Genomic DNA, 54,885 nt, shown 5'->3' with positions numbered 1-54,885 from the left:
ACCGCCGACCGGCTGTATTTCGAGCCGCTCACGGCCGAGGACGTGCTGGAAATCGTCGCCACCGAGCGGCAGAACGGCACGCTGCACGGCGTGATCGTGCAGTTCGGCGGCCAGACCCCACTGAAGTTGGCGCGCGCGCTGGAAGCCGCCGACGTGCCGATCCTCGGCACCTCGCCCGACGCCATCGACCTCGCCGAGGACCGCGACCGTTTCAAACGCGTTCTCGACAAACTGAAGTTAAAGCAGCCGAAGAACGGCATCGCCTATTCAGTCGAGCAGGCGCGGCTGGTCTCGGCCGATCTCGGCCTGCCGCTGGTGGTGCGTCCGTCCTACGTGCTGGGCGGCCGCGCGATGCAGATCATCCGCGAGGAAACCCAGCTCGACGATTACCTGCTCGGGACGCTACCCGAGCTGGTGCCGGCCGACGTCAAGGCGCGCTACCCCAACGACAAGACCGGGCAGATCAATACCGTGCTCGGCAAGAACCCGCTGCTGTTCGACCGCTATCTGTCCGATGCCACCGAGATCGACGTTGACTGCCTCTGCGACGGCAAGGACACCTTCATCGTCGGCATCATGGAGCATATCGAGGAAGCCGGCATTCACTCCGGCGATTCCGCCTGTTCGCTGCCGCCGCATTCGCTGGATGCGAAGATGATCGAGGAGCTCGAGCGGCAAACCCGCGAGCTCGCACTCGGCCTCGACGTGGTCGGGCTGATGAACGTGCAATATGCGATCAAGGACGGCGAGATCTACGTGCTCGAAGTCAATCCGCGGGCGTCGCGTACCGTTCCGTTCGTCGCCAAGGTCGTCGGCACGCCGGTGGCGAAGATCGCGGCACGGATCATGGCCGGCGAGAAGCTCGCCGATTTCAAGCTGAAGAAGAAACAGCTAGGCCATGTCGGCGTCAAAGAGTCGGTCTTCCCCTTCGCGCGCTTCCCCGGCGTCGATACCGTGCTCGGTCCGGAGATGCGCTCGACCGGCGAGGTGATGGGTATCGACCGCTCGTTCGAGGTGGCGTTCGCAAAAAGCCAACTCGGCGGCGGCACCCGCGTGCCGCGCAAGGGCACCGTCTTCGTCTCGGTGCGCGAGATCGACAAGACCCGTATCGCTGAGGCGGTCCGGCTCTTGCACTCGCTCGGCTTCAAGGTGATGGGCACCTCGGGCACCCAGCGCTTCCTCACCGACAAGGGCATTCCGACCGAGAAGGTTAACAAGGTGCTGGAAGGGCGGCCGCACATCGTCGATGCCATCACCAATGGCGACATTCAGCTCGTTTTCAACACCACCGAAGGGCCGCAGGCGCTGGCCGACAGCCGTTCGCTTCGGCGGGCTGCCCTCTTGCATAAAGTGCCGTATTACACCACTCTTTCGGGTGCTGTGGCGGCCGCCCAGGGCATTCGCGCCTATCTGGGCGGGGACCTTGAGGTCCGCACGCTACAGAGCTATTTTTCCGAAAACTGATCGTTCGGCGGGCGAAAATGCCCGCGAAACGATCGGCAATAAGCCGGCATGGCTGGAACCCACCGCCCGTTTGCATTGTAAGGCCCCTAACGGGGCCTAAATCAACGGGCTGGCGGGTTCGTGTGTCGAGTTCAAGGGCCTGATCGAAATCGAAAGCGTGGCTTGTGCGCGCAACTTTTGGCGGCTCGCACGAGGGAAGGACGGAAAGAGATGATGGACAAGGTTCCGATGACTGCTAGCGGATATGCCGCCCTGGAGATCGAATTGAAGCAGCGCCAGTCGGTGGAGCGTCCGCGCATCATCGAGCATATCGCCGAGGCGCGCTCGCATGGCGATCTCTCCGAGAACGCGGAATATCACGCGGCCAAGGAGGAGCAGTCGCACAACGAAGGCCGCATCGCCGAGCTCGAGGACAAGCTCGCGCGCGCCGACATCATCGACATCTCGAAGCTGTCCGGCGACACCGTCAAGTTCGGCGCGACCGTCACGCTGGTCGATGAGGACACCGAAAAGAAGGCAGTGTGGCAGATCGTCGGCGAGCCGGAAGCCGACGCCAAGAAGGGCCGCATCTCGATCACCTCGCCGCTGGCTCGCGCCCTGATCGGCAAGAAGAAGGGCTCGACCGTGGAGGTCGTGGCTCCCGGCGGCGCCAAGGCCTACGAGATCACCAAGGTCGAGTGGCGATAGAGCGCGATGACGTTCTTCGAATCGTCATCCCGCCCTATCTCATTTGTTCGAGCATGACCTCCGCGCAAACGCGTTCGGCGTTTGTCGCGAGGGAAAACCGGTATCCACTTTTCCGGATCATGCTGTAGTCACCTGCAAGTTACTGTTGCGACAAAGCCGCGTTTCCCACGCGGCTTTTTTGTTGCCGCCTTCCTGACGGGAATGTGAGTAGTGGTGCGGCGGATTTCAGAATATCCGAATCCCGGACGATGTTTATAGACTATAACTAACTGGAGCGGGGGCGTGCCGGCGTTGCGAAGCATCGGCATTCTGCGGCGATGAGCTGCAGGCTGCTGCCGAGGCGGCATCGTGCTGCGCTGCAATCGCAACAATGTCGCGAAGCGGCGCGGTGAAGGGGAATGATTCAATCTCAGGGGTGTTGTGTCGGCATCACACGCGATCCGACAAGACCGTGTAATCTCGTGGCGCTAAGCTTTTAGCGCGTCAAACAAAGGGGGACTAGAACATGGAACAAATCGACAAGATGCTCGCGAAATGGCAACCGCCGGCGCTGAGCCTGTTTCGCTTCATCACCGGGCTATTGCTGTTTCAGTACGGTGTCGCGAAGATTCTGAAGTTTCCGACAATTCCGGAGGGTAACGCTGCCGCGTTCCTCAACAAGGTGCAGTTGATGTCGCTATCGGGAGCCGCCGGTATGATCGAGTTGATTCTAGGCGGGCTCTTGCTGATCGGACTGTTCACGCAGCCCGTCGCCTTCATCCTTGCCGGCGAGATGGCCTTTGCCTATTTCATCGGTCATGCGCCGAGGGGCTTCTTTCCGCTCATCAACGCCGGCACGCTTGCGATCCTGTTCTGCTTCGCCTGCCTTTATCTTTCGACTGCAGGCGGCGGCCCGTACAGCGTCGACGCGATGCGGAAGAAGTGACTGAGCGTCAGCTCAGTCATTCCGGGATGGTGCGTAAGCACCAGACCCGGAATCTCGAGATTCCGGGTACGCGCTGTGCGCGCCCCGGAATGACTCTCAACCTCACCCCGCGACCTTCACATCGAGCGGCACCGCCGCTTCATATTTCGAATTGTGCAGCACCAGTGACGTCCTGACGTTGCGCACATGCGGCGCGGCCGTCAGATGCGTGACGAAATCCTGAAACGTCGCCATATCCGGCGCGACGCATTTGAGGATGAAGTCGACCTCGCCCGACAGCATCCAGCATTCCCGCACCAGGGGCTCGGCGCGGACGAAATCCTCGAACGCGCGCAAATCCGCATCCGCCTGGCTGGACAAATGGACGGAAGCAAACACGGTGACATCGAAGCCTAGCCGACGTGGATCCAACAGGCCCCGATAGCCCTGGATGTAGCCTTCTTCCTCCAGCGTGCGGACCCGGCGCAGGCAGGGCGGCGGCGAGATACCGACGCGCTTTGCCAGTTCCACGTTGGTGATTCGGCCGTCGGCCTGGATTTCGGCAAGAATTCGAAGGTCGATTTCGTCAAGATTCTTCGACACGCGCGTCGGGTTCCCTAATTCTGGCCGCGTGGGCTGGCCTTACTGGCAACTCTCTTAGCGCACGCCGTGCGGCTTGCGCAATTTTATTGCGCGCATGACGCCATATTTCGCGATTGTTACTTCAGTTCCGGGGAAAATTCGCTGGGATGAATTGCAAATCTTGCATAGCTACCCAGATATCTTAGACTTGGATTTGACACTTTCAGCGCCGCCGCGACCTCCTTCTAGGCGCTTCCTGCTCAAGTCATAAACAAAGCCCGAATAAGAGAGGGATCCGCCGATGCCTGCGCCTATCCATGCCAAGGTCGTCATTATCGGTTCCGGCCCCGCCGGCTACACCGCGGCGATCTACGCGGCGCGCGCGATGCTGGAGCCGGTGCTGATCCAGGGCATCCAGCCCGGCGGACAACTCACCATCACCACCGACGTGGAAAACTATCCGGGCTTTGCCGACGTCATCCAGGGCCCCTGGCTGATGGAGCAGATGGAGAAGCAGGCGGCCCATGTCGGCACCAAGATCGTCACCGATCTCGTCAACAAACTTGAACTGGCGCAGCGGCCGTTCCGACTGACCTGCGATAGCGGCGACGTCTATCTGGCGGAAACCGTGGTCCTCGCCACCGGCGCGCAGGCGCGCTGGCTCGGCATTCCCTCGGAAGAAAAGTTCAAGGGTTTTGGCGTCTCGGCCTGCGCGACCTGCGACGGCTTCTTCTACCGCGGCAAGGAAGTGATCGTGGTCGGCGGCGGCAATACCGCGGTCGAGGAAGCGATGTTCCTGACCAACTTCGCCTCGCAGGTCACCATCGTGCATCGCCGTGATCATTTCCGCGCCGAGCGCATCCTGCAGGATCGCCTGTTTAAGAATCCGAAGATCAAGGTGGTATGGGACTCGGCGATCCACGAGATCTGCGGCGCCGAGAACCCGACCAAGGTCACCCATGTGCGCCTGAAGAACGTCAAGACCGGCGCACTCACGAAGGTTGCGGCCGACGGCGTCTTCATCGCCATTGGCCACGCGCCGGCAACCGAGCTTGTCAAAGGCCAGATCAAGCTGAAGCCATCAGGCTATGTCGAGGTGGCGCCGAACTCGACCGCAACCTCGATACCCGGCCTGTTCGCCGCCGGTGACGTGGCGGACGAAACCTACCGCCAGGCGGTCACGGCTGCCGGCCTCGGCTGCATGGCAGCCCTCGAGGCCGAACGCTTCCTGGCTTTGCGCGCGAGCGATCGCGCAGCGGCTGAATAGTCATGCCTAGAACACGAGACGGATTTGACATGGACTGGGACAAGCTGAAGGTCTTTCACGCGGCGGCGGAAGCGGGAAGCTTTACCCATGCCGGCGAGCAATTGGGGCTCTCGCAATCCGCGGTGTCGCGGCAGGTCAGCGCACTGGAGCAGGAGCTTGCGGTTTCGCTGTTCCACCGCCATGCGCGCGGGCTCATCCTCACCGAGCAGGGCGATCTTTTGTTCCGCACGGCGCATGACGTCTTCATGCAGTTGCAGGCGGCGCGCGCAAAACTCACCGACAGCCGCGAGCGGCCGAGCGGCGACCTCAAGATCACGACGCCGCCCGCGCTCGGCATCAACTGGCTGATCCCGCGGCTCGACGAGTTCACCGCGCTTTATCCTGATATCCGCATCTCGCTGATCGTCACCGACGAGGATCTCGACTTGTCGATGCGCGAGGCCGACGTCGCGATCCGGACCCGCAAGCCGACCCAGCCCGACCTGATCCAGCGCAAGCTGTTCTCGATCGGCTTCCATGCCTATTGCTCGCCGGAATATATCAAGCGCTTCGGCACGCCGCGGACGCTGGACGACCTCGACTCGCACCGCATCATCATGCTCGGCGATGCGCAGGTGCCGCCGCATCTGCAGAACCGGAGCTGGCTGATCGATGCCGGCCGCAACGGCTCGGGCCCGCGCGAAGCCTACTTCAAGGTGAATAATATCTTAGGGCTCGTTCGCGCCTGCCAGCAGGGGCTCGGCATCGCCGCCCTGCCCGACTATCTGGTCGAGGAGAACAACCGCCTGGTGCAGTTGTTCGGCGAAACCGATTCGATCGCAGTGGATACGTATTTCGTCTATCCCGAGGAACTGAAGACGGTCGCACGCGTGCAGGTATTCCGCGACTTCGTGGTGAGCAAGGCACAGCGCTGGCCCTCCTAAGCGGACGACGTTTCGTCATTCCGCTTTCCGGATTAGCCTATTTTATAGAGGCCCCGCTCTTCGCATGACTGACATGCGGCTCGGACGGTTGCTGCAAGGCACTGATGAGGATCATAGTGCTCAAATGCTGAGCGGTCGCGTCGCGCATATGTCCCCCTCCTCCAGTGACGCGGCGGTTCAGTAATCCCTCTTGGAAGGTGATTGTGTCGGCCTCACGTGGCCAATACCTCAAGCCGGGCTCTTTCGGGCCCGGCTTTTTTTTGCGTCAGTGTCATGTTCCCGCACAGATTGACATTGAGGTTCTCGGCCTCCATCATCCGCACATGATCACGAGTTCGTGCGCAGCACTGTCGTCGAAAAAAGGTCCCCATCCGGGGACCCGAGATCGACGCGCGCGCTAGTCTGTCGCGAACCCACGATCCCGAACCCCGCCGTCTGGACGGGGTTTTTTGTTGGTCCCGTCTCCGGCGCTTACCCCCAAGGAGATGGAACGATGACTGCCCCTTCGACCAACGACCTGGCAAGCCGGCTGCAAGGCCTGTGGCTGCCGCTGATCACGCCGTTTCGCGACGGCGAACTCGACGAGGCATCGCTGCGCCGGCTCGTCCGACATTATGCGACTGGCCCCGTCGACGGCTTCATTCTCGCGGCGACGTCGGGCGAAGGCATGTCGCTCCGCGCAGACGAACTCGAGCGCCTGGTGACGCTGACGCAGAGCGAGCTCTCCGCCAGCCAGCGCCACTTTCCGATCCTGCTCGGCCTGTCCGGCGCCTCCACCGCGAAGATGCTCGATGCGCTGGATGAGACGGCGACCTGGCCGATCGACGGCTATCTGATCGCGAGCCCCTATTATATCCGGCCGACGCAGCGCGGCCTCGTGCAGCACTTCGCTGCCCTCGCCGATCACGCCTCATGGCCGATCGTGCTCTACAACATTCCCTACCGGACAGCCGTCAGCCTCACCAATGAGACGTTGCTGCAACTCGCGGAACATCCGAACATCGTCGGCATGAAGGATTGCGGCGCCGACCGCGCGCAGTCGATTGACCTTCTGGCGAGACGGCCAGCAGGCTTTCGCGTGCTGACCGGCGAAGACGCCGAGTATCACGACGCGCTCGCCGACGGCGCCGATGGCGCGATCCTGTTGTCGGCGCATCTGGAGACCGCGGCCTTCGCATCGCTGCGGACGCTGCTCGCGCAGGGCGACCGCGACGGCGCGCGGGCGTGCTGGAAGGAGCTCTCCCGGCTGACCCGGCTGTTGTTTGCCGAGCCGAGCCCGGCGCCTGCAAAATACTGGCTGGCGCGCAGCGGACTGATCGACAGCGCCGAGGTTCGCCTGCCGATGGTGGAGATAAGCGCCGAGTTGGCGGCGTTGCTCGACGAGGAGATCGAGCGGCGCAGGCCGCAGCTTTTGCGGCGAGCTTAAACATGCGATTGGCTCCCTCTCGCCCGATGGCGAGAGGGAGAAGCCGATTGCGCTATAAGCCCCTCATGGTGAGGAGCGCGAAGCGCGTCTCGAACCATGAGGCCGGCACTGTGGCCACATCCTTCGAGACGCAGGCTGCGCCTGCTCCTCAGGATGAAGGTTTGAGCAGCTATGGCGCTGCCCTAGCTGACCAGCAGGCGATAGGCCATCACGGGCGCGAAGCCGAGCAGCATCGCCTAGGCGGCGAATGACGACACCAGAAGAACGTCGTGCATGCTCTTGGCGTACTCGGCAATCGGAAATTTCTTGTCGTGCGTGCTCATCGCTTTCCCCCGTCGTTTTTCTGAGCGGGAGATCCATACGCTTAAAATTCTAATGTTACGGGCGAGGCTTCGATCGACTTTGACGCCGTGCGGTCAGGGAATGTTAACCAGGCATAGCGGTGGTTAATCGGCGGTAGCAGGTGCGGTCAAATGCAAGCGAAATCGCAAGCGGGTTTTTAAAACCGTTCGCGTATCAACATCCCCATACAACAGAAAAACGCGGGGGCGCGTCGTGCATTTCGAGAACAAGAGCATTCCTGGACAACAGGGTTTTTCAACCGAGGACATTCTGTGGGCTGTCGGCATCTGGTCGGTGATCCTGACGCTGTCGCCGGTCGTTGTGTTCTACGTCCTGATGGTGGCGTAAGAACACAAAAAGAAAAACGCGCGGAACACCGCGCGTCTTTGGCAGTCCAAAAAACAAAGCGGCGTTGTTACGCCGCCTGCTTGTGCATGGCGCCCGATGCCGACGCCGTTCCGCGGATCGCCTTGATCGAACGTTCGATCGCGCCCCACAGCCTGCTGATCTCCGCAGCCGCCCGGCCTTCCGCGTAATATTCGCGGGCGCCTTCGCCCTGGCTCAGCGCCATGATCAGATCGGCGCGGTTGGTGATCTGGCCGCTCCACACCGGCGCGCGGAATTTCGCCAGCGCTTCGCGCGCGAGGCTTACGATGCGGCTCTCGGCGCCGTCGCGTTCGGCAGGCGCACCGTTGATCACGACCGCGTAGGGCTTGCGCGCCGAACGGCAGGTCTGAATGGTTTCCTGCACCGCGTTGACGTCGAACACGCCGGGCCGCGCCGGAATGATCACCATGGTGGCGTTACGGATCGCATCGTCGACGACGGCCGACAAATTCGGCGGCGTGTCGATGAACACCCATTCGATGCCGTCGCGCTTGGCGGCAGCGACGATGCCGCTGACGGAATTCACCGCGGGCTTGATCGGCGGCTCGTTGGTGCCGCGCAATTTGTGCCAGAGCGTAAGTGAGCCCTGCGGATCGGCATCGACAAGCAGGATGGGCTTCGTTGCCTTATGAACATGGGCAGCGAGGTGAGCAGCCAGGGTACTTTTTCCCGAGCCCCCTTTACGTGATGCAAAAACAATTACGTTCATACCTTGGCCTCCAGTTGACCCCAGAAGCCGAAAATGAATCAGCGCGGTGATTCGTGAAAGAAAAATTTATCGCCCGCCGCGATGAAGCCACTTAATTGCCAATAAGGCTGGTTTTTGAGTCACACCGTGCAACCCCGGTGACCTTGAGAAGGAATCGAAAGCCCATCCTGCCTGGCTCACTGCGCGCCTTTTGCGCGCTCTCGCTCGAGTTTTGCGCGCTGACGTTCGAGCCATTTGCGTTCGATCCATCCAAGCCCCAGCGACAGCGGCTTCTGCAGCGGCGGGATGTCCTGCGCGAACAAAAGGAGTCCGAGCGGCAGCATCCAGAGCCCAAGCACCGGCAGGAAGCTGAGAAAGCCGCCGACGACCAGCAATATGGCGAGCGGTACTCGGACGTAGATCGACGACGGCTTGCGCACCCAACCTACGAACTTCGCCGGCCCCGGCGGCAACTTCCTCTCGAACCAGGCAAAATGCCGGTCGAGTTCTCTACTGTGATCTATCAATGAACCCTCTCCTCGTTCCCATGGGAGATGTTCATTGCAGACGCCGCAAACAAGGCGTCAGTCTGCCGCGCGAGGAAACCTTAAAATGGCGTAATCCGCGTCAAGTCGCAGGTTTCGCCGGCTTTTTGGTTTTGCGCGGCTTGGCGCTCACGGCCTTGCGCGGCGCTGCCGGCCGGATGATAGTCGGCCGGCCCACCGGCCGGGCCGTGATTTCATCGGGCTCGGGACGGAAGTGCGCCCGGCAAGCCGGCGAGAGCTGCGACTTGTTGCGCACCATGCAGGCGGTGACACGGCTGATGTCAGGGATATCCGGACTGCAGAGCCGGAACGCGTCGCCGGTGCAGGCCTGCTCCTGTTCGGGTGTGTAGGTCTGACTGACGGCGGGCGAGATCGAAACCGCGAGTGCGGCGGCAAGCAACAATCCGAGCTGAAAATTTTCGATCCGAAAGATCGCCATGAATTCCCCCAAAGCCGCAATGATTTACGGAATAGTGGGTGAACGGTTGGGGCTTGGCAAGCACGGCTGGACAACGCGCCACAGCACAAGTGTCGCGGCAGGCGAGCGGCAATTCAGGGAAGTGAAAGCTGGTACAGTTGGGTGGGCTCGAACCACCGACCTCCTGTTCCACAGACAGGCGCTCTAACCAACTGAGCTACAACTGCATCCCTCACGCGGAAGCCCCAAAGAGGGGGGCGCGAATTGGCCGGAAACTAGGTGCAACGCCGGCCTTTGGCAAGGCCGGGAAGCGTCCGATTATATAGTCGTTTTGGACGCGTGTTGCGTTCATTTGCGGTCGCGCCCGGAGCCCGGAAAAAAGTCTCTTAGGACAGCAAAAAGCCCGGGCCGCTTCGCCCGGGCTTTTCGTTGGCGATGCGGGCCCGATCAGGCGGCGGGCTTGTAGTACTTCGAGGCGGAGGCCTTGATCGGCTCGACGGTCTCGGTCGCAACCTTCTGGCCGAGCTCGGCAAGCTCCTTGGCCTGCGCGGTGAAGGCCTCGTACTGCTTCTTGGCGTGCGCAGTCCACAGCTCGAGCGCCGCCGCCGGCGTCTTCGCGCCGAGCAGCTCCTGCGCGAAATCGAGCGAGGACGAGGTGTTGGCCTTGAAGAACTCGATCAGCTTGGCGTTGTACTCGCTGGCGCCCTTGCTGGCGGTGGTGAACACGGCCTCGATGGTGCCATTGTGGGTCTCGGCTGCATCCTTGAACTTGGCGTAGTTGTCGCGGGCCTGCGAAACGCCCTTTTCAGCAAGTGCGCGCATCTGCTCGGGAACTTCGAAGGGAATGATGGAGGCGGAGAAGGGATCGGTGGAGCTGGTCACGGGTTGCATCCTTCACAATGGGGTTAATCGATGTTCCCCTGGCGGGGTGCCGGGCGGATGACCGGAAGGAACGCCAAAAGGGATCACGTACACACACGCACTCACGGAAGTTTGCCCATCCACGGGCTCGCCCAATAAGCACCCATATCGTGTCAAATTTGTGCAACGCACTGCAATTTCTGGTGCGACGCCGCATGGGGAACCCGCACCGGATGCGCTTTCCAGCCGGTCCATTTCGCGGTTGCAATACTGCCTGCTGCGGGCCGCTCAGGCTTTCGGCTTCGCCGCATCCATGGCGGCCTTGCCGACGATCTGGCTCATTTCGCTGGCCTGCTCCGCCAGCACACGCATTTGCCCCTGCACACATTCGTTGTGCAGCCGCGTTACCTCGGCCAGATCCTTGGCCTTCAGGAGCGACTGAGCGTAATCGAGCGAGCCCTGAACGTTCTTCTCGGCATAGGCGACAGCCTTCTGCCTGATATCCTTGGCGCCCTCGCGCACCGTGGCATTGCGCTCCTCGATGGTATCGGCGGTGGTCTGCGCGGCGGCGACGAATTTCTCAAACGTCTTGCGGGCCTGCTCCAGGCTCGCTTCCGCCATCGATCGCACTTCCTTGGGTATCTCGAAACGGTCTCGCACGTCGTCGCTCATGGTGCGCTCCTTTGCACGGGGCAGGGATTGCGTCCGGATTCCGCCAAGGGGTCATAAGGGCCGCGGCCGGAACGGATGCGACGCCCGGGAGGTTCCTGATGGTGGCCCCTGACGGCCGCTTGCAGCCCACCCAACGTGGCCGGCGGCCAAAGGGTTCAGCCGGGTTAAGGTTATCCGCCGCTTAAATCGCTGCGGGCCCGCCGGGTCGTGGACCTACCGCCGCCGGCTTGCGATAGTAACGATCCCTTAACGTTATCGGCATTTTGGTGCCGATCGTGACGCCGGACGGTCATGTAGTTGCGATGAAGGATGCGGAATTTCAGTGGCGGGCGCAGAGCGATCCGCGATTGGCGGCCTATGCGGCGAGCCGCCTGCCCGCATGGCTGTGGACGGCCGACGGCAGGCAGATCGTGTGGGCCAATCCCCCCGGTGCCCGCCTGTTCGGCGCCGCGAGCGCCGCAGCCCTTACTGAGAAGACCTTCGGACCGGCCGACCGGCACCGGCGGCAGATCGCGCGGCTTACAGGACGGCTGCTTGCCAACGGCGCCATCCGCCTGGAGCGGTTACAGGGGTTTGGCGCGGCGCCCGGCATGCTTGCGACCTGCGGCTGTTCGCGGTTCGACTTTCCCAATGGCAGCCATGGTGTCCTGATCGCCGCCGGCGACATCGCGCTGATCTCGCCGCGGCCGGCGCGGGCGCATGAGCCGCCCGAGATCGAGATGCAGCCCGAGGCCACAGCGTCAACACCCGCCCCGCAGCCGAGCGCGCCCGTCATGGAGCAAGCCGCGCCGCAGCCGGCTCCCGATTACGAACAGCCGGCGCAATCGGGCGAAGCGCCCGCCGAGTTTGCATTGTTCGATGCCTTTGCCGAGCCGGCCGCCGCGGAGGAGCCGGCCGCGACTGAGCCCGCTCCACGCACGCCATTCCCGGCGCTCGAAGCATTCGCCAGGCAGCCGACCCGCCGCCTGCCGTTGCGCTTCACCTGGCAGATGGATCGGGAAGGCCGCTTCACGCTCGGCACCGACGAATTCACCAGCCTGATCGGCCCGCGCACCACGGCCGGCTTCGGCCGGCCATGGCGCGAGATCGCCGAGAACTTTGCGCTCGATCCCGACGGGCGGGTGATGAAGGCGTTCGCCACATGCGCGACCTGGAGCGGCATCGTGCTGAACTGGCCGGTCGATGGCGGCGGCACCCTGCCGGTCGAACTGTCCGGTTTGCCGATCTTCGACGGGCAGCGGAATTTCATCGGCTATCGCGGCTTTGGCGTCTGCCGCGATTTCGACGCGCTCGCCCTGCTCGCCGCCCTGCGCCTGGCGGAATTGTCCGGCGAGATGGCAATGCCGCAAGAACCGCCCGCCCCGGAATTTCCCAGCCCGACGGGCGTTGCACCGCCTTTGGTCGACGATTTGCCCGAACCGATTGCTGCCGAGACTTCACATCAAAACGATTTGGAAACGCCCGTGGAACCTCCCAAGGAAACCATCGAGGAAAGCGTCGAGGAAAGCGTCAGGGAAAGCGTCAACGAAGCCTTCAAGGACACCGTGACGGAATTGCCCACAGGCGCTCCCAACGTGGTGCCATTCCGCGTCCCCGGCGAGGCGAAGTCACTATCGCTGACGCCGGTCGAGAACAGCGCCTTCGACGAACTCGCGCGGCAATTGTCGGCGCGGCTCGACACCGAGAATGGTAACGAGGCGGTGCCGAACGTCACCGGTGAAACGATCTTTGAACCAACCGTCGCATCGTTCGCGCGCGAACCAGCCGGCGAGCCGCCCGAATGGCTGGCCTCGCCCGAACCGCCCGCGCATGGCGAAGCCGCGCGCGACAAGGCGCTGCTCGATCTCTTACCCGTCGGCATCCTGATCTACCGGCTCGACCGCCTGCTATATGCCAACCCCGCTTTCTTGACGCAGATGGGCTATGCCAGTCTGCATGCGCTGGAAGATGCCGGCGGCCTCGACGCGCTCTATGTCGAACCCGGCACGTCGAATGCGTCCTCGACATCGGACACCGGCAGGCCGGTGACGATTTCCGCAAGCGGGTCTGCGGATGCAGATGCGCCGTCATCGGCGGCCGAGGCCCGCCTCCACACGATTTCATGGGACGGCGATTCGGCACTGGCCCTGATCTTCTCGACCACGCGCCACGAGGGCGCGGCGATCGCGGCCGCCATCTCGCAAGCCGAGCCGGTAGCGGAGCTGGACATCCCCGAACCGTCCGATGTCGGCCATGCCAATGCCGAAGAACTCGCCGCGATCCTGGACACCACAGCCGAAGGCCTGCTGATGTTCGATGCCGAGGGCAACATCCATGCAGCCAACCGCAGCGCCGAGGCGCTGTTCGGCTATGACGGCGACGAACTGGTCCAACGCAATCTCGCCGATCTCTTTGCGCCGGAAAGCCAGCACGGCGTGTTCGAATATCTCGCCGGTATCAAGGACTCCGGCCTCGAAAGCCTGCTCGATCACGGCCGCGAGGTGCTCGGCCGCGAAAGCAAGGGCGGCATTATTCCGCTGTCAATGACCATCGGCCGTACCCGCCCAGACGGCCCGAATTTCTTCGCGGTGTTCCGCGATCTCTCGCAGGCCAAGAAGACCGAGAGCGAGTTGCGCGAGGCGCGGCGGCTGGCGGAACGCGCCGCCAATGCCAAGGCCGACGTGCTGGCCCGGATCAGCCACGAGGTGCGAATGCCGCTAAACGCCATCATCGGCTTTGCCGAAGTGATGATCGGGGAGCGCTTCGGCGCACTCGGTAACGAGCGTTACCGCGAATACATGAAAGACATCCGCGCCGCCGGCGAACACGTGATCGCCATCGTCAACGACCTGCTCGATCTCTCTCGGATCGAAACCGGCAAGCTCGATCTCGCCTTCACCAACCAGAATCTCAACGAGCTGGTCGAGAGCTGCGTGGCGGTGATGCAGCCGCAGGCAAATCGCGAGCGCATCATCATCCGCACTTCGCTCGCGCACACGCTGCCGCCTGTGGTCGCAGACGCGCAGGCATTGCGCCAGATCACGCTGAACCTAATCGGCAATTCGATCCATCTCGCCAATGCCGGCGGCCAGGTCATCGTCTCGACCGCGCTGTCCGATTTCGGCGAGGTGATGCTGCGGGTCCGCGACACCGGCAACGGGCTCAACGACAACGAGGTTGCCGCCGCCCTCGAGCCGTTCCGCACGCGGGCGCCGTCGGATCAGTCCGAGAGTGCGGCCCTCAGCCTGTCGCTGACCAAGGCGCTCGTCGAAGCCAACCGCGCCAAATTCCAGATCAAGACCGGCGGCCGCTCCGGCACGCTGATCGAGATCGTGTTTCCGCCCGCGGTGGTGCAGGCTTAATCTTACTGCTCATAGCTGCTCAACCCCTCATCCTGAGGAGCCCGCGAGAAGCGGGCGTCTCGAAGGATGTAGGTCACAGACGGGGCCTCATGGTTCGAGACGCGCTTCGCGCTCCTCACCATGAGGGGTTACAGGCGTCCGCACCCCGCAAGCGTCGATTACGTCGCTATTGGCGAGAGAAACGCTGGAACGCTGCGACCATCGCGGCGCAAATAGTCGGCCATCGGTCGAACGACCTTGATGACGGCCGGTCTCATCGTCATGCGCTGCCGCCATTGCAAAAGTCTCGGCGTTTCGCCGGTCATGTCGGCACCCATGCGGGCACCGAAGAGCTGCGCCATATAGAACGCGATATCGGCAAAGGAATATTCGCCGGCGAGAAACTCGCGGTTGCCAAGGACACGCTCCATGGTTCGATAATAGGCAGCGGCGGCCTCGCGCGCGGGCGTCCCGGCGGGATCGCCTGGCCTATTCCAGAGCGGCATCAATTTGATGATATGCGGGAAATAGACCTCGTCCGATTCATGCTCCAGCCGGCGAGCGAAGGCTCGCGCGGCAGGAGCAGCGGGCCACAGCGCAGGGCTCGGCTTGATGTCTTCAAGATACTCGAAGATCTGGGTGGAATCGAAAATCTCGAGATCGCCATCGATCAGCACCGGGACCTGGCGCTTCGGATTGATGCGCAGGACTTCCGGATGCTTCGGCGCATAACCCTCCTTCTGGGTGAAGGGGACCATGACCAGTTCGAAATCGATGTCCTTCTCGTGTGCAGCGATCTGAACCTTTGCGCCGAACATGCTCAGGGCCGCGGAGAACAGCCGCATCTTGCGGCCGCTGCTCCGATCGGCTTCTCGACCGGATTGAGCATTCTCGTGCATCGACCTCCCCCTCAATCATCAGCGGCGCGTTCGACCCCGAGGCCGTGGCCGCCTTCGTCATCGCGTCTTATTCAGGCGCCATAGCCAAGCCGACACACAGCACGGCGCCTGTTCGGACGTGTGCCGAGCAATTGGCGTTTCACTTTCGGCCAGGCAAGTGCCGAAGGCCAAAAAAGCACGCGCTGCAAAGCCCTGGCGAAATCTTTGAGATCCGGTCCGCCAACACAAAGGTCCTTCTGGACAGCGGCGGGTTTTCCGGCTGATATGCGACGAATTGACACAATCGACCAACAATAACGGCTCCGCGTGAGCCTGGAGGAAATCCCATGATGCCGTTTCATACGCGCCTGTTCGGCGCGGTCGTCGCGTTGACGCTTGCAGCCACAGCGCCTGCCCTCTCGCAGCAGCTCGAGCTCAAGATCATGGCGCCCGCAGCGCCCGGCGGCGGCTGGGATCAGACCGCGCGCGCGATGCAGCAGGCTTTGGTCGCCGCCAAGATCGCCCGCAGCGTCCAGGTCACCAACGTGGCAGGCGCCGGCGGCAGCGTCGGCATCGCGCAGTTCGTCAACGGCGCCAAGGGCGACGGCAACCAGATGATGGTGAACGGCTTCGTCATGGTCGGCGCGCTCGCCATGAACAAGTCGCCGGTGACGCTCGAACAGGTGACGCCGATTGCCCGCCTCACCGAGGAGATCCAGGTGATCGTGGTGCCGGCGAATTCGCCGCTCAAGACAGCGCAGGATCTTGCCGCGGCCGTGAAGGCCGATATCGCCAAGGTAACCTTTGCCGGCGGCTCGGCCGGCGGCGTTGATCATGTGATGGCAGCGTTGTTTGCGGGAACGATCGGCGCCGACGCCAAGAAGATCAACTACATTCCGTTCTCCGGCGGCGGCGAGTCACTGGCGGCCATTCTCGGCGGCAAGGTCACGGCAGGCATTTCGGGCCTGAGCGAATACGAAGGCCAGATCAAATCCGGCAAATTGCGCGCGCTCGGTGTGACCTCGGAGAAGCGTATCGCCGGCATCGATATTCCGACCTTCAAGGAACAAGGGATCGACCTCGTGCTCGCCAATTGGCGCTCGGTGGTTGCGCCTCCCGGCATCACGCCGGAACAGCGCAAGACATTGAGCGAAGCGGTCGAGAAGATGGTCCAGTCGGATGCCTGGAAGGACATTCTCAAGCAGAAGGGTTGGGATGACGCCTATCTTTCCGGCGATGCGTTCGCCGACTTCCTGAAGAAGGAAACGACGCGCGTCACCGACGTGCTGAAATCGGTCGGCCTCGTCAAATCATGACGGACAGCGCTTCCGGCGATCTTCCGCAGCGGCCGGCCTCGCGGCGCATCGATCCCGCCGGTCTGGTCATTGCCGCGGCGCTCGCGGTGCTGGCTGCGGTGCTGGTATGGGACGCAAGCCGTCTGTCATCCACTTCGATGTATGGCATGGGGCCCGAGGCGATGCCGGTCGTCATCGCCATCGGCCTCGGCATTCTCGCGATCGCCAACCTGATCGACACGCTGCGCGGCAACCTGCCGCCGCGCGAGAGCGCCGATCCCAAGCCCGTGCTGCTGATCCTCGGCGGACTTGCGCTGCTGATCGCCATCATCGGGCTCGGCGGCGGCTTCATCCTGGCGACATCCGCGCTGTTCGTCACCACCTCGGCGGCGTTCGGGCGCCGCGCCATCCTCGCCGACCTCGCCATCGCGCTCGTGATGACCACGCTGATCTATCTCGCCTTCGATCGGCTGCTGACGTTGAGCCTGCCTGCCGGCCCTCTGGAAAGACTGCTGTAATGGAAACCTTCGCTGCGCTTGCGCATGGCATGGCCGTCGCCGTCCAGCCGATGAACCTGCTCTATGCGCTGATCGGCGTGTTCCTCGGCACTGCCGTGGGCGTGCTGCCCGGTATAGGTCCGGCACTCACCGTCGCGTTGCTGTTGCCGGTCACCTACAAGCTCGATCCCGGCGGCTCGCTGATCATGTTCGCCGGAATCTATTACGGCGGCATGTATGGCGGATCGACCACCGCCATCCTCATCAACACGCCCGGCGAGAGCGCGTCGATGGCGACCGCGCTCGAGGGCAACAAGATGGCCAAGGCCGGCCGCGGCGGTCCGGCACTGGCGACATCGGCGATCGGCTCGTTCGTCGCGGGCACCATTGCCACCATCGGCCTGGCTTTTCTCGCACCGTGGCTGGTGGATTTTGCCGTGCGCTTCGGGCCTGAAGATTATTTCGCGCTGATGTGCGTGGCCTTCGTGACGGTGTCTGCGACCTTCGGCGATTCGCCGATCCGCGGGCTGACCAGCCTGTTCATCGGGCTGACGCTCGGGCTGATCGGCATCGACAAGCTCACCGGCCAGGCTCGGCTCGCATTCGGCATGCCCGAACTGCTCGACGGCGTCGAGGTGACGACGCTGGCCGTCGGCCTGTTCGCCGTCGGCGAAGCGCTTCACGTCGCATCGCGCCGCCATCACGCCGAGGAAAAGATCGAGCCGGTGCGCGGCTCGCTGTGGATGACAAGGCAGGACTGGATGCGATCGTGGAAGCCGTGGCTGCGCGGGACGATGTTCGGCTTTCCGATCGGCGCACTTCCCGCCGGTGGCGCGGAAATTCCGACATTCCTGTCCTACTCGACCGAGAAACGACTGTCGAAACACCCGGAGGAATTCGGCAAGGGCGCGATCGAAGGCGTCGCCGGGCCGGAAGCCGCCAACAACGCCTCCGCCGCCGGCACCCTGGTGCCGCTCTTGACGCTCGGACTGCCGACCTCGGCGACGGCTGCGATGATGCTGGCGGGCTTTCAGCAATACGGGTTGAACCCGGGACCGCTGCTGTTCGCCGAGCGGCCCGATCTGGTGTGGGGCCTGATTGCGAGCCTGTTCATCGCCAACGTCATGCTGCTGGTTCTCAACCTGCCGCTGGTCGGGCTATGGGTGCGACTGCTCGCGATCCCGCAGCCGTGGCTGTACGCCGGCATTCTCGTGTTCGCGACCATGGGCACCATCGCGGCGAAACCATCGGTCGTCGAGCTGTCGATGCTGGCCGCGTTCGGCGTGTTGGGCTTTCTGATGCGCCGGTTCGACTTCCCGATCGCACCTGTCGTCGTCGGTCTCATCCTGGGTCCAATCGCCGAAAGCCAGTTGCGCCGCGCGCTCGCGATCAGCCTCGGCGATCCCATCGTGCTGCTGCAGAGTCCGATGTCGGCGACGCTGCTCGGGATTGCGCTGACTGCGCTAGTGGCGCCGTTCGTGCTGAAGGGGCTCGGCCGGTTCAAGGCGAGCGAGGATTAGTCACCGCCATAGCAAGGACGGACTTCAGATCTTCGCGAGCATGGCCGCTTTCAGCTTTGCGATGCGCGCTTCATCGCGCTTGTAGAACGTCCACTGCTTGACGCGCTTGGCGCTCACCAGTCCTGCTTGCGACAGTATTTTCAGGTGCTCGCTCACCGTGGGTTGGCTGACGCCGAGCTTTTCGGCAATCAAGACCCCGCACACGCCGTCCTTGACGAGATCGCCGTCGACCTGCTCGCGAAAATGCGTCCGGGGGCGTTTCAGCCACTCCAGGATCAACAGCCGCCGATCGTTGGCGAGCGCGCGAAAAGCAGACTCGACGTCGTCTTGTAAAGAAGGCATATTGCTAATTAGCTAAATGACGAATTCCTGTCAATGAGCGGGGAGTGTCTTATGGACGTGCCGGTAGATGCCGTAACCTCTGAAACGATCGCACAATGCGAGCGGCTCATTCGCCCCTTCATCCGGCGGACGCCGGTCGTCGAGGTCGATGGCGCCGAGTTCGGGCTTCCCGGCCGTCCGCTGACGCTCAAGCTCGAGCTTCTGCAGCACTCCGGCTCGTTCAAGGCGCGCGGCGCTTTTGCCAATCTGTTAACCCGCGATGTGCCGCAGGCCGGCGTCGTCGCGGCGTCGGGCGGCAACCATGGCGCGGCAGTCGCCTATGCCGCGATGAAGCTTGGGAAGCCGGCCAAGATTTTCGTTCCGAGCGTCTCGTCGGCTGCGAAGGTGCAACGCATCCGCGACTACGGCGCCGACCTCGCGATCGAAGGCGACCGCTATGCCGATGCGCTCGCGGCAAGCGAGATATGGGCGCACCAAACCGGCGCACTGCCGGTGCCGGCCTTCGACCAGAAGGAAACCATCACGGGACAGGGAACGATCGGCCTCGAGCTCTCGGAGCAGGCACCTGACATCGACACCCTGCTCGTAGCGGTGGGCGGCGGCGGGCTGATCGCCGGGATCGCTGCCTGGTATGCCGGCCGCATCAAGGTGGTCGGCGTCGAGCCGCTTGCATCGCCCACATTGACCAGGGCCCTTGAAGCCGGCCATCCGATCGATGCCGAGGCTGGCGGGCTGGCTGCGGATTCGCTTGCGCCGCGGCGTGTCGGCGAACAGGTCTTCCCGATCGCCCAGAAATACGCGCGACAAACCGTGCTGGTTTCCGACGCTGCGATCGCCGACGCACAGGCGACGCTTTGGCGCGCCTTGCGCATCGTTGCAGAGCCGGGCGGCGCAGCAGCATTTTCCGCGATCCTGTCGGGCGCCTACAAGCCCGCCGCCGGCGAACGCGTTGGTGTCATCATCAGCGGCGGCAACACCGCCGCTGTCGATTTCGACCTCGCTATGCGTAGCCGATAGGTTGTGCCCCTGGCGATCTGCGTCCCGACGTGCTTCACAGGTCGCATGGTGCGACGGCTGCCATGTTTGGAATTGCTCTAAATTGTAGCGTGGAATCCTTCTAAATCGAGCCGTTCGCGACATCCGGTCGCTGACGGCACCACCGCCGCTGCGCTACTGAGACGGGCATCTTCATCAGCTTTGTCGGGCAGCCCCATGATCAATATTCGCGCTACCGCCGCAACCGCAGCGTTGCTTTGTTTTACCGCGTTCGGAGCCTCGCCGGCGTTCGCCGACGGCGAGGTCAACGTCTACACCTACCGCGAAACCAAGCTGATCCAGCCTCTGTTCGATGCCTTCACCAAGGACACCGGCATCAAAGTCAATATCATCTCGGCGAGCTCTGGTCTCGAGCAGCGCATGAAGGCGGAAGGCGCCAACAGCCCCGCCGACGTGCTGCTCACGGTCGATCTCGGCCGCCTCGACGATGCTGTGCAGGCCGGCGTCACCCAGCCAATCAAGTCGGTCGTGATCGACGAGATCGTGCCGGCGCAGTATCGCGATCCGAACGGCCACTGGGCAGGCATCTCGATGCGCGCGCGGGTGCTCTACGCTTCGAAGGACCGCGTCAAGCAGGACAAGATCACCTACGAAGAGCTCGCCGATCCCAAGTGGAAGGGCAAGATCTGCATCCGCTCCGGCCAGCACATCTACAATAACGGACTGTTCGCGGCCTATATAGCCAAGTACGGCGAGGCCAAGGCCGAGGAATGGCTCCGCGGCGTCAAGGCCAACCTGGCGCAGAAGCCTTCCGGCGGAGACCGCGAAGTCGCGCGCGATATCGCGGCCGGCAAATGCGACATCGGCGTCGCCAACACCTATTACTGGGCGCTGATGATGAACAACGATCCCGAGAAGAAGCCGTGGGCGGAAGCAACGAAAGTGGTCCTGCCCACCTTCGAAGGCGGCGGCACCCACGTCAACCTCTCCGGCGTGCTGCTGGCCAAGCAGGCGCCTAACAAGGCCAATGGCATCAAGCTGATCGAATGGCTGGTCGGTGAAAAGGCGCAGCAGATCTACGCCGATTCAAACTACGAGTATCCGGTTCGCGCCGGCGTCGCCGTCAATCCAACGATTGCAGGCTATGGCAAGCTCACCGCCGATCCGATGCCGATCGCCAAGATCGTCGCCAACCGCAAGGCGGCCTCGACGTTGGTGGACAAGGTCGGGTTCGATAATTGAACGGCTGCTATCTTCTTTGAAGTAGAATCGTGAGCACGCACTACGCACCGCTGCGTTCCCTCCCCCCTTGCGGGGGAGGGTTAGGGAGAGGGGTAAGCCACACGGGCAGCATCGCTCGCGGCCACCCCTCTCCCCCGCCCTCCCCCGCAAGGGGGGAGGGAGCCCACCTGCACAAGCGGAGAGGCCTTAGCCCGCTTCGTGTGTCGACGTGAGGCCCGCCACGCGCTCGGGCCGCATCGCGGCAGCGATTGCGGTTGCGACCGCCATCCTCGTTGCAGCTCCCGTCATCTCCATCATTGTGCTCGCGCTGCAGCCGGCGCCTGACGTCTGGCAGCACCTGATCGAATACGTGCTGCCGGCTACCCTTCTCGACACCGCACTGCTGCTGGTTGGCGTCGCCGCCCTGTCGCTTGCGATCGGCACCGGCACGGCGTGGACGGTTTCGCTGCATGAATTCCGCGGCCGGAAAATGCTGCTATGGCTGCTGCCGCTGCCGCTTGCGATCCCGACCTATCTCGCCGCTTACGTCTATGTCGACCTGTTCGAGCCGCTGGGCCTGGTCCACAAGACGCTCGCGCACTGGCTTCCGCTGCAGGACGCAGTGCGCATGCTTCCGAATTTGCGCTCGCTGCCGGGCGCAGTCGTTGTGATCGCGCTAGTGCTTTACCCCTACGTCTATCTTTCGGCGCGCACGATGTTCCAGTACCAGAGCGCGGAATTCGCCGAGGCCGCGAAGACGCTCGGCGCCAGCCGCTGGACCACCTTCTGGCGTATCTCGCTGCCGATGGCACGTCCGGCGCTCGCGGTCGGCGTCGCACTGGTATCGCTGGAAACGCTGAACGACATCGGCGCCAGCGAATATCTGGGTGTTCGTACCCTCACGGTGTCGGTGTTCACGACCTGGCTCAACCGCGGCAGCCTCGCCGGCGCTGCGCAATTGTCCTGCTTCATGCTGGCGATCGTAGCCGGCCTGATCGCGGTCGAACGTTACGGACGCCGCAATGTCACGACGGAGTTTTCCGCCGAAAGCCCGCGGCTCACGCCGCGGACCCCACTCACCGGCATCAAGGGCGGATGTGCATTCGCGGCCTGTCTGCTGCCGGTGGTGCTGGGATTCCTCGTGCCGCTATTGTACCTCGCGCAGCAGAGTTTCAAGCGCGGCCTTTTTGCCAATTTCGACGTAGCGCTGTGGCGCGATGCATTCAACTCGATAGCCTTCGCAAGCCTTGCCACGTTGACCGCGCTGCTGCTCGGCTTTGCGACCATTCTCGCGTGGCGCTGGCGGCCGAATAGGTTGCGCTTCGTCGCAATGAACATCGCGCAGACCGGCTACACGCTGCCGGGGCTGGTGCTGGCGCTCGGCCTGCTCGCGCCGGTGCTCGCCATCGACAACGGACTGAACGCGCTCGCCGGATGGCTTGGCCAATCGCTGCCGGGATTGATCGTGGTCGGCTCAGGTGCTGCCGTGGTGATCGCCTATGTGATCCGGTTTCTGGCGGTGCCGACCGGATTCATCAAGGCAGGGTTCGAGCGGATCCCGCACGACTACGACGACAGCGCACGCGCCGCCGGCGCCGGCCAGACCACGACGATGCGGCTGATCCATCTGCCGCTCCTGCGCCCCGCTATGGTCGGCGCGGTCATCGTCGTGTTCGTGGATTGCCTGAAGGAATTGCCGGCGACGCTGCTGTTGCGGCCGCTCAATGTCGAAACGCTGGCGACCTCGATCTACCAGTACGCCAGCCGCGGCAGTTTCGAGGAAGGCGCGCTTGCCGCGCTCCTGATCGTTGCCGCCAGTATCGGCCCGGTGGCGTGGCTGACGCGGTTTTCGGACGTACCGGCCGGCCCGGCCTGAGCGGACGTGTAGGGTGGGCAAAGCGCAGCGTGCCCACCATTTCGAGCGCGGTGCGGGATGGTGGGTACGGCGCGAAGAGCGCCTTTGCCCACCCTACGCGACCGTTCTCAAATCGCGCACGCAAACCGCCGGAAGCCCGGCGAACCGGTCAACGCTTCGAACGCGGGATCGCGTTTTTCTTCGGCGAACGAAAATCCAGCCTTCGCATAACATCGCTCCGCCGCCTCGTTGCCGATCAGAAACGAGATCGAGGCGTGCGCGAATCCTGCAGCCCTTCCGGCCGCGCGCGCGTGATCGATCAGCGCCTGCACCAGCCCGCGTCCGCGATAGGCCGGCAGCGTGGCGACATGCTCGATCAGCCAGTCGCCCTCGCCGCCCTGAACCCAGCAATTCGCTCCATAGGCGCCGCGCCGGAAGATTACCTTCAGATCGGCGGCGCTCAGCCCTATCGCGGCCGCCACCTCCTTGATCGCCGCCCGCGCGGCGGTCTCGGTGCCTTCAGCGGGCAGCGCGCAGAGCGATGCCGCCGGCTCACCCTCGACCTCAGCGACGATGAATTGGGTGATGTGCCACCACGATTGCGTCTGCGCGAGCGCGATGCATTCGACAAACGCAAGGCATTGCGGCTCGTCCCAGCCAAGCGCGATATCGAACCAGCCGCGCGGAAACGGGCCGCGCTGCGACGACAGAATGTTGCGGGCAATGAAGCCTGCGTCGTCAGGACGCGCGGGACGGATCGCAGCTCGCGACCGCCCCGCCATCACGTCAGACGTTCTTCAGCGCGACGCGGAACTCGGCTTCGGTCTTGGCCTTCACCTCGTCCAGCGTAACGCCATCGGCGAGCTCGATCAGCGCCATACCGTCCTTGCCGTGCTTGTCGATGGTGAAGACAGCAAGATCGGTCACCACCATGTCGACCACGCGTTCGCCGGTCAGCGGCAGCGTGCACTTCTTCAGGAGTTTTGGGCCGTCCTTGGCGGAATGCTCCATGACGACGACGACGCGCTTGACGCCGGCGACGAGGTCCATCGCGCCACCCATGCCCTTCACCATCTTGCCGGGGATCATCCAGTTGGCGAGATCGCCGTTCTGCGCCACCTGCATCGCGCCGAGGATCGAGAGATCGATATGGCCGCCGCGCACCATGCCGAACGAATCGGCTGAGGAGAAATAGCTGGTCGACGGCAATTCGCTGACCGTCTGCTTGCCGGCGTTGATCAGGTCGGCGTCCACCTCGTCCTCGTAGGGGAACGGGCCCATGCCGAGCATGCCGTTCTCGCTCTGCAGGCTGACGTCGATGCCTGCAGGGATGTAGTTCGAAACCAGCGTCGGAATGCCGATGCCGAGATTGACGTAATAGCCGTCGCGCAATTCCTTCGCGGCGCGCGCCGCCATCTGTTCGCGGGTCCAGGCCATCAGATTTCTACTCCCGTTGCCGCCGCGGACGCGCTCGACGGGCGCGGGCGAGTGTTGCGGAACTCAATGCGCTTCTTGGCCGTGCCGACCTCGATGATGCGTTTGACGAAAATGCCGGGCGTGTGGATGTGGTCGGGATTGAGTTCGCCGGCCGGAACCAGGTGCTCGACCTCCGCCACCGTGATCTTCGCGGCGGTCGCCATCATCGGGTTAAAATTCCGCGCGGTCTTGCGGTAGATCAGGTTGCCGGCAGTGTCGCCCTTCCAGGCGTGGACGATGGCGAGATCGGCGAACAGGCCGCGCTCCATGATGTATTTCTCGCCGTCGAACTCCTTCACTTCCTTGCCCTCGGCGATCAGCGTGCCGACGCCGGTCTTGGTATAGAAGGCCGGGATGCCGGCGCCGCCGGCGCGGATGCGCTCGGCCAGCGTGCCCTGCGGATTGAACTCGAGTTCCAGTTCACCGGCGAGGTATTGCTGCGCGAACAGCTTGTTCTCACCGACATAGGACGAGATCATCTTTTTGATCTGCCGCGTCTCCAGGAGCCGGCTCAGCCCGATGCCATCGACGCCGGCATTGTTGGAAACGACCGTCAGATTCTTGACGCCGGAATCGCGGATCGCGTCCGACAGGGTTTCGGCGATACCGCACAGACCGAAACCGCCGGACATGATCATCATGCCGTCCTTGAGAACGCCGTCGAGTGCCGATTTGGCGTCGGGGTAAACCTTGTTCATGAATGTTTGACCTGATGGAGGGAACGGCGGAAAGCCGATATTATCGGGATTATTAGGCGAATTCTTCGCGGTGCGTCAATGACGGGTGGATTATGCCGCCGAACTGCCCACCGAGCGCCATGCCGGCCTTGAAAGCGTCAAGAAAAGCCTTCAAGTTGCGTGGGTTGGCACGGGCTTAACGTTTGCGCCGCCCGCCCTAATCAACTGAGATGCTTTAGCATCAACCCGAGCTCGGTTTAGCCAGATCCGGATATGTCACTGACGATGGCCCAAGGAATGAAGCGCCTCGGGATACCGGTTGCGGCGCTGTTCGGCATGGCCGTGCTCGCCCTGATCGGAACCTCCTGGTTCATCAACCGCGACGCGCTGCGACAGGCGGTCGAGGCGCAGATCCGCGCGGTTACCGGGCTCGATCTGGTGGTCACCGGCGCGATCGACGTATCGGTGTTTCCGGGCAGCTATGTCTCGTTCCACAATGTCGGACTGAAAGGCGGCGGCACCACCGACCCCGCGCTGCAGGTCGATGTGTTGACCGCAAATCTGCGCCTGCTGCCATTGCTGCTGCGCCGCTTCGAAATCGCGGATGTCATGATGTTGCGGCCGCATATCCACGTCGTCAGGGAGGCCGGCGGCCAGAGCAATTGGACACCGTTCGTCGAACGCATCGCACGCACGATGAAGCCCGGCGCCGAAAACCAGGTGTCGTTCTCGGAAATCAGGATTCAGGACGGCGTGCTCAAATACGAGGATGCCGCCAACCGTGTCACCGAACAGCTCGGCGACATCGATCTCTCGCTGGCCTGGCCATCGATCTCGCGCTCGTTCGCGGCGACCGGACAATTCGACTGGCGCGGCGAACGCGTCGACGGCTCGATCTCGGCCAGCGATTTCGTCGCGATGCTCTCGGGCGACCGCTCGGGTCTGAAGGCGCGACTGGTCAGCGCGCCGCTGAAGCTCGCCTTCGACGGCTCATTGGCCAACCACACCAGCCTGATGATGGAAGGCACGGTTACCGTCGACAGCGTGTCGCTGCGCAACGCGTTGCGCTGGATGGGACAGCCGGTGCCCGGCAGCGGTGGGTTCGGCCGCTTCGCGCTGAGGGCCCGCGCCAACGTCGTCGGCGCCTCGGTTGCGCTGACGAATGTGAATGTCGAACTCGACGGCAACGTCGCCGAGGGTGTGATGACGGTTGCCAATAACGGCCGCCAGACGCTGCAGGCGACGCTCGCCGCGGGCAACCTGGATTTCACGCCCTATATCTCGACCGTCCGCCTGCTTGCGAGCGGCGCGCGCGACTGGAACCGGCAATTGTTCGACCTCACCTCGCTCTCCGCCACCGATCTCGATATGCGCCTGTCGGCGGCGAGGGTGACGGTCGGCCCGACGAAACTCGGTCGCACCGCGTTCGGCGCCAATTTGCGCGGCGGCGCGCTGGCGCTCTCGGTCGGCGAAGCGCAGATGTATGGCGGCATCGCCAAGGGCTCGTTCGGCATCGCGCGTTCGGACGCGATCGCCGACGTCAAGGCGCAGTTCCAGTTCACCGATGTCGATCTGCAGACCTGCGCCAGCGAATTGTTCGGCATCACCAAGCTTTCCGGCCGCGGCAATCTCGGCGTCTCGTTGATGGCATCCGGCTCGAGCCCGTTCGGCCTCGCCTCCTCGCTCGACGGCACTGCCACGCTCACCGGTCATGACGGCGCGATCGCCGGCTTCAATGTCGAGCAGCTCCTGAAGCGGCTGGAGCGCCGGCCGCTATCCGGCGGCGGCAATTTCCGTTCCGGCACGACACCCTACGACAACCTCACCGTTTCGGTGCACTTCAACGACGGCATCGCCACCGTCGAGGACATCCGCGTCAACGGACCGACCACGCGCCTGACGCTGACCGGCACCGCTTCGGTGCCGAGCCGCGAATACGACCTCAAGGGCGTCGCCAGCCTGACGTCGGCCGCCGCCGGCGATAAGGGCTTCGAGCTGCCCTTCGTCGTGCAGGGCCCGTGGGATGATCCGCTGGTGTTTCCCGATCCGGAAAGCCTGATCCGCCGCTCGCCGGGCGCAGCGCCCCTGCTCGATGCGGTGAAGGATCGCAAGACGCGCGATGCGGTGCGCTCGGTGATCGAGCGGTTTACCGGCGGAGGGTCGCGGCAGCCGGTGCCGGAGCCGGCAGCGGACGCGCCGGCCAATGCACCGGCGAAGGCGAATTAGACTAGCCTCGAACTTTCTATCTGAGCCAGCGTAGCCAATGGATCGCGCGAACGCGCGCCCGATGACAGGCTCCGCGTCCGAGGCGTGTTCTGAAATCCCGCCTATCGCTACGCTCATGCGGGCTACTACTTGAACCGTCTTCAGGGAATGTTGTTGCGGCGATCACCGATGCTATGCGGCCTGTTGAGGAAATAATCCCGATTGCCCAGCGCCGCCTCGGCATATTGATCGATCGCGACAACGATTGCCTGGACGTGGGCATGGCACCATCCTTCCCGCGTCGCCCTGATCCGAACCTCCGCCAGGGCTTTTAGCCACGGCGGGTTATCTGCGTTGGGATCGTACCATCTGAGCGGTCCTGACATCGCTGGCCTCTGTTGATGAAATCTTCCAACTCCGCCCGCTTGCGCGCGAGCAGGAGCTGCGCCCGCGCGCTACCCAGGCCGGATTGATTGAGCTGACGAGCAAGCTGATCCAGTTCGGCAATCCGCCGGCGCAGGGCTCGAATGGGATCATCGCTCACGGCGGCCGGGCGCCCCGATCGCAGGCTTCCTGGTGACCGCACGGACATCCAGCTTCAGCCGCTCATCGACATTGAGCAGCCGCTCTTCGCCGCCGAGCCGGTTCCGCTCGCCGATCAGGCCGACCATGGTGACCCGCATGGCCATCAGACGCGTTGCCGCTTCCGAACAGTCCTCATCGCGGTTGAGCTTTTTGCGGATGTTATCCTCCGCGCTCTGCATCTCCGACCGTAAGAGCTTGATTTTTCTGCGAATTTCATTCAATTTGTTGTCCATGGGCCACCTCGCTGCGGTAGAACCCCATAAGAACAAATAAAGAACAAATTTCAAGTTAAGAGTTCTGATCGAATCGAAGATTCTTTGGGGTTTCAGATGTCCCGGCTACCGGACCAGGTGGATGCGCCGATGACGCCGCGCCAATTGGCGACGCTGCGCACGCTGAGCGCCGAGGCCTGTCAGCCAAAACTGTTCGAGAAAAACCTGACGGCCAGGGAAGCCGAGCGGCGGATTGCCGCGCTGAGGGCGGAGATCGAATTGGCGAATTCGTTCTGAGCTGCCTGCCCGGTCCCCTGACCGGAACGAAGGGACATGGAGCGCCGCCACAGCCCCAAATCGATGCGCCGCCTTCAATCCAAAGCCGACCTAAGTCCGGTTTGATCCAGGAACATTGCTCTTCGCTGCGTGCTTATCCCTGAACGAAGGAAGGCCGTTATGCGGTGCCGCGTGCAGGCACGATGTCTCGCCCCCACGCGCGCTGAGATCGGCCGCACGACGGCTACCGCACAGAGATGGATGGAGGAGACCCGGATGAGCGAGCCAACCGAGCAGGAAATCAAGAACCGCGCCTATGAGCTCTGGGAGCGCAACGGCAGGCCCAAAGGCAAAGAGGAGGAATTCTGGCGGCTTGCGGAGCAAGAGCTGCGAAATGAGGACAAGTCGTCGCCCGTCCGCACGCCCGACACCCTGTAGAAACGCTTACGTTCTCGCAAAGCAGGCGTGACTTCTCGACGAGGAGTCGGTCATGAAGATTGCCGTTGTAGGAGGGACCGGACTGATCGGATCGGCAATCGTGGCTCACCTGTTCTCGCGTGGTCATTCCGTCGTTTCAATGAGCAGAAGCGGCAGCCATCCGGGCACTGGAGCCGCCCGGGTGGATATCTCCGAGGCGAAGTCGCCCGCATACTGGCTGCCGCATCTCGATGGCGTCGAGGCGGTCGTGAATTGCGCAGGCGTACTCCAGGACAGCCCCGGCGATTCCACCTCAATGGTGCATCATCACGGCATCGCAAATCTCTTTGCCGCTTGCGAGCAGCTCCAGATCCGTCGCGTCATCCATTTTTCCGCCATCGGCGTCGATCGCGAAACCCCGAGCGATTTTTCCCGATCGAAATTGGCCGGCGACAAAGCGCTGATGGAGCGCGATCTCGATTGGGTCATCTTGCGGCCTTCTGTGGTGATCGGCCGCGCGGCCTATGGCGCCAGCGCGCTGATGCGAGGCCTGGCGGCGCTGCCCGCCATTCCTGTGATGCCGAACACGGGACAGCTCCAGATCGTCCTGCTTGAGGACGTGGTACGGACCGTGGAGCATTTTCTCGACCCGGCGGCGCCCGCGCGGCAGGTTGTCGAGCTGGTCGGCCCGCATCGCTATTCATTCGGCGCGGTCGTTGCGCTGATCCGCCGCTGGTGCCGCTGGCCGCCGGCGCGGGAGCTTCACCTGCCGCAGTTCGCTTCAAATCTCATTTACAAGTTCGGCGACATGGTTTCGTATCTCGGCTGGCGGCCTCCCGTGCGCAGCACCGCCGAACGGGAGATCGGGCGCGGCGCCGTCGGTAATCTCGAAGACATGCAGCGGCTCGGGCTGCATCCCAAAAGCCTTCCGGAATTCTTCGCCGCTGAACCGGCTTCCGTGCAGGAACGCTGGTTTGCCGGCATGTACCTGGTCAAGCCCGCGATCTTTGTCGTCCTATCCCTGTTCTGGCTCTCGACCGCATTTGTCTCGCTGGGGCCCGGCTGGGGTTATGGCATGGGCCTGATGGGCGAAGGCGGCGTGGAAGGGACGGCTGCGGCGGTGACGATCATCGCGGGCGCCCTGGCCGATCTGGTCATTGGAATTGCGATCGCCTACAGGCCGACCAGCCGCTACGGCCTCTATGCGGCCATCGCGATTTCCTTCGCCTACGCCATCATCGGCACCATCCTGGTGCCGCGGCTCTGGGCCGATCCGCTGGGGCCGATGCTGAAGATCTGGCCGATCATCGTGTTGCATTTCGCGGCGCTGGCCGTGCTCGAGGACCGGTGATGCTGTACTTCGTCCTCAAATATCTCCATGTCGTCGGCGCCGCCGTGTTGCTCGGCACGGGCGCGGGCATCGCCTTTTTCATGCTGGCGGCTCACCTCGGCGGCAAGCCGGCCGTGATCGCAGGCGTCGCCCGCATCGTCGTGATCGCCGACTTCATCTTCACCGCGACCGCCGTTGTCGTGCAGCCCATCACCGGCACGCTGCTCGTGCTGAACGTCGGCTATTCGTTCTGGGACGGATGGATCGTCTGGTCGATCGTGCTGTACGTCATCACCGGCGCGCTGTGGCTGCCGGTGGTGTGGATGCAAATGCGCCTGCGCGACCTCGCCGTGATCGCAGCGGCAGAGGGCAAGCCGCTCCCGAGAGAATATCACCGGATCTTCTGGTTATGGTTTGCCTTCGGCATTCCGGCGTTCACTGCGGTGGCGATCATAATGTGGCTGATGATCGCCAAACCGCAGATCGGGTTCTTCTGAGATGCGCCGGCAGACGATTTTACCTCTTTTCGATATCTCAAAATTGAGATATGAAGGAGAGTGCCTTGGCAAGTCGAAATCCTTGACGAAACCGTCGCTGCGGAGATTGCCGCCCTTCCGGCTGATATGCAGGCGCGATTTCTGCGGCTTGCCGAGCGCATCGCGTCAGCCGGGCTCGAAAGCTTGAGCGGGCCGCACGTGAAACACCTTGAGGGAAAGCTCTGGGAGTTGCGGTTGAGAGGTCGAGATGGAATTGCTCAAAGGACATCACATGACCATCCAGTTCGAAAAGCTGAAAGCCCGCCTGCTCGCCAATCCCAAGGTTAAGGCCGAGTATGACGCGCTCGCGCCGGAGTTCGAGATCGCTGCAGAGTTGCTCCGTGCTCGACTACGCGCAGGCTTGTCGCAGGCCGAACTGGCGGCCCGGATGGGTACCAGCCAGTCCACCATTGCCCGGCTTGAAAACGGTCACACGCTTCCGAGCACCAAGACACTTCTGCGTTACGCCGAGGCAACCGGTAGCAAATTTCACGTGCGGCTGTCGGCGGCCTGACCACTCAATCACGGCGATTGCCGAACCGCCAAACCGCTGACGACAGAATCGTCTCCGGGGACCGAACTCCGCGTCACGAGATCGCGCTTTCGCACCTACTGTCGGCCATGCTGCCCGGTAAGGACGCAAAATGGTTGAACCAAAATGGTTGAACCAAAACGCCCACGCGTGCGCAGACGTCTTTGCCGCATTTGCGCCCTGAATATTCCCCTACAGAAGTTTGCATCGCCCCATCTGGATCGCGCCGCGCGCATGGGCTAGTCTTTTATCCAACCGGTTAACAAGCCGGCGTTTTCAGGGAGAACAATGTGATATCCAGGAGATCAGTTTCGCTCGCGGTCGCAGCCGTCGGCCTGTTTTACGCCACGGCGCCCGCGCTCGCCCAGCAGAAGACCATCACGGTCTGGTTCGGCAAGGGCTTTTACAAGTCCGAGGATGATGCGCTCTTAGAGGCGATCAAGAAATTCGAGGCCAAGACCGGCATCAAGGTCGAACTGTCGCAATACGCCATTCAGGACATGATCCCGAAGACGGTGGCGGCGCTGGATTCCGGCACCGTGCCTGATGTCGCCTATTCCGACAGCTATGACGTGCAGGCCCAGGGCAAGTGGGCCTATGAAGGCAAGCTCGAGGATCTCTCCGATATCCTGCTGCCGATGAAGTCGGCGTTCGCGCCCAACACGCTGGAAACCACCTTTCTCTATAACGACCAGACAAAGAAGAAGGGCTATTACGGCTTTCCGCTGAAGCAGCAGAGCATGCACGTCCAGATCTGGAAGGACATGCTGGAACAGGCCGGCTTCAAGGAAAGCGACATCCCGACCAAATGGGAAGACTATTGGTCGTTCTGGTGCAACAAGGTGCAGGCCGCCAGCCGCAAGGCCACCGGTCAGCGCGTCTATGCCGTCGGCCAGCCGATGGGCGTGGAATCCACCGACTCGTTCCAGTCGTTCTACACCTTCATGGACGCCTACAACGTCAAGCTGGTCGATGATGACGGCAAGCTCCTGGTCGACGATCCCAAGGTGCGGGATAACCTGATCAAGGCGATGAAGGATTACACCGACACCTACATCAAGGGCTGCACGCCGCCCTCCTCCACCACCTGGAAGGATCCGGACAACAACGTCGCCTTCCACAACAAGACGATCGTGATGACGCACAACTTCACGATCTCGATCGCGGCGAAATGGCTCGACGACGCCAACAACCCGGCGCTGACGCCGGAGCAGCGCGCGCTGGGCAAGAAGAACTACGATGAGACCATCATCACCGCGTCCTTCCCCAACAAGCCGGACGGCACGCCGATCAAGTATCGCTCCGACGTGAAGACCGGCCTGATGTTCACGGTCGCCAAGAACAAGGCGGAGGGCAAGGAGTTCATCAAGTTCCTGCTGCAGGAAGAGAACGTCCGGCCCTATATCGAAGGCGCGCTCGGTCGCTGGTTCCCGGTGACGACGGCCAGCCAGCAGAGCCCGTTCTGGCAGGCTGACCGGCATCGCAAGGCGGTATACAATCAGTTCACCGGCGGCACCACGCCGTTCGACTTCACCAAGAACTGGAAGTTCACGATCTTGAACAACGAGAACGTCTGGGCCAAGGCGATGAACCGCGTGGTGAGCGAGAAGGTGCCGGTCGACAAGGCCGTCGACGAACTGATCGCCCGTATCAAGCAGGTCGCGGGATAGTCTTGCTCCTCCCTCTCCCCGCCCTTCGCGGGGAGAGGGTTGGGGTGAGGGGCTCCCTCCGCGGGTATCGCTCGTGGTAAGTCCTGTACCCCCTCACCCGAAGCCTTCGGCTTCGACCTCTCCCCGCAAGCGGGGCGAGGTTAACGAACACACCGGCCGCAGCTTGCGGCCGCTCACCTTTGTAAGTACGGACGACTATGGCAATCACGCTTTCGGGCGATCAGGCAATTCCAAGCCCGCCGCTATCGGCCCGGCTGACCACCCCGCAGGTCTGGGGCATCGTGCTGCTCGCCCCCTATCTGCTGGTGTTCCTGGCCTTCGTGGTCTACCCGGTCGGCTACGGGCTGTGGCTAGCGCGGCATCCGGCGAGCTATGTCGCGCTCTATCACGACCCGATCTTCGCGCGCGCCGCCGTCAATACGCTGATCTTCCTGCTGGTCGGCATCAATCTGAAAATGGCGATCGCGCTGTTCCTGTCCGGCTTTTTCGCCCAGCAGCGCACCTGGATCAAATGGCTGTCGGTGCTGTTCATCCTGCCCTGGGCGGTGCCGTCGATTCCGACAATTCTTTCCGTGCGCTTCATGCTCAACCCGGAATGGGGCGTGATCAACCAACTGATCTTCAAGTTCACTGCCGAGGACGGTCCGAACTGGCTGAACGATCCGAGTGTCGCGCTCGCCATGGCGATCGGCGTGCACATCTGGAAATCGTTGCCGTTCTGGACGCTGATCCTGATGACCGGGCGACTCGCGATCTCGCACGATTTGTATGAGGCTGCCGCGGTCGACGGCGCGAGCTGGTCGCAGAAATTCCGCTACATCACCTGGCCGTCGATGCAGACGCTCTACATCACCTGCACGCTGCTCTCGATGATCTGGACGCTGGGCGACTTCAACAGCGTGTATCTGCTCACCGGCGGCGGCCCCGCCGACCTCACCCATGTGCTCGCCACGCTTGGTATCCGCTATCTCCGGCTTGACCAGCTCTCGCTCGCGATGGCGTCGATCGTCTGCGCGCTGCCGCTGGTGCTGCCGCTGGTCTACTTCATGATGAAACGGTTGTCGCGATGAAGCTGCCCACACTCCGCGAAGTCGGCACCGAAGCAAAACTGCTCTTGATCGGCATTCCCGTGTTCATCTGGACCATGGTGCCGATCTATCACATGTTCCTGTTCGCGATCTCGCCGAAGGAAGACGCGTTCTCCGGAAAACTGTGGCCTGATCATCCGACGCTGAACAATTTCAGCATCGTGTTCCATCAGCAGCATTACTTCCTGCGCGATTTCTGGATCCAGTTCTGGAATTCGGTGGTGATCGCGCTTTCAGCGGGCGCGCTGACGCTGTTGATCGCAACCGCAGCCGCCTTCGCGATCTCGCGGCTGCGCGTCCCCGGCGGCCGCTGGGTGATGAATCTGGCGCTGTTCACCTATTTCATCCCGGCGGCGTTCCTCGCCGTGCCGATGTACCGCACCATGGGCAACTACGGCCTCCTTAACAATCACTGGTCGCTGATTCTCGCGATGGTGACGATCGCGTCCCCTTACGCGATCTGGGTTTTGAAGCAAGCGTCCGACAAGCTGCCGGGCGAACTTGACGAAGCCGCCACCATGGACGGCGCCACCACGCTGCAACTGTTCCGGCTGGTGTATGTGCCGCTGATGATGCCCTCGCTGGTTGCGATCGGAACCTACGCGATCCTGCTCGCCTGGAACGAATATCTCTACGCGTTCCTTCTGCTGTCGAAGGATACCGAGATCACGCTCCCCGTGGCGCTTGGCAACTTCCTGGCCGCCGACGACTCGCCGTGGGAATTGCTGATGACCACCGGCTTCATCTACGCGCTGCCGCCGGCCGCGATCTATTACGCGTTCAGGCGGTATATGGTGGGCGGATTGACCGCGGGCGCCGTGAAGTCGTGACGCGGCTATAGGGGCGCGGCGCTCTCGCCGCGCGCGCCCGACAGTTTCGAAGCGAGCGAAGCGATCACGATCAGCACCGCGATCAGCGCGATCACCATGGTGCAGATCGCGTTGATCTCTGGCTTCACCCCCAGCCGCACTTCGGAATAGATCCGGATCGGCAGCGTTGCCGAGCCGGGACCGGTGGTGAAACTTGCGATCACGACATCGTCGAGCGAGAGCGTGAAGGCCAGCATCCAGCCTGCGGCGATGGCAGGCAGGATCAAGGGTAGCGTCACCCGAACAAACGCCTGTACCGGATCGCAGCCGAGATCCATCGCGGCTTCTTCCAGGCTGCGATCGAGCGAGGCGAGACGCGACTGCACCACCACGGTGACGAAGCACATGGTCAGCGTGGTGTGCGCGATCGTCACGGTCCAGAAGCCGCGCTCGGCGTTGAGCGCCACGAACAGTAGCAGCAACGACAGCCCTGAGATCACCTCGGGCATCACCAGCGGCGCGTAGAGCATGCCGGAAAACAGCGTCCGCCCCCTGAAGCGTTCGCCGCGAACCAGCCCCACTGCCGCGAGCGTTCCGAGCAGCGTTGCGATCGTGGCCGATACCGCGGCGACGCGAAGGCTCATCCATGCCGCATCCAGCATGGCGCGGTCGTTTAAGAATTCATGATACCAGCGCAGCGACCAGCCGCCCCACACCGTGACCAGCCGCGAGGCGTTGAAGGAATAGATGACGAGAATCACGATCGGCAGATACAGGAACGCCATCCCCAGCGCGAGCGCGGTGATGTTGAATGGCGACATCCTGCCGACACGTCGCGCCATCATCGACCGCCCTCCAACGTGCCGCGCTGCAGCCGGTCGTAGAGCAGTAGCGGCGGCACCAGCAACACCAGCAAGGCGACCGCGGCGGCGGCGGCGACCGGCCAGTCCTTGTTGGTGAAGAACTCCAGCCACAGCGTCTGGCCGATCATCATCGACCCGGAGCCGGCCAGAAGATCGGGGATCACGAACTCGCCGATGATCGGGATAAAGCACAAGAGCGCGCCGGCGCCGACGCCCGGCAAGGACAGCGGGAACGTCACCAGCCAGAACGCCTGCCGCGGCGACGAACCGAGATCGCTTGCGGCTTCCAAGAGCGAGGGGTCCATCTTCGAAAGCGTCGCGTACAGCGGCAGGATCATGAACGGCAGATAGGAATAGACGATGCCGAGATACATCGCAGTATCGGTCGAGAGCCACACCACCGGCGACGAGACCAGATGCAGCGTGAGCAGAATTTTATTGAGCAGCCCGTCATGCTGCAAAATATTGATCCAGGCATAGATGCGGATCAGGAACGAGGTCCAGAACGGCACGATCACCAGCATCATTGCGATCGGCTGCCAGCGCTGCGGCAGCCGCGCCATGCCATAGGCGATCGGATAGCCGATCAATAGCAGGATCAATGTCGAGGTTACAGCAACAACGACGCTGCGCAAATAGGAGCTGATGTAGAGACTGTCCGAGGCCAGCAGCCTGAAATTATCGAACGACAACTGCGCGAAGGCCGCGTTGATAGCACTCCACCCTTCGGAGAAATCGAACACGGGCACATAGGGCGGTTGCGCGATCGCGGTCTGCGACAGGCTGATCTTCAGCACGAACCCGAACGGCACCAGAAAGAACAGCACCATCCACAGGTAGGGCGCGATGGCGGCATACCGCGCCGGCCGCGCGAAGATGCGGCGCGTGCTCATCGTTCCAGCACCACGCAATCGTCGGGCGCGAACCACGCTATCACGCGCTGGCCGGCGCTCAACGTATCGATATCAAGCCGTGCAGTATTGGCGATCGACGAGCGCACCACCGCGCCGGAATCGAGTTTGACCTTGTAGACGGTCGAGCCGCCGAGGTAGCTGACATCTGTGACGACACCTTCGAGCTGGTTGATCGCCTGCGCGTTGCCCGCGTCCAACTCAGGGCCGCGGCGCAACAGCTTGACCTTCTCGGGGCGTATCGCAACCGAGACCACCGTCTCGCCGACCGGATCGTGCGGCTCGGCGACCATGATAGCTCCGCCGTCGCGGGTCGCAATCGTCAGTTGATGATGTTCGCGCGAGCTGACCTCGCCATCGAACAAATTGACATCGCCGACGAACTGGGCGACCCAGCGCGAGGCGGGCGCCTCGTAGAGATCGCGCGGGCTGGCGACCTGTTCGAGCCGGCCGGCATCCATGACGCCGATCCGGTTCGCCATCGTCATCGCCTCTTCCTGGTCGTGGGTGACGACAATGAAGGTCATGCCGAGGCGGCGCTGCAGTTCCATCAATTCGAGTTGCGTGCTCTCACGCAGCTTCTTGTCGAGCGCGGCCAACGGCTCGTCAAGCAGCAGGACCTTGGGCCGCCGCGCCAGCGAGCGCGCCAGCGCCACGCGCTGCTTCTGGCCGCCGGAAAGCTGATCCGGCCTGCGCTTCTCTAGCCCATCGAGCTTGACCAACGCGACCATCTCGCCCACGCGGGTATCAATGGCGGCGCGCGCCATCCCGGCGCGCTTCAGGCCGAACGCGATGTTGTCTCGGACCGAGAGATGCGGAAACAGCGCGTAGTTCTGGAACATCATGTTGACGGGCCGTTCATGCGGCAGCACCGGCGCGATATCGCGGCCACCGAGCAGGATGCGGCCCTCGTCCGGGGTCTCGAACCCGGCAAGCATCCTGAGCAGCGTGGTCTTGCCGCAGCCACTCGGGCCCAATAGCGCAAAGAACTCGCCCGCCTTGATGTCGAGCGAGAGCCGGTCCACCGCGCGGAAATCGCCGAATTTCTTCGATACGCCTTCGACGCGGAGCAACGGCGTGTCGTCAGCCGGCGCCGTCGGCGTCGCCTGGGCTACGGCCGTATTGATTTTCGCTGTGTCGACCTCAGGCGATTGCCCGCTCATGCCATTTGCCTGCGCCATCATGGCCGCACGCTAGCGGCGGATCGCCATCCGCTCAACCGGCCCGGAACAAGCAGCCACAATATTCTGGATGCAGCTCCCGTCTCTGGTAAGGTTCGAAATTCGCAAAAAGTCGGCCGCCGCGCACGATGGGAATGATCGGGAGAGATTGATGACCGTTCGGAATTTGGTGACAGCGACGGCGATCTCTTGCCTGCTCGCCAACTCGGCCGCCGCCCAGGAAGCCCTCGTCACCTACAAATCGCTGAGCCCCGAGGTGGCGCTCGATCTGGCGCGCGCGACGCTGGCGGATTGCCGCAAGCGCGGCTTTCAGGTGACGGTCGCTGTCGTCGATCGTTTCGGCGTGACGCAGGTGCTGCTGCGCGACCGCTTTGCAGGCGCACATACGGTTTCGACCGCTTCGGGCAAGGCATGGACGGCGGTGAGCTTTCGCACCAGCACGGCCGAACTCGTCGCCAACAGCCAGCCCGGAACGATGCAGTCCGGAATCCGCGATCTGCAGGGCGCCGTCATCATCGGCGGCGGGCTGACGGTCGAAGCGGCGGGTTCGCTGGTGGGCGCTGTCGGCGTCTCCGGGGCTCCTGGCGGCGACGCGGACGAAGCCTGCGCCAAAGCAGGCATCGATGCCATACGCGACAAGCTCGATTTCTAGACCTGACGATGTCATCGCGCTCCTAGGACAAGACAAGAACGATGAACCGCGACAGATATGACCTCCCGCTGACAACCGCCTCGGATCGCGCCGCGGCGCATTATCGCGACGGCGTCGACTGCATGCTGTCGGCGTGGCACGGTGCCGAGGACGCCTTCGACAAGGCGATTGCCGAAGATCCCGGTTTTGCGCTGGCGCATATCGGCCGCGCCCGGCTGCATCAGCTCAACATGGAGGGCAGCAAGGCGCGTGCGGTCGCGGTGCAAGCCCGCGAACTGGCCGCCGGCGCGAGCCCGCGCGAAAAAAGCCATGTCGAGATCATGGCCGCCGTGATCGAGAGCAAGCCGAAGGTCGCGGTGAACGGCGCCGAGGCGCATCTCGACGAATATCCGCGCGATGCGCAGGTGCTATCAATCCTGCTCGGCGCGTTCGGTCTCTACGCGTTCTCGGGCCGTCCCGATCACGATGCGGCCAAGCTCGCGATCTGCGAACGCCACGCACGCCATTATGGCGAGGACTGGTGGTTTGTCAGCTACCTCGGTTGGTCGCACACCGAGGCGGGAAATCTCTCCACCGGCCGGATGCTGTCCGAGCGCGCGGTGGGGCTGCGATCGGCCAACGCCAACGCGGCGCATGGCCTCTCGCATGCGATGTTCGAGCAGGGCGACATGGAGGCCGGCCGCCGCTTCCTTTCGCAATGGATGCCCGCGCATGACCGCCAGAGCTTTCTGCATGGGCATCTGGCCTGGCACGTCGCGTTGACGTTGCTCGACGCCGGCGATCTCGACGGCGCGCTTGCGATCTACGAGAAGCATATCAAGCCGGCGGACCGGCCGTATCCGCCGCTGAACATCTTCACCGACGGCGCCTCGCTGCTGTGGCGGCTTGCGCTGGCCGGCCAGACCGGGCTGGAGGCGCATTGGCGGGATATCGCCGCCTATGGCGAAAAGTACTTTCCGCAAGCCGGCGCACATTTTGCCGACGTTCATTTTGCGCTGGCCACCGCAATGACCGGCAGCGATGCGCTGGAAACGCGACTGGCGCAGCTCGAAGCACGCGCAGCCGACGGCAAGCTGTTGCCAGGGCAGGCCGCCATCGACCTCTGCCGCGGCATCCGGGCGTTTGCGGAAGGCGACAATGCGGAGGCGATCCGCTTGCTCGAACCGGCCCTTGCCGAGTTGACGCGGATCGGCGGCAGTCACGCCCAGCGCGAATTGTGGGAGGACACGCTGATCGTGGCGTATCTTCGCGCCGGTCGCGGCGAAGCGGCCGCGAGCCGCATCTCGGCCCGGCTTGACCGCAGGCCTTCGGCGCGTGACGAGGCCTGGTCGCGGCAAGCGCAGCAAAACTAGGCGAGGCAGGCTCGCCCGACCATCAGCCACGTCGCTCGATGGCAAACACCTCGATTGCCGCCGCGCGGCCGCGCAAGCGAACCTTGCCGAGCGCTTCGACGGCGAAAACCGGCTTCAGCTTCATGTGGCGCAGCAGGTCGGAAGACACCAGCAAGTTCCGGCCAACCTCCTTGCAGTGCTCCTGCAGCCGCGCCGTCACGTTCACGGTATCGCCGAAATAGGCAAGCTGACGGCGCGAGCTGCCGCACTCGCTGATCACGACGTGACCGGCATGCAGGCCGGCGCGGAAGCTCGGCACCATGCCGAACTCCTGCCTGTAGACGTCCGCTTTTTGAGCGATGCTGTCGGCAATCGCGAAGAAGCAGTCGATGCAGCGGCCCGCCGACATCCTGTCATCGAGCGGCCACGTCACAATGACTTCATCACCGACATAGGCGTGAACCTCGCCGCCATGCGCGACGATCGCGCCGTCGATGTCGAAGAAGAATCGGGTGAGCAGGCCCTGCACGCGCAATTCTCCCATCGTCTCGGCGAGCGAGGTCGAGCCTGCCAGATCGAGAAACATCAATACGCGGGCCTCCCGCACCGGGCTTCGGTAGCGCCCGAGCGCTACATTAAAGAGTACGCGACTACCAACCAGCCGTGTCAGTTCGAAGATTGACAGGACGAGCAGGGACGCGAAGAAGCTAAACGCAACGACAATGGGAAACTGGTCAATCAGCCACTTCGTCTCGATCCATTCCCAGTACAGCGCCACCTGTAAGACCAGCGCCGCGCTCGCGACCACGATGGCCATCGTGGCGGAGCGCACCGCCAGATCCATCAGCAGCGGCCACTTGCTGATCCACTCACTTCGCCGCGACGTGAAGTAGAGATGAACGCCCCACGCGGCCAGCGTTATGCCCATCCCGTGCAAGCTGCTCCGGAGATAGTACGACGGCGTTGCTTCAGTCGGATCGTCGATGAAATAGCGATAGGCCACTCCCCCGAGCAAGCCGATGATCGCCAGGACAACAGTTGGCCTGATCACGCCCCGCATGTCCGATCCATTCCTCACATAGCCGCCGCCATGAACGCCGCTAGCGCCTCGCGGTCCGCGGGCGGCATGGTGAGGCCAAGCTTCGAGCGCCGCCACAAGACATCGTCCGGAAAACGCGCCCATTCCTGCTGCATGAGATAGCGCACTTCGGCGCCCGTCAATTCTGGTCCGAAGGCCGGGCCGAGGTCGCCGCGCTCTTTGGCGTCGCCAAGGATCTCCTTGGCGTTCGTTCCGTAGGCGCCGACCAGGCGCCTCGCCTCTTCCTCGCCGAGAAACCGCCAGCGCTCGCGCACCTCCTCGACCTCGTTGTCGAAGCGGTCCCAGGCAAAATCGCCGCCGGGCAGCGGCGCCGTTGCGGTCCAGCGCGGCGACATCGGATAGAACGGCGTCAGCTTCGTGACCGCCTGCTCTGCGCGCAGCCGCGACGTCGTGACGTCGCCGCCAAACACGGTGAGCAGCGGCGCTTTTCCGCGGCCGTGGTCGAGCGTCATCGCCCCGTCGCGTCCGCTCGCGGCGTTCCGCACCACGTTGGCCCCGGAAAGCGTACGCACCACGTCCACCGTCTCGATGCGCTCGCGGAAATAGCGGTTCGCCGCATCGCAGAGATAGGCGACGTCACCGGCCGCCATCGCAACGATGGCGGGATCGCCCTTGAAAGCATGGCTGGCGGTGCCGATCAGGGTAAAATCGCGCTCATAGGGGCTGGCGAAAATCAGCCGTCCATCGCTGTTCTGGAATACATAGATATTGTCGCTGTCGAACAGACGGCGGACCACGATTTGGTCCATCTGCTCGGCGGCAACCTTCGGCGGCGGCACGCGCAACACCATCTCGGCGACGGACGACGTCCAGGCGCCGCTGGCGTTGACGATCGCCCTTGCCGTGATCGCCTGGCGAAAGCCGCGGTCGATCGTCACCAGCCGCCATTCCTTGCCCCGTTCGGCTCGGGTGCAGCGCGCGCCGGTGCGAATCACCGCGCCGCGCGCCGCGGCATCGACGGCCGTGAGCACCACCAGCCGGGAATCGTCCACGACACAGTCGGAATACTCGAAGGCGGTGCCGAACGGCCGCTTCAGCGCGTTGCCGATCGGATGATGCGTGACGTCGACAGTCGCCGAGGCCGGCAGACCGCTGCGCGAGGCCAGCCGGTCGTACAACAGAAGCCATGAGCGCAACTGCCAGTCCGGGCGTTCATCCGAATGGGCGGGAATCGCAAAGCGCATCGGGCGCACCAGATGCGGCGCGATCCTGAGCCAGATATCGCGCTCGGCGAGCGCTGTGCGAACCCGCAGGAAATGCCGGCGCTCAAGGCTTGCCAGATCACCGTGAATCAGCCGCGGCGAGGCCGACGAGGCGCCCGCAGCGAGATCGCCCTGCTCCAGCAGGATGACGCGCAAGCCGCGACCGGCGGCGTCCCGCGCGATGCTGACGCCGTTCAACCCGCCGCCAATGATCGCGAGATCGTAGTCCGCCATACGCTATGGGTGACTGGAGAGAAGCTGACTTCACTACACTAGGGCATGATGGCTAAAAGTGGATGCCGCTCCTGGAAATCAATCAAGCGCCGCTCAGCCGGTTGCGCCGATCGATGCGAAGAAGCGCTCCGGTCCCTCCAGTTCCACCAGCTTCTTCTTTTCGATCAGCCAGAACCGGTTTCCGACCGTGCGCATGAAGTTGCGATCATGTGAAACCAGCAGGCAGCTTGCCTGATGCTCCAGCAACTCGTCTTCCAGCGCCTCCTGCCCCTCGATGTCCAGGTGATTGGTCGGCTCATCGAGCAGATAGAAGTTTGGCCGGGCAAGCCGCAGCAAAAGCATGCCGAGACGCGCCTTCTGTCCGCCGGAAAGCCGGCCGATCGGACGGCTCTGCATCGCAACCGACAGGCCTGCGCCGGCCAGCAATGTGCGCGCCCGCTGATCACCAACGTCGAATCGGCTGACGATCGTGCGCATCGGCGTGTCTGCATCGGCAAGATCGGCAAGATCCTGGCCGCAATATCCGAGAGCAAGCGACTGCGTAACCTTGATACCGGCCTGCATGGCTTCCGGGCTTTCGATCGCCTGACGCAGCGTCGCGACAAGCCGGGTCTTGCCCGCCCCGTTCGATCCCAAGAGCACGATCCGGTCTCCCTTGCAGACGAACTGCTTGCCGGTCTTGAACAGCAACCTGCCGTCCGGGGCGGCGACGGCGGCATCGTCCAGCGCAATCAAAACCTTGGCATGCGTTCCGCGATTGGCCAGCTTGATCGTCCCCGCGGATCGCTCCAGGTGCGCGGGCTTTGCTGAATCTTCCAGCTCCTCGGCCCGCTGCTTCAGTTGCTTCGTCTTTTGCAACAGGAGGTCGCTACCGGAATTGACCCCGATATTGTTGAGCTTTGCAGCGCGCTGGCGAAGCTGCTGGGCCGCCTTTACGTCACGTTGGTAGCGCCGCTCATCCGATGCATCCACCACCTCGCTGAGCGCGGCGCGGGCCCGCGTATAGGGCAGCGAAAATATTTGTGACTGCTCGGGTCGCAAAAATACCGTGCGGTTCGTGGTGGCGTCGAGAAAGGCACGGTCATGGCTCGATATCACGATCGGCATATCGCGCGGCAGCGCGTTCAGCCAATCTTCTAGCTGACGGATCCTGGCGAGGTCCAGATGGTTGGTTGGCTCGTCGAGCAACAACACGTCGGACTCGGTCACCACGACGCGGGCAAGCAAGGCAAGCCGCTGCCAGCCGCCACTCAGTTGCTTCAGCGGCCTCCGCCGCAGCGCCTCAGGCACCTCCAGCGACTCCAGGGCCATTTCGACTCGCCAGCTTTCGCTTGCCCGTCGGTCGACGGGCAGCGCCTCGAGCACCGCCGCATCAAGCGGCGTATCCATCAGCACCGCCGGCACCTCCTGCTCGACATAGCCGATGGTCAGTCCTCGCGATCTGGTGACCTCGCCTTCCCCTGGCTCCATCAGGCCGGCAATACAGCGCAGCAGCGTGGATTTGCCGCGCCCATTGGCTGCGACGAGCCCGATACGGTCACCGGCACTAACAACAAGGTTCAGTCGGGAAAACAGCGGAGCATTCAGCGTCACGCCGAGATTGCGGATGTTGATGACGGTCATGATCTATCCCTGGTCTTGCCGGCGATCACGACGTCCGGGGCATGCAGCCATCACCGGATGTTGGTGTCGGAGCGCGGCGAGTTACCGAAATGCAGGCGCGAGCGAGCAGACGTTCGACGCCGCATTGCGACGGGGCAGACCAGGAAGGGATTTGCGAAAGGTCTCTGGTCAGCCCTGCAAACGCATTTGCAGGGCGTTGACGGGGCCACGCTGGCGATAGTGCCGGAGAAATTTCGTCACCGCGCAGCCCTCCTTTCTCGATTCAGATAGGCCGTCAAAGTAGCCGGGCCTGCAAAAGAAGGCAAGCAAAGGCATCATCGAGCTCAAATCCGAAAAGCCCGAAAGCTTACGCGCTCGATGGCATCATTGGGTCGTGAGACATAGGTGACGCAGTTCAGCGGAATCAGGCGCTGGCGAGCTTGCGCGCAGTCTCGACGGCATTTGCGGCACTGCGGCCGACCAGCCCGGCGTAGTGCCCGATAGGTTGGGGCTTGCCGAGGAAATAGCCCTGCACCGCGTCGCAGCCCTCGTCGGCGAGGAAGCCGAGCTGTTCCTGGGTCTCCACGCCTTCGGCAACAATCGACATTTCGAGGCCGTGGCCGAGATCGATGACGGCGCGCACGATCGCCGCCGATTGCGGATTGCGCCCGAGATTCATCACGAAGGCGCGGTCGATCTTGATCTTGTCGAACGGGAAGGCCTGCAGATAGCTCAGCGAGGAATAGCCGGAACCGAAATCGTCCATCGAGATGCGCACGCCGAGCGCCTTCAGCCGCCGCAGCAGTGCCAGACCGCGGTCAAAATCCTCGATCAGCACGCCTTCGGTGATCTCGAGCTCGAGCCGGTCGGGCGCGAGGCCAGTCTCGAGCAGGATCGAATGCACCAGGCTGACCAAATCGCCATGCATGAATTGCGCCGGCGACAGGTTGACGGCGATCTGCATCGGCACCGGCCAGGAGGCAGCCTCCCGGCAGGCTTCGCGCAGGATCCAGACGCCCATTTCGACGATCAGGCCGCTTTCTTCGGCAAGTGGAATGAAATCGCCTGGTGACACGAAGCCGCGCACCGGATGTATCCAGCGCGCCAGCGCCTCGAAGCCGATGACCTTGCTGTCAGCGATCGTCGAGCCCGCCGCGGCCTGCGGCTGATAGTACAGCGACAATTCGCCGTTCCTGATCGCCATCGAGAGATCCTGGTGCAGCACGCGGCGGTCGCGAATCTGCTGGTCCATCTCCGGTTCGAAAATGCTGATCGAGCCACGCGACTTCTGCTTGGCGCGGAACAACGCCGCGCCGGAATTGGCCAGCAGCGAAGCCGCATCCGAACCATTATGCGGAAATACCGAGATGCCGGTCGTCACCCCGGTACGCACCGACTTACCGTCGATCACGAACTCGTCCGACATCGTCTGCGCGAGTTTTTCGGCAAGCGCCTTGCCCGCCTCCGGCTGTTTGCCGTCGATGATCAGGCCGAACTCGTCGCCGGAGAGCCGGGCCACCACGCCACCCCGGGCGCAGGCCTGGATGCGGCCCGCAACCTCGATCAGTAGCTTGTCGCCCATTGCGTGACCGAACACGTCGTTGATTTCCTTCAAGCCGTCGAGGTCGACGCACAGCACCGCGAATTCCTCGTCCGTGCCGGCACAGGCCTCGATCATCTGGGCCAGCGCCTGCAGGAAGGCGGCGCGGTTCGGCAGATCCGTCAGGCCGTCATGGTAGGCCATGTGCGCCATCCGCGACTCGGTCTGGCGACGATCGGTGACGTCCTCATGGGTCTTGATCAGATATTGCGGCTCGCCGGCCTCGTCGAGCACCGTCATGCGGCGGGTCAGGAACAGCCGCAGCCCGTCCTTGGTGGATATCGGGTGCTCCTCGGTGAGCAGGCCGCGCTTCTTGATCGCGGCCTCGTCGCGCGCGATGATCAGCTTGGCTTCGCGCGGATTGAAGATGTCGGTAGCGGTCAGGCCGGTGGCATCCTCGCGGCGGCGATTGAGAATGGTCTCGGCGCTGCGGTTGGCGAGCAGGTAGCGCCCATCGCTGACGCGCTCCACGATCAGCGATACCGGGATGTTGTCGACCACCAGCTCGAGAAACTTCTTGGTGTTTTCGAGTTCGCGCGACAGTGACCGGCGGTCGGTGACGTCGTCGAACAGCGCGATCAGGAATTCCGGCTTGTTGTTCTCGTTGCGCGCGACCACGCGGTTGGAGGAGAGAACGCGTTTGTTATCGCCCCGCTCGACGACATATTCGCTGCGCTGGTAACCTTCCGGCGCGTTCAGCGCCGCCTGGTCCGCCGCCTCGATGCTCTTTGCGGTTTCGGGCGTGAAGATCTCGTCGGCGCGCTTGCCGATGATGTGATCGCGGGAGAAGCGCGAGAATCGCTCGAACGCACGGTTGGCGAAGATATAGCGGCCGTCCTCGATGTTCTTGGCGGCGACGCAGACCGGAACGTTGTCGAGCACCGATTCCAGAAACTTGGTGGTCGATGCCAGCTTGCGCGACAACTGGCGCTGCTCGGTGCAATCCTCATGCGTTCCGATCGTCCCGCCATTGGGCAGGCGGAAAATCTTCGACAACACCGATCGGCCGTTCGGCAGTTCGGTGACGACACCTTCCGGGCGGCGTGCAAGGTTGCCGAACTCTTCGACGGTGAGATTGAGCAGTCCCCGCTCGCGCCGCAGTTCGAGCATTTCGCGGCCGGTCATGCTGCTCGAAATTTCAGTGCGGCTCAGCCCGTACATTTCGAGGAAACGGTCGTTGCAGAAGACCACGCGGTTTTGCGCGTTGGTCATCATCACGCCCTGGTTGAGATTATTGAGCGCCGAACTGATGAACGCGCTGCGCTGCAATTGCGCGCGCTTCGCCCCGCGTAGCGCCGACAAAATCCAGATGCCGATCGCGGCCAGGAAGGAGGCGACGACGATCCCGCCGATCAGGAACTCCCAGACCATGGTGGAATCGAATTCCCCGACATAGCTCGCCGGCGCAAAGCCGCTGGAGGATGCGGCCCCCCACGCCAGCCCGCACGGCGCAGCAATGGCGAGCAGACAGACGAGGGCCTGCGCCGGAATCGAATTCTTCCGTCCTGCCTGCCGGTTGCTGTCAGCCATTACCCACCCGAGGTTTGCGGGCGGAGTGTCTGGCTTGACGGGTTTGGATCGGGTAAACGACTACCCGCACAATTCTAAAATATGACCCAAATTACGGCAATTGGCCCGACATGATTAATGCTTCGTTAATGGGACTGCATTTACTGCGTATTTCGAGGCAAACCAACGGGTTGTTCGGCAGCTCCACCGAACGCAACGATGATTGCCGAGCGTGGAGAGCGCCGATTCCTGCGCCAGATTTCCGGGCCTGAAGCTGACATGGACAAGGTCGATTGCGTCGTCATTGGAGCGGGGGTGATCGGGCTTGCGATCGCACGGCGCCTGGCCCAGGCGGGCCGCGAAGTGATCGTGCTCGAGGCCGCCGAAGGCATCGGTACCGTCACCTCCTCGCGCAACAGCGAGGTGATTCATGCCGGCATCTATTACCGGGCCGGCAGCCTGATGGCGCAGATGTGCGTCAGCGGCAAGCGCGCGCTCTACCGGTATTGCAGCGACCACGGCATTCCACATCGCAATTGCGGCAAGCTGATCGTGGCGACGACGCCGAAGGAAACCGAGAAGCTGCAATCGATCCGCGCGCATGCCGAGGCCAATGGCGTCGACGACATGCAATTGCTGACGGGCGAAGCGGCGCGCGAACTGGAGCCGGCGTTGAATTGCAACGCGGCGCTGTTGTCACCGTCCACCGGCATCATCGACAGCCACGCCTACATGCTGGCGTTGCGGGGCGATGCGGAAGAAGCCGGCGCGGCTTTCGCATTCCACACCCCGCTGCTGCACGCGCGAACCAACGCCGGTCATATCGAAATCGAAGCCGGCGGCGATGCGCCGATGACCCTTGCGTGCAACCTGCTCGTCAATTCGGCCGGATTGGGCGCGCCCGCGGTGGCGCGCAGCATCGATGGCATGCCGATCGAAATGATTCCCTGTGCTTATCTCGCCAAGGGCAATTATTTTAGCTGCAGCGCGCGGGCTCCATTTTCGCGCCTGATCTACCCAGTGCCGGAGCCCGGCGGGCTGGGTGTGCACCTCACGCTCGACATGGCCGGACAGGCCCGGTTCGGCCCCGACGTCGAATGGGTCGAGAGTATCGACTATGCGGTGGACCCTGCCCGCGCCGAACGATTCTATCCCGCGATCCGGCGCTATTGGCCGACGCTGCCGGACGGCGCGCTGATGCCAAGCTATTCCGGAATCCGGCCGAAAATCGTGCCGCCGGCCGTCGCCACGCAGGATTTTCTCATCCAGGGTCCCGCCGATCACGGCATCGCCGGACTGATCAACCTGTTCGGCATCGAATCGCCGGGACTGACGTCATCGCTCGCGATCGCCGATCACGTCGGCGCGCTGGCGGAGCTGTGACGGAGGCCGAAGCATCACCGACAGGCGGACGAGCGCATCGGCGCCCATCCGGCCGTGTGGGGATTTTCGATACCTTGCTGGACTACTTAGTGGAGGGTTTCGTCGGCGGTTTGCTTCAGCCGCTCGATCTGATCCTTGACCATCAACTTGCGGCGCTTCAACTCGACAATTTGCAGGTCGTCTGTGGAAAGGTGCACGAGCGCTTCGTGCAATTCATTCTCGAGAATCTTGTGCTTACGTTCAAGCTCAACAAGATGCGCCTGTAGTGCCATACGAAATCTCCTCGGTGGGTGAAACCTCAGATTCGATCCGGACGCGCGAGTGTACACCAGCCGCCGAATCTGTCGATGGGTATCCAGAATCGGGCCTGTCATATTTTCGGATTTATCTGTAACCAATCGTGACTATGGAACCCGATCGGCTTGCGGAGCGGCCTCGCAGGGACGATATTCACCGCCATCCGAAGAATCCGTTCGCAACCTGATCGCGCTTTCAGCTAACGTACACCATGACCGACGATGATGAGCGCGAGCTTGAAACCGAGCTCGCCAGGCTGCAGCAGGAGCATCGCGATCTCGATGCGGCGATCGACGCGCTGCATCAGTCGCCGGCGCCAGACTTGTTGCGGCTGCAGCGGCTGAAGAAACGCAAGCTGCAGTTGCGTGACCGCATCGCCTTCATCGAAGACCAGATCACGCCTGACATCATCGCCTGATCGTTGCGCTTGCCGCGCTCCGCTCGTTCGGCGCGCAAGAGCAGTCCGCCGTCGCAGATTCTTTTCCCCGACATCCACACGCCGCGGCGCGATGGCTTACCGGGCGGCGAGCAAAAAAGGGCCTCCCGGCTGGCGGATGCGGCTTGACTCAACTAGAACAAAAAGAGAACATGCCTTCCTGCCGCCAGCCTCGGGAGTCCAGCCATGTCCACCACGCCGCCCCTGTCCGACAACAACCGTTACGAGCAGGCCTGCGATCAGGCGATCGCGATGTGCGACGGCAATCTGCGCTCGACCATCAAGGCGCTGATCATGGCGAACGAGTATCTGGAAATCGAACTGGAGGAACTGCAGGCCGCGATAGCGGCCGGCAATGTGCCGGCCAAACGTGCGAGTAGCAACGCGGCCTGATCTGGAACGATCACACTGGAGCGATACAATGGCCGATGTCACCTATTATGTCGCAATGCCATTCCTGCAGGACGATAGCGGCTCGCCGGTGGCGGGCGCCGCGGAAGAATGCCAGAGCCCGACCACTGCGTTGCGGCGCGCCGAGACGATGTCGCGGATGGCCGGCAGCATCGGCGCCGTTGCTTTCAGCCGCAGCGGCGATCCCATGATGGGTGAATTCGGCGATGCGAAACTGCTGCGCAAGTTCGGCAACGTGCCGGACGACCTCAGCGGGCTTTAATTAGATCGTTGATCGGAATTTGTGGGGTGGGCAGAGCGCAAGCGTGCCCGCCAGCTTTCTTCCATGCTCGTCCGTTGGTGGCACGGCGCGAAGCGCGCCTTTTCTCACGCTACGCCTTCGCCTCATGCCGCCGCAGCGCCTTGCGCACATACATGGCACTGTCGGCCGCTTCCAGCGCGCGGCCGGCTTCGGAGTGGGTATCGAGCACCGAGACGCCCGCGGAGGCGCCTGCGGTAATGGTGCGGCCATCGAACACGAAGCTGAGGCGATCGATCGCCTCCTCCAGCGCGGCCGCCTTGGCCCTGGCGTCGGTCTCGCTGAGATTCCACAGCAGCAGCGCAAACTCGTCGCCGCCGAGCCGGCCCACCACGTCGGAAGCGCGCACCTGCGCCAGCAGCGCCGCGGCAATGGCCTTGAGCACTTGGTCGCCCGCGGCATGTCCGAAGGCGTCGTTGATCGGCTTCAGCCGATCAACGTCGAGCACGACCAGGGCACCGCTGGCGCGATAGCGCTTCATATAGGCGATCGCGCGACTGAGCTCGCGCTCGAAACCGCGCCGATTCGGAATGCCCAACAGGAAATCGGTATCGGCGGAGGCCTGAAGTTCCTCGATCTGCGCCTGAGTTCGGGCGAGCTCCGCTTTCAGCCGGCGAATCGTCGCCTTGGTTTCGTTGGAAGCTGCCGGCGGCCGGGATGCTGGTGGCGGCGATCGCCGTGGTGCGGATTTTCGCCCGGAAGCCGCGTTTTTGGGGCGTTTTCCGGCCCTGGAGGCGGTCGCCCTGGTTTTCTTCTTCATGGCCTTCCCTGTGCAGGCACGCTTATGAAGGCTTGCCGGGATTCACCAAGACAGGATAGTCCATTCCTGATCCCTTGCCACGCCTTGGATGAGCCCCGGGCCGACCCTATAATCGGCCTATGTTTATGGATTCCCGAACAGAATTGACGAGATGACCGCACCGATCGCCATCATTATGGGCAGCCAGTCCGACTGGGAGACCATGCGCCACGCCGCCGAGACGCTGGCGGCGCTCGGGATTGACTGCGAAAAGCGCATCGTCTCGGCCCACCGGACCCCGGACCGGCTGTTCGCCTTCGCCAAGGGCGCCAAGGCTCAAGGTTTCAAGGTCATCATTGCCGGCGCAGGTGGCGCGGCGCACCTGCCCGGCATGGCGGCGGCATTGACGGAACTCCCCGTGTTCGGCGTTCCCGTCGAATCCAAGGCGCTGTTGGGGATCGATTCGCTGTACTCGATTGTGCAGATGCCGGCCGGCGTTCCCGTCGGCACGCTGGCGATCGGCAAGGCCGGCGCCATCAACGCCGCCCTGCTCGCGGCAAGCGTGCTAGCGCTGAATGACCCGGCGCTGGCGACGCGATTGGCCGCTTGGCGCAAGCAGCAAACGGATGCGGTCAAGGAGCGCCCGGAGGGTTCGGCGTGACGGTTTCAGACAAGGTGAAGCTGAAGCCGGGCGACACCATCGGAATTCTCGGCGGCGGACAATTGGGCCGGATGCTGGCCATGGCGGCGGCGCGCCTCGGCCTCAAATGCCAGGTGTTTTCGCCGGACCCCGACTCGCCCGCCTTCGACGTGGTGCTGAACGCAACCTGCGCCGAATATGCCGACGTCGAGGCGCTCGAATTGTTCGCCAACGATGTCGACGTCATCACCTACGAATTCGAGAACGTGCCGGCCGCCACCGCCATGGTGCTGGCTGCACGCCGTCCGGTATTGCCGGCGCAGAAAATCCTCGAAACCACGCAGGACCGGCTGATCGAGAAAGATTTCGTCAAGCGGCTTGGCATCGACACCGCCGACTATGCCAACGTGTCGTCTGCGGAAACCCTGCAGAACGCCATTGCCCGCATCGGCCTTCCCGCCGTGATCAAGACCCGCCGTTTCGGCTATGACGGCAAGGGCCAGGCGATCATTCGTGAGGGTGACGACCCCGCCCGCATTTGGGAAGAACTCGGCACCAAATCCGCGATCCTCGAAGCCTTCATTCCCTTCGAGCGCGAGATTTCCGTGATCGCCGCGCGATCGGTGGATGGCCATGTCGAATGCTACGACGTCACCGAAAACGAGCATCGCGATCACATCCTGAAATTCTCGCGCGTGCCGGCCGCGATATCGGATGAGCTGGCCGCACAGGCGCGAGCCGTTGCCGAGAAGATCGCCCATGCGCTCGACTATGTCGGTGTGCTCGCGGTCGAGCTGTTCGTCGTTGCCGGAAACGGCGGACCGCACGTGTTGGTCAATGAGATCGCGCCGCGGGTGCATAATTCCGGGCACTGGACGCTGGACGGCGCCTCGATCTCCCAGTTCGAGCAGCACATCCGGGCGATTGCCGGCTGGCCGCTCGGCAAGCCGGTTCGTCACGGCCAGGTCACCATGACCAACCTGATCGGCGACGATATCCTCGACTATGAGCAATGGCTGACGATTCCCGGCGCCACGGTTCATCTCTACGGCAAGGGCACACCGCGGCCGGGCCGCAAGATGGGCCATGTCACTGAGGTGGCTCCGGCAAGCAAGAAGTAGCTCGCCCGCCGGGCCCGTTTGCTAGATCAGGCGGTCTTCAAGCCTTCCACGACGCCGGCCGGCTCCTCGCTGAGCCAGCGATAGATCGCGCCGCCGAGCGCACCGCCGATCAAGGGCGCAACCCAGAACAGCCAAAGCTGCGCCAGCGCCCAGCCGCCGACGAACAGCGCTGGCCCCGTGCTGCGCGCGGGATTCACCGACGTGTTGGTGACGGGGATGCTGACGAGATGGATCATCACCAGCGCCAATCCGATGGCGAGCGGTGCAAAGCCCGCAGGCGCCTTGCCGTGGGTGGCGCCCATGATGATGAACAGGAACATCATGGTCATCACCACTTCGGTGATGAAGCAGGCCACCATGCCGTACTGACCGGGCGAATGCGCGTCATAACCGTTGGAGGCAAAGCCCTTGGCCAGATCGAAGCCGGGCGCGCCGCTTGCGATCACATAGAGCAACGCCGCGGCAGCGACAGCACCGATCACCTGCGCGATCACGTAAGGAACGATCTGCTGTGCCGGAAACCGTCCGCCGGCCGCGAGACCGATCGTGACGGCGGGATTGAGATGACAGCCGGAGATGTGGCCGATCGCATAGGCCATGGTCACGACGCTCAGGCCGAATGCCAACGACACACCGACCAGGCCTATGCCGACCTCCGGAAAACCGGCGGCGATGACCGCGCTGCCGCATCCCGCAAAAGTGAGCCAAAACGTGCCGATCGCTTCAGCGGTATATTTTTTGGTATTCATACTCGCCTCCCGCATGTTTTTGCGTAGCTGGATGCTACGGAGGCGCCGTGAAGGGCTCGTTATTTGAGGAAATCGGCGTCTGTAGACCTAATCCCCGCCGATTTTCCGGGCTTTTCCGGGCCGGAAACCGGCTTCTCAGGTGGACATATGCGGTTTTGTCTGCTACATGCCCGCGCTCAGGGTTGAGGGCCAGGCCTTTCGCCAGCCTTTCGCTTTACCAGAATTCCTATCCGATCAATTGAAAGAGGATGCCGCGTGCAGGTTCTCGTCCGCGATAACAATGTCGATCAAGCCCTCAAGGCGCTGAAGAAGAAGATGCAGCGCGAGGGTATCTTCCGCGAGATGAAGCTCCGCGGCCATTACGAAAAGCCCTCCGAGAAGAAGGCCCGTGAAAAGGCCGAAGCCGTGCGCCGCGCGCGCAAGCTGGCCCGCAAGAAGCTGCAGCGTGAAGGCTTGCTGCCGATGAAGCCCAAGCCGGTGTTCGGCGCCGGTCCCGGTGGCGACCGTGGTGGCGCCGGCGGCCGCGGCCCGGGCGCAGGTCCGCGCGGACCGCGCTAAGCAGTTCGCCAGATTTGAATGAAAAACGCGGGCCTTGGGTCCGCGTTTTGTTTTTCGCGATCTTGTTCCTCAAAATTCGGGCGCGCCGGAAAATCGGCGCTCTCGCGCGCGGCCTGCTCGATAACCCACATCGCCGTCGACGCTGTTGCGGCCATTTTGACCGATGCATTTTGCGAGCCATCGGGTTACCTATGCCATGTTCGACGCGCGAGTATTCCGCCGCATGGCCGTTACCGACTGCAATGCACTTCCCTACGCTTCGCGCTTCACGGTCGCATCCGTCGTGCTGCTCGCGATCGTTCTCGGCCTGCCCCTCGGCGGCTGTTCGTTCGACCTGGGATCGTGGGGATCGGACAAGGAAAGGCCACAGGCCGTCGAGCAGAAACCGACCGGCACGATCAGCGGACAAAGCGTCAGCGATGCCCAGGGCCACGCAACGCGCGGCCAGACGCTCGCCAAATCCGGCAAGGCCGAGGAAGCGCTCGCGGAATTCGACCGCGCGCTCGCACTCGATCCCTACAGCGTGCAGGCGCTGTACGGCCGCGGCCTGATCTATCAAGCCGACAAGCAGCATGAGCAGGCGATCGCCGATTTCACCGCGGCCAATGGCCTGACGCCGCAACGGGTCGAGCCGCTGCTGGCGCGGGCGAGCAGCTACCTTGCCATCGACAAGACAAAGGAAGCCGCTTCCGATCTGGACGAAGCGGTGCAGGCCGATCCCAACAGCGCGCAAGCCTGGTCGGCACGCGGCGTCACCTATGAGCGCCTGGGCGATAAGCCCAAGGCGTTCACATCCTACGGCCGTGCGCTCGCGCTCCGCCCCAAGGACGAAGCCGCCCGAAGCGGGCTCGCGCGTACCGGCGGCTAGATGTGAGCTTTCAGGAGGTTGTCCATTCGGCCCTGACCGAGGAAGCTGAGGTTGCTGAAGCTTCAGATTCTGAGGGGAGAACCGAATGGACACCCATAAGAATGCGCCTCTGACACCGAAAGGTCGAGAGGCGATGGCGCGGAGCGTAGTCGACGGCGGGCTGAGCAAGGCCGCGGCCGGCCGTCAGTTCAACACCACAGCGAAGACGGTCGCCAAATGGGTCGAACGCTTCCGCGCGGAAGGTGTCGATGGTTTGCGCGATCGCTCCTCACGGCCTCATTCATTGCCAAGCCAAACG

Annotated in this window: 59 protein-coding genes and 1 tRNA gene (1 of these 60 only partly in view); 35 read left to right on the top strand and 25 right to left on the bottom strand. The window is 63.1% G+C overall.

Annotated elements, in window-relative coordinates:
* The 3 genes from carB to YUO_RS0127720 all read left to right on the top strand — a co-directional run.
* Positions 1 to 1,464: the 3' end of a carbamoyl-phosphate synthase large subunit gene (carB, locus tag YUO_RS0127730; RefSeq protein ID WP_028350196.1), read on the top strand. Its footprint begins 2,001 nt before the window's first position; only the last 1,464 of its 3,465 coding nucleotides appear in the window; its start codon lies off the left edge, out of view; its stop codon occupies positions 1,462 to 1,464.
* Positions 1,465 to 1,677: 213 nt separating this feature from the next.
* Entirely contained in the window at positions 1,678 to 2,151 is a 474-nt protein-coding gene (gene greA, locus YUO_RS0127725) for a transcription elongation factor GreA (protein WP_156908795.1), read from the top strand.
* Between the two features lie 514 nt (positions 2,152 to 2,665).
* A complete protein-coding gene (locus tag YUO_RS0127720) occupies positions 2,666 to 3,076 on the top strand; it encodes a DoxX family protein (protein WP_028350194.1) in 411 nt (136 codons plus the stop codon).
* A gap of 102 nt (positions 3,077 to 3,178) precedes the next feature.
* Here YUO_RS0127720 and YUO_RS0127715 read toward each other — a convergent pair whose 3' ends face one another.
* Entirely contained in the window at positions 3,179 to 3,658 is a 480-nt protein-coding gene (locus YUO_RS0127715) for an Lrp/AsnC family transcriptional regulator (protein WP_028350193.1), read from the bottom strand.
* A gap of 280 nt (positions 3,659 to 3,938) precedes the next feature.
* Here YUO_RS0127715 and trxB point away from each other — a divergent pair, with 280 nt between their 5' ends.
* The 4 genes from trxB (at position 3,939) to YUO_RS48535 (ending at position 7,943) form a co-directional block, all read left to right on the top strand.
* Entirely contained in the window at positions 3,939 to 4,904 is a 966-nt protein-coding gene (gene trxB / locus YUO_RS0127710) for a thioredoxin-disulfide reductase (RefSeq protein ID WP_028350192.1), read from the top strand.
* A gap of 2 nt (positions 4,905 to 4,906) precedes the next feature.
* The gene (locus YUO_RS0127705) at positions 4,907 to 5,827 is read left to right on the top strand and encodes a LysR family transcriptional regulator (protein WP_028350191.1); all 921 of its coding nucleotides are present in this window, start codon (positions 4,907 to 4,909) and stop codon (positions 5,825 to 5,827) included.
* A 493-nt stretch (positions 5,828 to 6,320) separates the two neighbouring features.
* A complete protein-coding gene (dapA, locus tag YUO_RS0127700; RefSeq protein WP_051379677.1) occupies positions 6,321 to 7,253 on the top strand; it encodes a 4-hydroxy-tetrahydrodipicolinate synthase in 933 nt (310 codons plus the stop codon).
* Between the two features lie 555 nt (positions 7,254 to 7,808).
* Positions 7,809 to 7,943 (top strand): hypothetical protein, encoded by a 135-nt coding sequence (locus YUO_RS48535; RefSeq protein WP_283806430.1) that lies wholly within the window; start codon positions 7,809 to 7,811, stop codon positions 7,941 to 7,943.
* Between the two features lie 67 nt (positions 7,944 to 8,010).
* Here the strand turns inward: YUO_RS48535 and YUO_RS0127680 are convergent, their stop codons facing one another.
* The 6 genes from YUO_RS0127680 to YUO_RS0127655 form a co-directional block, all read right to left on the bottom strand.
* On the bottom strand, positions 8,011 to 8,691 hold the full coding sequence (locus tag YUO_RS0127680; RefSeq protein WP_028350188.1) for a ParA family protein: 681 nt from the start codon (positions 8,689 to 8,691) through the stop codon (positions 8,011 to 8,013).
* A gap of 176 nt (positions 8,692 to 8,867) precedes the next feature.
* Entirely contained in the window at positions 8,868 to 9,197 is a 330-nt protein-coding gene (locus YUO_RS0127675) for a hypothetical protein (RefSeq protein WP_028350187.1), read from the bottom strand.
* Between the two features lie 100 nt (positions 9,198 to 9,297).
* The gene (locus tag YUO_RS0127670; protein WP_028350186.1) at positions 9,298 to 9,654 is read right to left on the bottom strand and encodes a hypothetical protein; all 357 of its coding nucleotides are present in this window, start codon (positions 9,652 to 9,654) and stop codon (positions 9,298 to 9,300) included.
* A gap of 129 nt (positions 9,655 to 9,783) precedes the next feature.
* Positions 9,784 to 9,860 (bottom strand) — tRNA-His (locus YUO_RS0127665).
* Between the two features lie 220 nt (positions 9,861 to 10,080).
* Positions 10,081 to 10,515, bottom strand: coding sequence for a phasin (locus tag YUO_RS0127660; RefSeq protein WP_028350185.1), 435 nt, complete (start codon positions 10,513 to 10,515; stop codon positions 10,081 to 10,083).
* Positions 10,516 to 10,782: 267 nt separating this feature from the next.
* On the bottom strand, positions 10,783 to 11,166 hold the full coding sequence (locus YUO_RS0127655; protein ID WP_028350184.1) for a phasin family protein: 384 nt from the start codon (positions 11,164 to 11,166) through the stop codon (positions 10,783 to 10,785).
* Between the two features lie 302 nt (positions 11,167 to 11,468).
* Between YUO_RS0127655 and YUO_RS0127650 the strand changes: the two genes are divergently transcribed.
* On the top strand, positions 11,469 to 14,507 hold the full coding sequence (locus YUO_RS0127650; protein WP_028350183.1) for a PAS domain-containing sensor histidine kinase: 3,039 nt from the start codon (positions 11,469 to 11,471) through the stop codon (positions 14,505 to 14,507).
* 158 nt (positions 14,508 to 14,665) lie between these two features.
* Here the strand turns inward: YUO_RS0127650 and YUO_RS0127640 are convergent, their stop codons facing one another.
* Positions 14,666 to 15,385: a glutathione S-transferase family protein gene (locus YUO_RS0127640; RefSeq protein ID WP_198028105.1), complete on the bottom strand. Its 720-nt coding sequence runs from the start codon at positions 15,383 to 15,385 to the stop codon at positions 14,666 to 14,668.
* A 326-nt stretch (positions 15,386 to 15,711) separates the two neighbouring features.
* Here YUO_RS0127640 and YUO_RS0127635 point away from each other — a divergent pair, with 326 nt between their 5' ends.
* Genes YUO_RS0127635 through YUO_RS0127625 form a run of 3 tightly spaced genes read left to right on the top strand, consistent with a single transcriptional unit; the run spans position 15,712 to position 18,676 of the window.
* The gene (locus tag YUO_RS0127635) at positions 15,712 to 16,680 is read left to right on the top strand and encodes a Bug family tripartite tricarboxylate transporter substrate binding protein (RefSeq protein WP_028350181.1); all 969 of its coding nucleotides are present in this window, start codon (positions 15,712 to 15,714) and stop codon (positions 16,678 to 16,680) included.
* Positions 16,677 to 17,177, top strand: a complete 501-nt coding sequence (locus tag YUO_RS0127630; RefSeq protein WP_028350180.1) for a tripartite tricarboxylate transporter TctB family protein — start codon at positions 16,677 to 16,679, stop codon at positions 17,175 to 17,177. Before YUO_RS0127635 ends, YUO_RS0127630 begins: the two co-directional genes overlap by 4 nt.
* Positions 17,177 to 18,676 (top strand): tripartite tricarboxylate transporter permease, encoded by a 1,500-nt coding sequence (locus YUO_RS0127625; RefSeq protein ID WP_028350179.1) that lies wholly within the window; start codon positions 17,177 to 17,179, stop codon positions 18,674 to 18,676. The genes YUO_RS0127630 and YUO_RS0127625 overlap by 1 nt, the downstream gene beginning before the upstream one ends.
* Before the next feature lie 24 nt (positions 18,677 to 18,700).
* Here the strand turns inward: YUO_RS0127625 and YUO_RS0127620 are convergent, their stop codons facing one another.
* Complete coding sequence (locus YUO_RS0127620) at positions 18,701 to 19,018, bottom strand: ArsR/SmtB family transcription factor (protein ID WP_028350178.1); 318 nt, start codon at positions 19,016 to 19,018, stop codon at positions 18,701 to 18,703.
* A gap of 51 nt (positions 19,019 to 19,069) precedes the next feature.
* Between YUO_RS0127620 and YUO_RS0127615 the strand changes: the two genes are divergently transcribed.
* From YUO_RS0127615 to YUO_RS0127605, 3 genes are all read left to right on the top strand, one after another.
* Entirely contained in the window at positions 19,070 to 20,035 is a 966-nt protein-coding gene (locus tag YUO_RS0127615) for a threonine/serine dehydratase (protein WP_028350177.1), read from the top strand.
* A 195-nt stretch (positions 20,036 to 20,230) separates the two neighbouring features.
* Positions 20,231 to 21,256 (top strand): Fe(3+) ABC transporter substrate-binding protein, encoded by a 1,026-nt coding sequence (locus YUO_RS0127610; RefSeq protein ID WP_028350176.1) that lies wholly within the window; start codon positions 20,231 to 20,233, stop codon positions 21,254 to 21,256.
* A 208-nt stretch (positions 21,257 to 21,464) separates the two neighbouring features.
* Positions 21,465 to 23,111 carry an ABC transporter permease gene (locus YUO_RS0127605; RefSeq protein WP_028350175.1) on the top strand — a complete coding sequence of 549 codons (1,647 nt, stop codon included), beginning with the start codon at positions 21,465 to 21,467 and terminating at the stop codon, positions 23,109 to 23,111.
* A 107-nt stretch (positions 23,112 to 23,218) separates the two neighbouring features.
* Here the strand turns inward: YUO_RS0127605 and YUO_RS0127600 are convergent, their stop codons facing one another.
* From YUO_RS0127600 to YUO_RS0127590, 3 genes are read right to left on the bottom strand one after another with little or no spacing between them, the layout of a single operon-like run.
* On the bottom strand, positions 23,219 to 23,872 hold the full coding sequence (locus YUO_RS0127600; RefSeq protein ID WP_028350174.1) for a GNAT family N-acetyltransferase: 654 nt from the start codon (positions 23,870 to 23,872) through the stop codon (positions 23,219 to 23,221).
* A gap of 4 nt (positions 23,873 to 23,876) precedes the next feature.
* Complete coding sequence (locus tag YUO_RS0127595; RefSeq protein WP_028350173.1) at positions 23,877 to 24,527, bottom strand: 3-oxoacid CoA-transferase subunit B; 651 nt, start codon at positions 24,525 to 24,527, stop codon at positions 23,877 to 23,879.
* A complete protein-coding gene (locus tag YUO_RS0127590; protein WP_028350172.1) occupies positions 24,527 to 25,264 on the bottom strand; it encodes a CoA transferase subunit A in 738 nt (245 codons plus the stop codon). Before YUO_RS0127590 ends, YUO_RS0127595 begins: the two co-directional genes overlap by 1 nt.
* Positions 25,265 to 25,528: 264 nt before the next feature.
* Between YUO_RS0127590 and YUO_RS0127580 the strand changes: the two genes are divergently transcribed.
* The gene (locus tag YUO_RS0127580) at positions 25,529 to 27,469 is read left to right on the top strand and encodes an AsmA family protein (RefSeq protein WP_028350171.1); all 1,941 of its coding nucleotides are present in this window, start codon (positions 25,529 to 25,531) and stop codon (positions 27,467 to 27,469) included.
* A gap of 140 nt (positions 27,470 to 27,609) precedes the next feature.
* Here YUO_RS0127580 and YUO_RS0127575 read toward each other — a convergent pair whose 3' ends face one another.
* Together YUO_RS0127575 and YUO_RS0127570 are read right to left on the bottom strand one after the other, a co-directional pair.
* Positions 27,610 to 27,834: a hypothetical protein gene (locus YUO_RS0127575; protein ID WP_028350170.1), complete on the bottom strand. Its 225-nt coding sequence runs from the start codon at positions 27,832 to 27,834 to the stop codon at positions 27,610 to 27,612.
* A gap of 147 nt (positions 27,835 to 27,981) precedes the next feature.
* The gene (locus YUO_RS0127570; RefSeq protein WP_028350169.1) at positions 27,982 to 28,266 is read right to left on the bottom strand and encodes a hypothetical protein; all 285 of its coding nucleotides are present in this window, start codon (positions 28,264 to 28,266) and stop codon (positions 27,982 to 27,984) included.
* A 96-nt stretch (positions 28,267 to 28,362) separates the two neighbouring features.
* Here YUO_RS0127570 and YUO_RS41895 point away from each other — a divergent pair, with 96 nt between their 5' ends.
* The 9 genes from YUO_RS41895 (at position 28,363) to YUO_RS0127530 (ending at position 34,924) form a co-directional block, all read left to right on the top strand.
* Positions 28,363 to 28,542 carry a DUF3072 domain-containing protein gene (locus YUO_RS41895; RefSeq protein ID WP_035727791.1) on the top strand — a complete coding sequence of 60 codons (180 nt, stop codon included), beginning with the start codon at positions 28,363 to 28,365 and terminating at the stop codon, positions 28,540 to 28,542.
* A gap of 255 nt (positions 28,543 to 28,797) precedes the next feature.
* Positions 28,798 to 28,959, top strand: coding sequence for a DUF2934 domain-containing protein (locus tag YUO_RS45100; protein ID WP_083754748.1), 162 nt, complete (start codon positions 28,798 to 28,800; stop codon positions 28,957 to 28,959).
* A gap of 52 nt (positions 28,960 to 29,011) precedes the next feature.
* Positions 29,012 to 30,289, top strand: a complete 1,278-nt coding sequence (locus YUO_RS0127555) for an SDR family oxidoreductase (RefSeq protein ID WP_028350168.1) — start codon at positions 29,012 to 29,014, stop codon at positions 30,287 to 30,289.
* The gene (locus YUO_RS0127550) at positions 30,289 to 30,765 is read left to right on the top strand and encodes a DUF2269 family protein (RefSeq protein WP_028350167.1); all 477 of its coding nucleotides are present in this window, start codon (positions 30,289 to 30,291) and stop codon (positions 30,763 to 30,765) included. The genes YUO_RS0127555 and YUO_RS0127550 overlap by 1 nt, the downstream gene beginning before the upstream one ends.
* 60 nt (positions 30,766 to 30,825) lie before the next feature.
* Positions 30,826 to 31,092: a type II toxin-antitoxin system RelE/ParE family toxin gene (locus tag YUO_RS45095; RefSeq protein WP_083754738.1), complete on the top strand. Its 267-nt coding sequence runs from the start codon at positions 30,826 to 30,828 to the stop codon at positions 31,090 to 31,092.
* The gene (locus YUO_RS0127545) at positions 31,037 to 31,318 is read left to right on the top strand and encodes a helix-turn-helix domain-containing protein (protein ID WP_028350166.1); all 282 of its coding nucleotides are present in this window, start codon (positions 31,037 to 31,039) and stop codon (positions 31,316 to 31,318) included. The genes YUO_RS45095 and YUO_RS0127545 overlap by 56 nt, the downstream gene beginning before the upstream one ends.
* Before the next feature lie 308 nt (positions 31,319 to 31,626).
* Entirely contained in the window at positions 31,627 to 33,006 is a 1,380-nt protein-coding gene (locus YUO_RS0127540) for an ABC transporter substrate-binding protein (RefSeq protein WP_028350165.1), read from the top strand.
* A 197-nt stretch (positions 33,007 to 33,203) separates the two neighbouring features.
* Positions 33,204 to 34,076 (top strand): carbohydrate ABC transporter permease, encoded by an 873-nt coding sequence (locus YUO_RS0127535; RefSeq protein WP_028350164.1) that lies wholly within the window; start codon positions 33,204 to 33,206, stop codon positions 34,074 to 34,076.
* Entirely contained in the window at positions 34,073 to 34,924 is an 852-nt protein-coding gene (locus YUO_RS0127530; protein WP_028350163.1) for a carbohydrate ABC transporter permease, read from the top strand. The genes YUO_RS0127535 and YUO_RS0127530 overlap by 4 nt, the downstream gene beginning before the upstream one ends.
* Positions 34,925 to 34,929: 5 nt before the next feature.
* On the opposite strand, the gene YUO_RS0127525 is transcribed toward YUO_RS0127530, so the two are convergent.
* From YUO_RS0127525 to YUO_RS0127515, 3 genes are read right to left on the bottom strand one after another with little or no spacing between them, the layout of a single operon-like run.
* Positions 34,930 to 35,748 (bottom strand): ABC transporter permease, encoded by an 819-nt coding sequence (locus YUO_RS0127525; protein WP_028350162.1) that lies wholly within the window; start codon positions 35,746 to 35,748, stop codon positions 34,930 to 34,932.
* Positions 35,745 to 36,659 (bottom strand): ABC transporter permease, encoded by a 915-nt coding sequence (locus YUO_RS0127520; RefSeq protein ID WP_028350161.1) that lies wholly within the window; start codon positions 36,657 to 36,659, stop codon positions 35,745 to 35,747. Before YUO_RS0127520 ends, YUO_RS0127525 begins: the two co-directional genes overlap by 4 nt.
* Positions 36,656 to 37,840, bottom strand: a complete 1,185-nt coding sequence (locus tag YUO_RS0127515; RefSeq protein WP_028350160.1) for an ABC transporter ATP-binding protein — start codon at positions 37,838 to 37,840, stop codon at positions 36,656 to 36,658. The genes YUO_RS0127520 and YUO_RS0127515 overlap by 4 nt, the downstream gene beginning before the upstream one ends.
* A gap of 169 nt (positions 37,841 to 38,009) precedes the next feature.
* On the opposite strand from YUO_RS0127515, the gene YUO_RS0127510 reads away from it, so the two are divergent.
* Positions 38,010 to 38,510 (top strand): GlcG/HbpS family heme-binding protein, encoded by a 501-nt coding sequence (locus YUO_RS0127510; protein ID WP_028350159.1) that lies wholly within the window; start codon positions 38,010 to 38,012, stop codon positions 38,508 to 38,510.
* A gap of 41 nt (positions 38,511 to 38,551) precedes the next feature.
* On the top strand, positions 38,552 to 39,862 hold the full coding sequence (locus tag YUO_RS0127505) for a tetratricopeptide repeat protein (RefSeq protein WP_028350158.1): 1,311 nt from the start codon (positions 38,552 to 38,554) through the stop codon (positions 39,860 to 39,862).
* A 22-nt stretch (positions 39,863 to 39,884) separates the two neighbouring features.
* On the opposite strand, the gene YUO_RS0127500 is transcribed toward YUO_RS0127505, so the two are convergent.
* The 4 genes from YUO_RS0127500 to YUO_RS0127485 all read right to left on the bottom strand — a co-directional run bounded on the left by YUO_RS0127500 (position 39,885) and on the right by YUO_RS0127485 (position 47,108).
* Positions 39,885 to 40,901: an adenylate/guanylate cyclase domain-containing protein gene (locus YUO_RS0127500; protein WP_028350157.1), complete on the bottom strand. Its 1,017-nt coding sequence runs from the start codon at positions 40,899 to 40,901 to the stop codon at positions 39,885 to 39,887.
* A 14-nt stretch (positions 40,902 to 40,915) separates the two neighbouring features.
* Positions 40,916 to 42,376, bottom strand: coding sequence for a glycerol-3-phosphate dehydrogenase (locus YUO_RS0127495; protein ID WP_028350156.1), 1,461 nt, complete (start codon positions 42,374 to 42,376; stop codon positions 40,916 to 40,918).
* Positions 42,377 to 42,469: 93 nt separating this feature from the next.
* A complete protein-coding gene (locus YUO_RS0127490; RefSeq protein WP_028350155.1) occupies positions 42,470 to 43,999 on the bottom strand; it encodes an ABC-F family ATP-binding cassette domain-containing protein in 1,530 nt (509 codons plus the stop codon).
* A 403-nt stretch (positions 44,000 to 44,402) separates the two neighbouring features.
* Positions 44,403 to 47,108 carry a sensor domain-containing protein gene (locus YUO_RS0127485; protein WP_028350154.1) on the bottom strand — a complete coding sequence of 902 codons (2,706 nt, stop codon included), beginning with the start codon at positions 47,106 to 47,108 and terminating at the stop codon, positions 44,403 to 44,405.
* A gap of 198 nt (positions 47,109 to 47,306) precedes the next feature.
* On the opposite strand from YUO_RS0127485, the gene YUO_RS0127480 reads away from it, so the two are divergent.
* Positions 47,307 to 48,470, top strand: a complete 1,164-nt coding sequence (locus YUO_RS0127480; protein WP_347335945.1) for an NAD(P)/FAD-dependent oxidoreductase — start codon at positions 47,307 to 47,309, stop codon at positions 48,468 to 48,470.
* A gap of 86 nt (positions 48,471 to 48,556) precedes the next feature.
* On the opposite strand, the gene YUO_RS45090 is transcribed toward YUO_RS0127480, so the two are convergent.
* A complete protein-coding gene (locus YUO_RS45090; protein WP_057858669.1) occupies positions 48,557 to 48,742 on the bottom strand; it encodes a YdcH family protein in 186 nt (61 codons plus the stop codon).
* 236 nt (positions 48,743 to 48,978) lie between these two features.
* Here YUO_RS45090 and YUO_RS0127470 point away from each other — a divergent pair, with 236 nt between their 5' ends.
* The 3 genes from YUO_RS0127470 (at position 48,979) to YUO_RS0127460 (ending at position 49,876) form a co-directional block, all read left to right on the top strand.
* Entirely contained in the window at positions 48,979 to 49,185 is a 207-nt protein-coding gene (locus YUO_RS0127470) for a YdcH family protein (protein WP_028350152.1), read from the top strand.
* A 204-nt stretch (positions 49,186 to 49,389) separates the two neighbouring features.
* The gene (locus YUO_RS0127465) at positions 49,390 to 49,596 is read left to right on the top strand and encodes a hypothetical protein (protein WP_028350151.1); all 207 of its coding nucleotides are present in this window, start codon (positions 49,390 to 49,392) and stop codon (positions 49,594 to 49,596) included.
* Between the two features lie 28 nt (positions 49,597 to 49,624).
* A complete protein-coding gene (locus YUO_RS0127460) occupies positions 49,625 to 49,876 on the top strand; it encodes a hypothetical protein (RefSeq protein WP_028350150.1) in 252 nt (83 codons plus the stop codon).
* 109 nt (positions 49,877 to 49,985) lie between these two features.
* Here the strand turns inward: YUO_RS0127460 and YUO_RS0127455 are convergent, their stop codons facing one another.
* Positions 49,986 to 50,672: a GGDEF domain-containing protein gene (locus YUO_RS0127455; RefSeq protein ID WP_028350149.1), complete on the bottom strand. Its 687-nt coding sequence runs from the start codon at positions 50,670 to 50,672 to the stop codon at positions 49,986 to 49,988.
* 151 nt (positions 50,673 to 50,823) lie between these two features.
* Between YUO_RS0127455 and purE the strand changes: the two genes are divergently transcribed.
* Both purE and YUO_RS0127445 read left to right on the top strand, forming a co-directional pair.
* Entirely contained in the window at positions 50,824 to 51,312 is a 489-nt protein-coding gene (purE, locus tag YUO_RS0127450) for a 5-(carboxyamino)imidazole ribonucleotide mutase (protein WP_028350148.1), read from the top strand.
* Positions 51,309 to 52,412: a 5-(carboxyamino)imidazole ribonucleotide synthase gene (locus YUO_RS0127445; RefSeq protein WP_028350147.1), complete on the top strand. Its 1,104-nt coding sequence runs from the start codon at positions 51,309 to 51,311 to the stop codon at positions 52,410 to 52,412. The genes purE and YUO_RS0127445 overlap by 4 nt, the downstream gene beginning before the upstream one ends.
* A 26-nt stretch (positions 52,413 to 52,438) precedes the next feature.
* Here the strand turns inward: YUO_RS0127445 and aqpZ are convergent, their stop codons facing one another.
* Positions 52,439 to 53,161: an aquaporin Z gene (gene aqpZ / locus YUO_RS0127440; protein WP_028350146.1), complete on the bottom strand. Its 723-nt coding sequence runs from the start codon at positions 53,159 to 53,161 to the stop codon at positions 52,439 to 52,441.
* 255 nt (positions 53,162 to 53,416) lie between these two features.
* On the opposite strand from aqpZ, the gene rpsU reads away from it, so the two are divergent.
* Positions 53,417 to 53,719: a 30S ribosomal protein S21 gene (rpsU, locus tag YUO_RS0127435; RefSeq protein WP_028350145.1), complete on the top strand. Its 303-nt coding sequence runs from the start codon at positions 53,417 to 53,419 to the stop codon at positions 53,717 to 53,719.
* Here rpsU and YUO_RS46535 read toward each other — a convergent pair.
* A complete protein-coding gene (locus YUO_RS46535) occupies positions 53,716 to 53,874 on the bottom strand; it encodes a hypothetical protein (protein ID WP_156908794.1) in 159 nt (52 codons plus the stop codon). The two genes, rpsU and YUO_RS46535, sit on opposite strands and share 4 nt — an antisense overlap.
* A 41-nt stretch (positions 53,875 to 53,915) precedes the next feature.
* Here YUO_RS46535 and YUO_RS0127425 point away from each other — a divergent pair, with 41 nt between their 5' ends.
* Together YUO_RS0127425 and YUO_RS0127420 are read left to right on the top strand one after the other, a co-directional pair.
* The gene (locus YUO_RS0127425; RefSeq protein ID WP_235782845.1) at positions 53,916 to 54,587 is read left to right on the top strand and encodes a tetratricopeptide repeat protein; all 672 of its coding nucleotides are present in this window, start codon (positions 53,916 to 53,918) and stop codon (positions 54,585 to 54,587) included.
* 85 nt (positions 54,588 to 54,672) lie between these two features.
* Positions 54,673 to 54,885, top strand: a 213-nt coding sequence (locus YUO_RS0127420) for a leucine zipper domain-containing protein (RefSeq protein ID WP_028350276.1), incomplete at its 3' end; no start/stop codon positions are given.

The organism is Bradyrhizobium murdochi, from assembly GCF_000472965.1.
In the GTDB taxonomy this organism is placed as follows: domain Bacteria; phylum Pseudomonadota; class Alphaproteobacteria; order Rhizobiales; family Xanthobacteraceae; genus Bradyrhizobium; species Bradyrhizobium murdochi.
Note: the sequence above shows the minus strand (reverse complement) of the source record. Positions and strands in the feature narration are given on the sequence as shown.

Bases quoted from the DNA above. Each gene is read 5' to 3' on its own strand.
- YUO_RS0127495 (WP_028350156.1), bottom strand. From the start codon at position 42,376: ATGGCGGACTACGATCTCGCGATCATTGGCGGCGGGTTGAACGGCGTC.
- YUO_RS0127570 (WP_028350169.1), bottom strand. From the start codon at position 28,266: ATGGACAACAAATTGAATGAAATTCGCAGAAAAATCAAGCTCTTACGG.
- YUO_RS0127465 (WP_028350151.1), top strand. From the start codon at position 49,390: ATGTCCACCACGCCGCCCCTGTCCGACAACAACCGTTACGAGCAGGCC.
- YUO_RS0127510 (WP_028350159.1), top strand. From the start codon at position 38,010: ATGACCGTTCGGAATTTGGTGACAGCGACGGCGATCTCTTGCCTGCTC.
- YUO_RS0127620 (WP_028350178.1), bottom strand. From the start codon at position 19,018: ATGCCTTCTTTACAAGACGACGTCGAGTCTGCTTTTCGCGCGCTCGCC.
- YUO_RS46535 (WP_156908794.1), bottom strand. From the start codon at position 53,874: ATGGCCGCAACAGCGTCGACGGCGATGTGGGTTATCGAGCAGGCCGCG.
- YUO_RS0127590 (WP_028350172.1), bottom strand. From the start codon at position 25,264: ATGAACAAGGTTTACCCCGACGCCAAATCGGCACTCGACGGCGTTCTC.
- YUO_RS0127425 (WP_235782845.1), top strand. From the start codon at position 53,916: ATGTTCGACGCGCGAGTATTCCGCCGCATGGCCGTTACCGACTGCAAT.
- YUO_RS0127530 (WP_028350163.1), top strand. From the start codon at position 34,073: ATGAAGCTGCCCACACTCCGCGAAGTCGGCACCGAAGCAAAACTGCTC.
- YUO_RS0127550 (WP_028350167.1), top strand. From the start codon at position 30,289: ATGCTGTACTTCGTCCTCAAATATCTCCATGTCGTCGGCGCCGCCGTG.
- YUO_RS0127630 (WP_028350180.1), top strand. From the start codon at position 16,677: ATGACGGACAGCGCTTCCGGCGATCTTCCGCAGCGGCCGGCCTCGCGG.
- YUO_RS0127575 (WP_028350170.1), bottom strand. From the start codon at position 27,834: ATGTCAGGACCGCTCAGATGGTACGATCCCAACGCAGATAACCCGCCG.
- trxB (WP_028350192.1), top strand. From the start codon at position 3,939: ATGCCTGCGCCTATCCATGCCAAGGTCGTCATTATCGGTTCCGGCCCC.
- YUO_RS41895 (WP_035727791.1), top strand. From the start codon at position 28,363: ATGTCCCGGCTACCGGACCAGGTGGATGCGCCGATGACGCCGCGCCAA.
- YUO_RS0127470 (WP_028350152.1), top strand. From the start codon at position 48,979: ATGACCGACGATGATGAGCGCGAGCTTGAAACCGAGCTCGCCAGGCTG.
- YUO_RS0127555 (WP_028350168.1), top strand. From the start codon at position 29,012: ATGAAGATTGCCGTTGTAGGAGGGACCGGACTGATCGGATCGGCAATC.
- YUO_RS0127520 (WP_028350161.1), bottom strand. From the start codon at position 36,659: ATGAGCACGCGCCGCATCTTCGCGCGGCCGGCGCGGTATGCCGCCATC.
- YUO_RS0127515 (WP_028350160.1), bottom strand. From the start codon at position 37,840: ATGAGCGGGCAATCGCCTGAGGTCGACACAGCGAAAATCAATACGGCC.
- YUO_RS0127580 (WP_028350171.1), top strand. From the start codon at position 25,529: ATGGCCCAAGGAATGAAGCGCCTCGGGATACCGGTTGCGGCGCTGTTC.
- YUO_RS0127505 (WP_028350158.1), top strand. From the start codon at position 38,552: ATGAACCGCGACAGATATGACCTCCCGCTGACAACCGCCTCGGATCGC.
- YUO_RS0127625 (WP_028350179.1), top strand. From the start codon at position 17,177: ATGGAAACCTTCGCTGCGCTTGCGCATGGCATGGCCGTCGCCGTCCAG.
- YUO_RS0127600 (WP_028350174.1), bottom strand. From the start codon at position 23,872: ATGGCGGGGCGGTCGCGAGCTGCGATCCGTCCCGCGCGTCCTGACGAC.
- aqpZ (WP_028350146.1), bottom strand. From the start codon at position 53,161: ATGAATACCAAAAAATATACCGCTGAAGCGATCGGCACGTTTTGGCTC.
- YUO_RS0127595 (WP_028350173.1), bottom strand. From the start codon at position 24,527: ATGGCCTGGACCCGCGAACAGATGGCGGCGCGCGCCGCGAAGGAATTG.
- YUO_RS0127455 (WP_028350149.1), bottom strand. From the start codon at position 50,672: ATGAAGAAGAAAACCAGGGCGACCGCCTCCAGGGCCGGAAAACGCCCC.
- YUO_RS0127480 (WP_347335945.1), top strand. From the start codon at position 47,307: ATGATTGCCGAGCGTGGAGAGCGCCGATTCCTGCGCCAGATTTCCGGG.
- YUO_RS0127640 (WP_198028105.1), bottom strand. From the start codon at position 15,385: ATGCACGAGAATGCTCAATCCGGTCGAGAAGCCGATCGGAGCAGCGGC.
- YUO_RS0127485 (WP_028350154.1), bottom strand. From the start codon at position 47,108: ATGGCTGACAGCAACCGGCAGGCAGGACGGAAGAATTCGATTCCGGCG.
- YUO_RS0127500 (WP_028350157.1), bottom strand. From the start codon at position 40,901: ATGCGGGGCGTGATCAGGCCAACTGTTGTCCTGGCGATCATCGGCTTG.
- YUO_RS0127525 (WP_028350162.1), bottom strand. From the start codon at position 35,748: ATGATGGCGCGACGTGTCGGCAGGATGTCGCCATTCAACATCACCGCG.
- greA (WP_156908795.1), top strand. From the start codon at position 1,678: ATGGACAAGGTTCCGATGACTGCTAGCGGATATGCCGCCCTGGAGATC.
- YUO_RS0127670 (WP_028350186.1), bottom strand. From the start codon at position 9,654: ATGGCGATCTTTCGGATCGAAAATTTTCAGCTCGGATTGTTGCTTGCC.
- YUO_RS0127705 (WP_028350191.1), top strand. From the start codon at position 4,907: ATGCCTAGAACACGAGACGGATTTGACATGGACTGGGACAAGCTGAAG.
- YUO_RS0127490 (WP_028350155.1), bottom strand. From the start codon at position 43,999: ATGACCGTCATCAACATCCGCAATCTCGGCGTGACGCTGAATGCTCCG.
- YUO_RS0127650 (WP_028350183.1), top strand. From the start codon at position 11,469: ATGAAGGATGCGGAATTTCAGTGGCGGGCGCAGAGCGATCCGCGATTG.
- YUO_RS0127655 (WP_028350184.1), bottom strand. From the start codon at position 11,166: ATGAGCGACGACGTGCGAGACCGTTTCGAGATACCCAAGGAAGTGCGA.
- YUO_RS0127535 (WP_028350164.1), top strand. From the start codon at position 33,204: ATGGCAATCACGCTTTCGGGCGATCAGGCAATTCCAAGCCCGCCGCTA.
- purE (WP_028350148.1), top strand. From the start codon at position 50,824: ATGACCGCACCGATCGCCATCATTATGGGCAGCCAGTCCGACTGGGAG.
- YUO_RS0127680 (WP_028350188.1), bottom strand. From the start codon at position 8,691: ATGAACGTAATTGTTTTTGCATCACGTAAAGGGGGCTCGGGAAAAAGT.
- YUO_RS0127610 (WP_028350176.1), top strand. From the start codon at position 20,231: ATGATCAATATTCGCGCTACCGCCGCAACCGCAGCGTTGCTTTGTTTT.
- YUO_RS0127615 (WP_028350177.1), top strand. From the start codon at position 19,070: ATGGACGTGCCGGTAGATGCCGTAACCTCTGAAACGATCGCACAATGC.
- YUO_RS0127545 (WP_028350166.1), top strand. From the start codon at position 31,037: ATGACCATCCAGTTCGAAAAGCTGAAAGCCCGCCTGCTCGCCAATCCC.
- YUO_RS45100 (WP_083754748.1), top strand. From the start codon at position 28,798: ATGAGCGAGCCAACCGAGCAGGAAATCAAGAACCGCGCCTATGAGCTC.
- YUO_RS0127635 (WP_028350181.1), top strand. From the start codon at position 15,712: ATGATGCCGTTTCATACGCGCCTGTTCGGCGCGGTCGTCGCGTTGACG.
- dapA (WP_051379677.1), top strand. From the start codon at position 6,321: ATGACTGCCCCTTCGACCAACGACCTGGCAAGCCGGCTGCAAGGCCTG.
- YUO_RS0127460 (WP_028350150.1), top strand. From the start codon at position 49,625: ATGGCCGATGTCACCTATTATGTCGCAATGCCATTCCTGCAGGACGAT.
- YUO_RS45090 (WP_057858669.1), bottom strand. From the start codon at position 48,742: ATGGCACTACAGGCGCATCTTGTTGAGCTTGAACGTAAGCACAAGATT.